The sequence below is a fragment of the Mycobacterium sp. 141 genome (assembly GCF_000382405.1).
Lineage (GTDB): Bacteria > Actinomycetota > Actinomycetes > Mycobacteriales > Mycobacteriaceae > Mycobacterium.
In genome coordinates, this window is the sequence record NZ_KB908268.1 from 1 (window position 1) to 57671 (window position 57671).

52 protein-coding genes and 4 pseudogenes (1 of these 56 running past the window's edge) are annotated in these 57671 nt (G+C 65.7%); 31 read left to right on the forward strand and 25 right to left on the reverse strand.

The genetic code is table 11. The annotated features are described in order from the left end of the window. The 3 genes from H276_RS0116795 to H276_RS23135 all read left to right on the forward strand — a co-directional run. A partial coding sequence (locus tag H276_RS0116795) for a VWA domain-containing protein (protein ID WP_019972465.1) occupies positions 1-687 on the forward strand: 687 nt, incomplete at its 5' end. A gap of 633 nt (positions 688-1320) precedes the next feature. Further along, on the forward strand, positions 1321-3498 hold the full coding sequence (locus H276_RS0116800) for a hypothetical protein (protein ID WP_036461250.1): 2178 nt from the start codon (positions 1321-1323) through the stop codon (positions 3496-3498). Then, on the forward strand, positions 3498-5054 hold the full coding sequence (locus tag H276_RS23135) for a hypothetical protein (RefSeq protein ID WP_019972466.1): 1557 nt from the start codon (positions 3498-3500) through the stop codon (positions 5052-5054). Before H276_RS0116800 ends, H276_RS23135 begins: the two co-directional genes overlap by 1 nt. A gap of 6 nt (positions 5055-5060) precedes the next feature. Here the strand turns inward: H276_RS23135 and H276_RS0116810 are convergent, their stop codons facing one another. After that, positions 5061-5744 carry a response regulator transcription factor gene (locus tag H276_RS0116810; protein ID WP_036461251.1) on the reverse strand — a complete coding sequence of 228 codons (684 nt, stop codon included), beginning with the start codon at positions 5742-5744 and terminating at the stop codon, positions 5061-5063. Between the two features lie 74 nt (positions 5745-5818). Between H276_RS0116810 and H276_RS0116815 the strand changes: the two genes are divergently transcribed. Continuing rightward, positions 5819-8065 (forward strand): sensor histidine kinase, encoded by a 2247-nt coding sequence (locus H276_RS0116815; protein ID WP_019972468.1) that lies wholly within the window; start codon positions 5819-5821, stop codon positions 8063-8065. Between the two features lie 10 nt (positions 8066-8075). Here the strand turns inward: H276_RS0116815 and H276_RS23140 are convergent, their stop codons facing one another. From H276_RS23140 to H276_RS0116830, 3 genes and pseudogenes are all read right to left on the reverse strand, one after another. Beyond that, positions 8076-8675 carry a hypothetical protein gene (locus H276_RS23140; protein ID WP_019972469.1) on the reverse strand — a complete coding sequence of 200 codons (600 nt, stop codon included), beginning with the start codon at positions 8673-8675 and terminating at the stop codon, positions 8076-8078. A gap of 15 nt (positions 8676-8690) precedes the next feature. Next, positions 8691-9380 (reverse strand): hypothetical protein, encoded by a 690-nt coding sequence (locus H276_RS23145; protein ID WP_019972470.1) that lies wholly within the window; start codon positions 9378-9380, stop codon positions 8691-8693. A 108-nt stretch (positions 9381-9488) separates the two neighbouring features. Then, positions 9489-9713, reverse strand: a pseudogene (locus H276_RS0116830) (LuxR C-terminal-related transcriptional regulator); the annotation flags it as partial. A gap of 191 nt (positions 9714-9904) precedes the next feature. Here H276_RS0116830 and H276_RS0116835 point away from each other — a divergent pair. After that, positions 9905-10648: a response regulator transcription factor gene (locus tag H276_RS0116835; protein ID WP_019972472.1), complete on the forward strand. Its 744-nt coding sequence runs from the start codon at positions 9905-9907 to the stop codon at positions 10646-10648. Positions 10649-10762: 114 nt separating this feature from the next. Here H276_RS0116835 and H276_RS0116840 read toward each other — a convergent pair whose 3' ends face one another. Further along, positions 10763-13138, reverse strand: a complete 2376-nt coding sequence (locus H276_RS0116840; RefSeq protein WP_019972473.1) for a lysylphosphatidylglycerol synthase transmembrane domain-containing protein — start codon at positions 13136-13138, stop codon at positions 10763-10765. A gap of 229 nt (positions 13139-13367) precedes the next feature. On the opposite strand from H276_RS0116840, the gene H276_RS0116845 reads away from it, so the two are divergent. Beyond that, positions 13368-15170 carry a bifunctional serine/threonine-protein kinase/transporter substrate-binding domain-containing protein gene (locus H276_RS0116845; protein ID WP_019972474.1) on the forward strand — a complete coding sequence of 601 codons (1803 nt, stop codon included), beginning with the start codon at positions 13368-13370 and terminating at the stop codon, positions 15168-15170. Positions 15171-15175: 5 nt separating this feature from the next. Here the strand turns inward: H276_RS0116845 and H276_RS23150 are convergent, their stop codons facing one another. From H276_RS23150 to H276_RS23160, 5 genes are all read right to left on the reverse strand, one after another. Next, positions 15176-15487, reverse strand: a complete 312-nt coding sequence (locus H276_RS23150; protein ID WP_196807941.1) for a sensor domain-containing protein — start codon at positions 15485-15487, stop codon at positions 15176-15178. A gap of 86 nt (positions 15488-15573) precedes the next feature. Then, positions 15574-16473, reverse strand: a complete 900-nt coding sequence (locus tag H276_RS0116855; RefSeq protein WP_019972476.1) for a hypothetical protein — start codon at positions 16471-16473, stop codon at positions 15574-15576. Positions 16474-16481: 8 nt separating this feature from the next. Further along, positions 16482-16817, reverse strand: a complete 336-nt coding sequence (locus tag H276_RS0116860) for a hypothetical protein (protein ID WP_019972477.1) — start codon at positions 16815-16817, stop codon at positions 16482-16484. Then, entirely contained in the window at positions 16810-17484 is a 675-nt protein-coding gene (locus tag H276_RS23155; protein ID WP_019972478.1) for a hypothetical protein, read from the reverse strand. The genes H276_RS0116860 and H276_RS23155 overlap by 8 nt, the downstream gene beginning before the upstream one ends. A 201-nt stretch (positions 17485-17685) precedes the next feature. Further along, positions 17686-17994, reverse strand: a complete 309-nt coding sequence (locus H276_RS23160; protein WP_019972479.1) for a hypothetical protein — start codon at positions 17992-17994, stop codon at positions 17686-17688. A gap of 203 nt (positions 17995-18197) precedes the next feature. Here H276_RS23160 and H276_RS0116875 point away from each other — a divergent pair, with 203 nt between their 5' ends. Together H276_RS0116875 and H276_RS0116880 are read left to right on the forward strand one after the other, a co-directional pair. Next, positions 18198-18407 (forward strand): hypothetical protein, encoded by a 210-nt coding sequence (locus H276_RS0116875; protein ID WP_019972480.1) that lies wholly within the window; start codon positions 18198-18200, stop codon positions 18405-18407. 111 nt (positions 18408-18518) lie between these two features. Then, the gene (locus tag H276_RS0116880; protein WP_019972481.1) at positions 18519-19553 is read left to right on the forward strand and encodes a patatin-like phospholipase family protein; all 1035 of its coding nucleotides are present in this window, start codon (positions 18519-18521) and stop codon (positions 19551-19553) included. Between the two features lie 3 nt (positions 19554-19556). On the opposite strand, the gene H276_RS0116885 is transcribed toward H276_RS0116880, so the two are convergent. After that, positions 19557-20390: an NYN domain-containing protein gene (locus H276_RS0116885; protein WP_019972482.1), complete on the reverse strand. Its 834-nt coding sequence runs from the start codon at positions 20388-20390 to the stop codon at positions 19557-19559. 110 nt (positions 20391-20500) lie between these two features. Between H276_RS0116885 and H276_RS25710 the strand changes: the two are divergent. Continuing rightward, positions 20501-20548: pseudogene (locus H276_RS25710) on the forward strand (hypothetical protein); the annotation flags it as partial. Between the two features lie 459 nt (positions 20549-21007). After that, entirely contained in the window at positions 21008-21217 is a 210-nt protein-coding gene (locus tag H276_RS0116890) for a hypothetical protein (protein ID WP_026357104.1), read from the forward strand. 81 nt (positions 21218-21298) lie between these two features. Here the strand turns inward: H276_RS0116890 and H276_RS0116895 are convergent, their stop codons facing one another. Further along, positions 21299-22486 (reverse strand): Fic family protein, encoded by a 1188-nt coding sequence (locus H276_RS0116895; RefSeq protein WP_019972484.1) that lies wholly within the window; start codon positions 22484-22486, stop codon positions 21299-21301. A gap of 69 nt (positions 22487-22555) precedes the next feature. Between H276_RS0116895 and H276_RS24790 the strand changes: the two genes are divergently transcribed. The 4 genes from H276_RS24790 to H276_RS0116910 all read left to right on the forward strand — a co-directional run bounded on the left by H276_RS24790 (position 22556) and on the right by H276_RS0116910 (position 24540). Beyond that, positions 22556-22774 carry an NAD(+)--rifampin ADP-ribosyltransferase gene (locus tag H276_RS24790; RefSeq protein WP_155943141.1) on the forward strand — a complete coding sequence of 73 codons (219 nt, stop codon included), beginning with the start codon at positions 22556-22558 and terminating at the stop codon, positions 22772-22774. A gap of 136 nt (positions 22775-22910) precedes the next feature. Next, complete coding sequence (locus H276_RS0116900; RefSeq protein WP_019972485.1) at positions 22911-23123, forward strand: hypothetical protein; 213 nt, start codon at positions 22911-22913, stop codon at positions 23121-23123. A 77-nt stretch (positions 23124-23200) separates the two neighbouring features. Continuing rightward, positions 23201-23866 carry a hypothetical protein gene (locus H276_RS0116905; protein ID WP_019972486.1) on the forward strand — a complete coding sequence of 222 codons (666 nt, stop codon included), beginning with the start codon at positions 23201-23203 and terminating at the stop codon, positions 23864-23866. Between the two features lie 461 nt (positions 23867-24327). Further along, complete coding sequence (locus H276_RS0116910; protein ID WP_019972487.1) at positions 24328-24540, forward strand: hypothetical protein; 213 nt, start codon at positions 24328-24330, stop codon at positions 24538-24540. A gap of 12 nt (positions 24541-24552) precedes the next feature. Here H276_RS0116910 and H276_RS23670 read toward each other — a convergent pair whose 3' ends face one another. Continuing rightward, entirely contained in the window at positions 24553-25092 is a 540-nt protein-coding gene (locus tag H276_RS23670) for a tyrosine-protein phosphatase (protein WP_231376701.1), read from the reverse strand. Positions 25093-25135: 43 nt separating this feature from the next. Here H276_RS23670 and H276_RS0116925 point away from each other — a divergent pair, with 43 nt between their 5' ends. Continuing rightward, positions 25136-25882: a Mut7-C RNAse domain-containing protein gene (locus H276_RS0116925; protein ID WP_026357105.1), complete on the forward strand. Its 747-nt coding sequence runs from the start codon at positions 25136-25138 to the stop codon at positions 25880-25882. A gap of 3 nt (positions 25883-25885) precedes the next feature. Here the strand turns inward: H276_RS0116925 and H276_RS24795 are convergent, their stop codons facing one another. Further along, the gene (locus H276_RS24795) at positions 25886-26038 is read right to left on the reverse strand and encodes a hypothetical protein (protein ID WP_019972490.1); all 153 of its coding nucleotides are present in this window, start codon (positions 26036-26038) and stop codon (positions 25886-25888) included. A gap of 100 nt (positions 26039-26138) precedes the next feature. Between H276_RS24795 and arr the strand changes: the two genes are divergently transcribed. From arr to H276_RS0116970, 8 genes and pseudogenes are all read left to right on the forward strand, one after another. Then, complete coding sequence (gene arr / locus H276_RS0116935; RefSeq protein ID WP_019972491.1) at positions 26139-26579, forward strand: NAD(+)--rifampin ADP-ribosyltransferase; 441 nt, start codon at positions 26139-26141, stop codon at positions 26577-26579. 165 nt (positions 26580-26744) lie between these two features. Further along, a complete protein-coding gene (locus H276_RS0116940; RefSeq protein WP_019972492.1) occupies positions 26745-26954 on the forward strand; it encodes a hypothetical protein in 210 nt (69 codons plus the stop codon). Positions 26955-27120: 166 nt separating this feature from the next. Then, positions 27121-27384 (forward strand): annotated as a pseudogene (locus tag H276_RS0116945) (Mut7-C RNAse domain-containing protein); the annotation flags it as partial. Positions 27385-27453: 69 nt separating this feature from the next. Further along, a complete protein-coding gene (locus H276_RS23170) occupies positions 27454-27744 on the forward strand; it encodes a hypothetical protein (RefSeq protein ID WP_231376705.1) in 291 nt (96 codons plus the stop codon). Positions 27745-28324: 580 nt separating this feature from the next. Beyond that, entirely contained in the window at positions 28325-29065 is a 741-nt protein-coding gene (locus tag H276_RS23675) for a hypothetical protein (protein ID WP_155943142.1), read from the forward strand. Beyond that, complete coding sequence (locus tag H276_RS0116960) at positions 29062-29592, forward strand: hypothetical protein (protein ID WP_019972496.1); 531 nt, start codon at positions 29062-29064, stop codon at positions 29590-29592. The genes H276_RS23675 and H276_RS0116960 overlap by 4 nt, the downstream gene beginning before the upstream one ends. 304 nt (positions 29593-29896) lie before the next feature. Then, positions 29897-30472, forward strand: a complete 576-nt coding sequence (locus H276_RS23180; RefSeq protein WP_019972497.1) for an Ltp family lipoprotein — start codon at positions 29897-29899, stop codon at positions 30470-30472. A gap of 50 nt (positions 30473-30522) precedes the next feature. After that, positions 30523-31416 (forward strand): hypothetical protein, encoded by an 894-nt coding sequence (locus H276_RS0116970; RefSeq protein WP_231376702.1) that lies wholly within the window; start codon positions 30523-30525, stop codon positions 31414-31416. Between the two features lie 46 nt (positions 31417-31462). Here the strand turns inward: H276_RS0116970 and H276_RS0116975 are convergent, their stop codons facing one another. From H276_RS0116975 to H276_RS25365, 4 genes are all read right to left on the reverse strand, one after another. Then, positions 31463-31807 (reverse strand): hypothetical protein, encoded by a 345-nt coding sequence (locus H276_RS0116975; RefSeq protein WP_019972499.1) that lies wholly within the window; start codon positions 31805-31807, stop codon positions 31463-31465. A 408-nt stretch (positions 31808-32215) separates the two neighbouring features. Further along, complete coding sequence (locus H276_RS23185) at positions 32216-32566, reverse strand: HigA family addiction module antitoxin (protein WP_081625495.1); 351 nt, start codon at positions 32564-32566, stop codon at positions 32216-32218. After that, positions 32563-32817 carry a hypothetical protein gene (locus H276_RS25360; protein ID WP_019972501.1) on the reverse strand — a complete coding sequence of 85 codons (255 nt, stop codon included), beginning with the start codon at positions 32815-32817 and terminating at the stop codon, positions 32563-32565. The genes H276_RS23185 and H276_RS25360 overlap by 4 nt, the downstream gene beginning before the upstream one ends. Positions 32818-32833: 16 nt before the next feature. Then, the gene (locus H276_RS25365) at positions 32834-33664 is read right to left on the reverse strand and encodes a hypothetical protein (protein WP_231376703.1); all 831 of its coding nucleotides are present in this window, start codon (positions 33662-33664) and stop codon (positions 32834-32836) included. Between H276_RS25365 and H276_RS0116995 the strand changes: the two genes are divergently transcribed. From H276_RS0116995 to H276_RS23195, 3 genes and pseudogenes are all read left to right on the forward strand, one after another. Next, entirely contained in the window at positions 33663-35447 is a 1785-nt protein-coding gene (locus H276_RS0116995) for a DUF6398 domain-containing protein (RefSeq protein ID WP_026357107.1), read from the forward strand. The two genes, H276_RS25365 and H276_RS0116995, sit on opposite strands and share 2 nt — an antisense overlap. Before the next feature lie 4 nt (positions 35448-35451). Next, a pseudogene (locus H276_RS23190) lies at positions 35452-35931 on the forward strand (hypothetical protein); the annotation flags it as partial. Between the two features lie 867 nt (positions 35932-36798). Beyond that, positions 36799-37692 (forward strand): hypothetical protein, encoded by an 894-nt coding sequence (locus tag H276_RS23195; protein ID WP_019972505.1) that lies wholly within the window; start codon positions 36799-36801, stop codon positions 37690-37692. Here H276_RS23195 and H276_RS0117010 read toward each other — a convergent pair. Further along, on the reverse strand, positions 37681-38451 hold the full coding sequence (locus H276_RS0117010) for a DUF1906 domain-containing protein (protein WP_019972506.1): 771 nt from the start codon (positions 38449-38451) through the stop codon (positions 37681-37683). The two genes, H276_RS23195 and H276_RS0117010, sit on opposite strands and share 12 nt — an antisense overlap. Positions 38452-38658: 207 nt before the next feature. Beyond that, positions 38659-40644 carry an OPT family oligopeptide transporter gene (locus H276_RS0117015; protein WP_026357108.1) on the reverse strand — a complete coding sequence of 662 codons (1986 nt, stop codon included), beginning with the start codon at positions 40642-40644 and terminating at the stop codon, positions 38659-38661. A gap of 789 nt (positions 40645-41433) precedes the next feature. Here H276_RS0117015 and H276_RS0117020 point away from each other — a divergent pair. Beyond that, a complete protein-coding gene (locus H276_RS0117020) occupies positions 41434-42384 on the forward strand; it encodes a mechanosensitive ion channel family protein (RefSeq protein ID WP_019972508.1) in 951 nt (316 codons plus the stop codon). Between the two features lie 390 nt (positions 42385-42774). Here H276_RS0117020 and H276_RS0117030 read toward each other — a convergent pair whose 3' ends face one another. Continuing rightward, positions 42775-44400 (reverse strand): peptide chain release factor 3, encoded by a 1626-nt coding sequence (locus H276_RS0117030; RefSeq protein WP_026357109.1) that lies wholly within the window; start codon positions 44398-44400, stop codon positions 42775-42777. 236 nt (positions 44401-44636) lie between these two features. Between H276_RS0117030 and H276_RS0117035 the strand changes: the two genes are divergently transcribed. Next, positions 44637-45896: an Ig-like domain-containing protein gene (locus H276_RS0117035; protein ID WP_019972511.1), complete on the forward strand. Its 1260-nt coding sequence runs from the start codon at positions 44637-44639 to the stop codon at positions 45894-45896. A 156-nt stretch (positions 45897-46052) separates the two neighbouring features. Next, positions 46053-47150: a hypothetical protein gene (locus tag H276_RS0117040; RefSeq protein ID WP_369758505.1), complete on the forward strand. Its 1098-nt coding sequence runs from the start codon at positions 46053-46055 to the stop codon at positions 47148-47150. A 37-nt stretch (positions 47151-47187) separates the two neighbouring features. Here H276_RS0117040 and zwf read toward each other — a convergent pair whose 3' ends face one another. Beyond that, positions 47188-48696 carry a glucose-6-phosphate dehydrogenase gene (gene zwf / locus H276_RS0117045; RefSeq protein ID WP_019972513.1) on the reverse strand — a complete coding sequence of 503 codons (1509 nt, stop codon included), beginning with the start codon at positions 48694-48696 and terminating at the stop codon, positions 47188-47190. A gap of 189 nt (positions 48697-48885) precedes the next feature. Between zwf and H276_RS24800 the strand changes: the two genes are divergently transcribed. Continuing rightward, positions 48886-49062, forward strand: coding sequence for a hypothetical protein (locus H276_RS24800; protein WP_196807943.1), 177 nt, complete (start codon positions 48886-48888; stop codon positions 49060-49062). Here the strand turns inward: H276_RS24800 and recD are convergent. Genes recD through recC form a run of 3 tightly spaced genes read right to left on the reverse strand, consistent with a single transcriptional unit; the run spans position 49059 to position 57218 of the window. After that, complete coding sequence (gene recD / locus H276_RS0117055) at positions 49059-50708, reverse strand: exodeoxyribonuclease V subunit alpha (RefSeq protein ID WP_019972515.1); 1650 nt, start codon at positions 50706-50708, stop codon at positions 49059-49061. The two genes, H276_RS24800 and recD, sit on opposite strands and share 4 nt — an antisense overlap. Next, positions 50701-53997 (reverse strand): exodeoxyribonuclease V subunit beta, encoded by a 3297-nt coding sequence (gene recB, locus H276_RS0117060; protein WP_026357110.1) that lies wholly within the window; start codon positions 53995-53997, stop codon positions 50701-50703. The genes recD and recB overlap by 8 nt, the downstream gene beginning before the upstream one ends. Beyond that, complete coding sequence (gene recC, locus H276_RS0117065) at positions 53994-57218, reverse strand: exodeoxyribonuclease V subunit gamma (RefSeq protein ID WP_019972517.1); 3225 nt, start codon at positions 57216-57218, stop codon at positions 53994-53996. The genes recB and recC overlap by 4 nt, the downstream gene beginning before the upstream one ends. A 129-nt stretch (positions 57219-57347) precedes the next feature. Between recC and H276_RS0117070 the strand changes: the two genes are divergently transcribed. Further along, positions 57348-57671, forward strand: partial view of a hypothetical protein gene (locus tag H276_RS0117070; protein WP_019972518.1) — the 5' end (the start) only. The gene runs 513 nt beyond the window's last position; 324 of the gene's 837 nt are visible here — the first part of the coding sequence; the start codon lies at positions 57348-57350; its stop codon lies beyond the right edge, outside the window.

The following is a 57671-nucleotide window of genomic DNA, read 5'->3' on the forward strand; positions in this document are numbered from 1 at the left end:
TGGGCGGTGGAGCTCAATGACGAGAACCCGGACCCGCGCGTCGCCTGCGTCGTGTTGGCGGATGTTTCCGGGTCGATGATGGGGCAACCGATCGCGGCGCTTGAGCGCGGGTACGCGGCGTTTACCCAGTACCTGAATACCGAGACGCTGGCGAGTAAGCGGGTGGAGGTGGCGGTGGTGACGTTCGGGTCGGTGGCGACGGTGTTGGTGCCTATGCAGGAGGCGCGCATGCTGCAGCCGGCCCGGTTCACCGCGTCCGGCCGGACGAACATGGCCGCGGGTATACATCTGGCCTTGGACATACTGGAAGACCGCAAGGATGCGTATAAGGCTGCGGGCCTGCAGTATTACCGGCCGTGGATACTGCTGCTGACTGACGGTGAACCGAACCAGGAGGGTTTTGGTGAGGCGGTCGCGCGGCTGAACGGTGTCGAAATGGCCCGTGGGGTGACGGTCTTCGCGGTCGGCGCCGGTCCGCAGGTGAATTATCAGATGCTGGCCCGTCTGTCCGTGCAGCGCAGCCCCGCTCCACTCGACGGTCTCAAGTACGAGGAGCTGTTCGAGTGGCTGTCGGCGTCGCTGAGCAACGTCTCGAATTCGACGGAGTTCGCGCGATCCGACGAGGGCCTCTCCGCGGTGGGAAGTCAGATCCAGTTGCCGCCGCTGAGCGGGTGGACCACCGTCTAAACACCGTCGAAGCGCGCGACGGTTACGCTGCGGCCGCGAGCGACCTCGCGTAGTTCACGGTCTGGTTGGACTTCAACCGGAGTGACGCTCCGCTTGACGGTGAGCCAGGTGCCGAACAAGATGGCCCCGATGCACGGGCGGCCCGTTCTGGCAACACCGACCGGTCTACCTTCCGGACGCCGGAGGTCTCGGGCAGGGTGATCGGTGGAGGAAACACTGGTGTCCGGTGCTCGGATCGGATAGCGAATAGTTGTCGCCCGATCGTATGAATGTCCAGCGGCCGAAGTCCGTGGATCGGGTCCGCAGCTGGCAAATTGCAATCCGGAACAGGTGCGAATGCGGATATCGGCCCGCTTTTCGGTGCGGCGTAGCCGAACTCAGTATTTCCTAATGCAATTATTTAATCTCTGTTGTTTGCCTTGGCGATACCCGCTGGGTTTACCCATCCCGGCGGTTGGGCGGGTTCGTCGTCCGAACGGGCGATATCCGGCAACCAGGTAGAGGTGTGAGGATCGCTGCGCAGTTATTTGTAGGTTGGTGATGCCGGTTTGTGACCCGACGTTTACAGTGAGGACTCGCGCCAGCAAAGGTGGTGCTGTGTGGGTTGGCAGCCTGATGAATGAGGTGGGCTAGGTGGATGTCATGCTCGGTGTGTCCGTTGTGGGCGCCGACGCGCGGATTGCGCTGCTCGACGCCGCGGCGCCGCACGACGTCATCGACCAATCGGCTGTCGATCTGAGCACCGAACCCGGCAGCGTGCTGGTCTCGACATTGGTGGCCACCGATCGCATGCTGGCCGAGTCCGGGCACCGCGTCGTGGCCACCCGCATCTGCGCCGCCGACGCCGAGCAGGCGAATACGCTGGTCAACGATCTCGTCGACGCCGATATGACGGATGTGACCGCGGTAGCCCGCCCCGATGTGCTGACCGCTGCCGTACGGTCGCTGGCAGCCGGCGAAACCGTCGCCTCACTGTCGTCGGAGGGCGATACGGCCGCGTTGTCCATCGTCGATTCCGATACCGACACCACCTCGCTCATCGCGGTCGAACCGATTCGGCAGGACGATCACGGCTCGGCCTACCGGGCCCTGCTCGAACGGTTCAGCGAGGAGCCGGGCGGCGCGACGAGCGTGATCGTGCTGGGGGCGCCGACCACTTCGCAGTGGGCCACCGAGATCGGCGGGGCGGTGGCGGTTCCCTTGCGATTTCCCGATAAGCCCGAGTTCGTTCTGGCGCGCGGGGCCGCGCTCGCCGCCCTGTCGAGGCCGTCGGCCGCTGCTGCTTTCCCCGACGTCGCGTTGGATGCGGCCGAGACGATGCACAGCCCGCAGGGGCAGCAGTTGGCCTATTCGGAGGTCGACGACACCGGCGGCCTCGACACTGAATTCGGCTACGCGGACAGCGATGTTCCGCTGCAGACCCCGATGCGGCCGCTGAGTGCGATCGACCCCGAGGAAGTGGAAGACGACGGCGTCACCACCGCGGTGCCGCGCCCCAAGATGCTGCTGCTGGGCAGCACGGTTGCCGCCGTCGTGGTGGTGGGTTTCGCGGCCTTGGCCGTCAGTGTCGCCATCAGCTTCCGGCCTACCGCGAGCCAGCAGGCGATCCGGATGCAGGACGAGACCGTGCCCGGCAAGTACTTCCCGGTGACGCCCGGCCAGGGCGTGACTCCCGATGGCCCGAACTGGACCGCCATCGAGAACACCCCTCCGCCCGGCGTGGACAACGGTGGCGTACGGACCTTCGAGACCAAAGCACTGAACTTCTCCGGGAACCGCGCTGACGCGGTGGTACCCAGGGTGATTCAGATCTACCGGGACGGGACCGTGGGCGTCCCCGACCCGCAGAGTCTGGTGCCGCCCAGCCCGCCGGATCCCCTCAACCCTGTTATCCCCCAGGCGGTCCCGGATTTCGTACCGCGCCTGATTCCTGATCTGTCCAAGGTCGACATGACCCAGGTGCTGTCGGTACTCGGCAACATGCAGGAAAACCGGGCGAGCACAGTCGCGGCCGCCCAGAACTTGGGGCGCGTCGTACCGCTGACCGACATGGTCAACCCCAACAACGGTCTCGGCCTCAAAGACCTGGGCCTGGTTGCCGCCGTACCGAGCAATCGCGGCGCGCTGTTCAGCACCGACCAGCCGAAGTCGGCGGTTTCCGCTGCCGGCTCGATTCCCGCCGAGATCTTCCAAACCGGCAAGACCGGAGTCGACGCAGCGCAGGTCCTGCCTCCCGACGCCAAGATGATCGAGGCCCTTCCGGCTCCCGTCACCAACGGAAAGCCCGGTAGTGCACCAATTTTCGGCAATGTCATACCCGATCTCGGTGCCGTCATGCCCGATCCCGCCGGTGTGGCGCCCGGAACGGTCCAACCGGTGCTCGGGACGACCCCTGATGTCGCCGGCGGGCTTCCGGACGTGTTGCCCAGGCCGGACGTGACCCCGCAACTGCCGAACGTGCTGCCGCCGACGGATCTGTTGCCGAATCCAGTCGTGAAAGCGCCCGTACCCGATGTGCCTGTGCCGCAGGTGAAGATTCCGGACGCGCCGGTCGAGGTCCCGCAGGTGAAGATTCCGGATGTGCTTGTGCCGCAGGTGAAGATTCCTGATCCGCCCGTATCGGTTCCGGAACCCCCGGTTTCGGTGCCGGAGCCGGTCTTCAAGCTGCCCATACCGGTGTTCAACGTCCCGGTACCGGCTGCCCCCTCGGTACCGGCCCCCGAGGCCCCGTCGGCGCCATCCGTGCCGCTGCTGCCGCAGCTTCCGCAGCTTCCGCTGCTGGGCGGGCTGTTCGGATCGGGATCGGGTTAGTGCCTGTGCCTGCACATCAGCAAACCGAAGCCGCGACAACGGTGTTCGCCACCAGCGACACCATGAATCGGCTGAACCTCATCCGGGACGCGCTCGCCGGGATCCTGGTGGTCGCAGGCCTGCTGCTGCCCTGGAGCATCTCCTGTGGGATAGGGATCGCGGCGACACCGGGCTGGGTTTTCGGCCTGCTGGCTGTGGTCACCGTGCTGTCGCTGGTCGCCGTGGTGTGCAGCCACGTCGGAACCATGGTTGCGCCGGATCGGCTGCGGTTACTGCTCAATGTGCCGTATCTGGTTGTGACAGTGGGGTTTGTGACGGTCACCGTGGTGCAGTCGGTCTCCTACGGCGGCACCGGCACGCTGCCACCGGGCATCGGACCGGGCGCGTGGCTGGGAACGGCGGGTGCACTGCTGGCCGCCCAGCCGACCATCACCGGAACCGAGGACGAGTGGTCCGGCGCCAGGACGTCGCGGATCATCGGCATCGTGTCGCTCGTACTGGCGATCGGAGCGGTGGCGTTCAACCTCTATTGGCGGGCCCGATTCGTGGTTCCGCAGATCGGCAACGCCGACACGGGCATGCAGAACCTCGTCGTGGCCATTGCCGCGCTCCTGTACGGCCTGGTTGCGCTGGCGCCCATCGTGATTGCCGCCCGCTGGCTCATGTCGGGCGCCGCGGCAGCGCGAATGGCCACGGTGCTGCTCGGGTCGTCGGTCCTGGTGGGCGGAGCGCTGGTGTGGATCCTGCCGGTGGGCCGCGATCTGGACGCCTTCCACGGCATCGCCCAGAACACCTCTACCGCGGGTGTCGGGTTCGAGGGGTATCTGGCGTGGGCGGCCGCGGCGGCGATCGTCGGCACGACCACCGTGCTGGGCGCGTCCGGTTCGGGGGGCCAGTGGCGCGGCGCGGCACGAAAGTGCCTGCTGCTCATCGCTGTCTGGTGTGGCGGCTCGGCGGTGCTGCGGATCGTCGACCTGATGTCGACGTCAGTGCTGGATCTGCCGACGCCGCCGTACAACAGCACCGCGCTGATGGTTTTCGATCTGGTGGTCGCGGTGCTGGCGATGTGGTTGTTCACCAATCACAACTCCGGAAGTGCGGCACCACGATTGGTGATGCCGCTGCTCTTCGGCATCCTGTTCGCGCTTACGGTGTCGCGGGTGGTCGTCGGGGTGGCGCTTGTGCCTCGGGTTCAGCCGCTCAACGCATCCGATATCAACAGCGTGCACGGCAACACGCTGTCCCAGCAGATCACCAGCACCTTCGATGTGGCCTTGTGTGTGCTGGCGCTGGCCCTTCTGGCGGTGCCACTCGTGGCCAGCGCCAGGAGTGGGCGCGTCCGCACGCTTCGGCAGGAACCGGTCGCGTCCACCGAACAACTGGCTCCTGTGGTCGTCGAATCCGCGACCATCCGGATCGCCCGACTGGAGACCGTCTCGAAGGCAACGGATTCGGCACCTGATCGGGTGACCCGGGCGGCGGCCGAGTCGGCCCAAACATTCGCTGCAGGCAAAACCTACGATGGGGCGCAACACGTGGACCGCGACGGCGATTAGGACCGACTAGGACAGGTCGTTCAGGCTGAGGATCCCGTCTTCGATGGCGCGCGCCAGCAGCGCTGACTTGGTCGGTGCGGGGCGCCCGACGCTGGCGTACTTCGCCCGCGCCCGCTGCAGATGGGTGCGCACAGTGGTCGGTGATATGTAGAGCCGCTTGCCGACGAGTTCCTTGCTCTCGGTTTGGAACCAGGCGATCAAGACTTCTTTTTCCCGCTCGGAAAGGCTGATCCGGCCGAGCCGAGTGTCGTTGAGGAGGGCTTTGGCCATGCGGGGGGCGACATAGGGCGTGCTGGACTGCGCGGCGTGGATGGCGTCGATGAGATGACGCTTGCCCTCGGTCTTGGTCAGATAACTGACGGCGCCGAGGTCCAGTGAGGTCAGGATGACTTCGTCGGCCGTCAGATGCGAATACACCACCACCTGTTGACCGGCTTCGGACAATGTGCGCAGCGTGTCGAATTCTGGTTTGCCCCCGTCGATCTGGAGATCGAGAAGCAGGACGTCGACGGTGTCGGGGGACTCGGCGGCCTGCGCGAAGTACTCGGCCGGGCTGCTGAAGCAGCCGGTCAGCTCGATCGGCGGAACCGCGTCCACACACCATGCTTCGATGCCGGCGCGCACTACATCGTGGTCGTCGATCACCGCGACCGTCACGGGTCGTGGGCTTGTGGGTTGTGGCGTCGTCATCGCTGTGTCGTGCACCGAAATCTCTATGTGGGTGGGGGATTTGCACGTCAGTCTAATCGATCTATGTTCTTCTCATGGCGGCATCGGATGGAGCGGCGACAGAGCTGCAGACCGATGCTCCGCGACGCCACTTGATGCGCCGCGCAGCCACCGTCGGCCTGCTGATGCGCAATTGCGTGGGTCTGGCGGTGGCGCTGGTGACCCTCGCTGATCCGGCGTCGATACGGTTGCCTGCAGGTACCTGGTTGATGGTGATCCTGGCGGTGTGGTCGGCATACCGGATCGCCACCCGTTCGCACGGCCGTGCCGTCCTCGCCGTCGATTTCCTGTTGGTCCTCGGGGTCTGCACAGCGATCCCGGTACTGACGCCCGATCCGCACTTCTACCTGACCAACAGTGCGCCGCAGGCGATTGCGGGTACCGCGGTGATCAGCTTCGCGGTTTCGGTGCCGGCCCGGCTCAGCTTCCCCATCACGGTCGCCGTGGCCACCGGCTATGCGTGGGGGAGTGCCCAGGTCGTGGGTTGGGGCAACGTCACCGCGGTCGCTGCGTTGTACTACTTCGCGCTGCAATGGTCGACGTCTGTCCTGATCCGCCTGATGGTGCTGCGGGTCGCCGTCGCGGTGGGTCAGGCCCGCGCCGGGCGCCGGGCGGCCGAACTGGTGCAACAGGTCAATGACGCGGTCTGGGAGTTCGATCGTGAGCAACTGGCGTTGCTGCACGATACCGCGGCCTCGACGTTGTTGATGGTCGGTCAGGGCGCCGTCGCGTCTCCGGAGCGGCTGTCCGCTCAGGCTCGGCGCGATCTTCAACTCCTGCAACACGGGCCGTGGATCGCCCCACCGGAACGCCTCGAACTGGTCGGCGCACTGCGCGACGCGGCCACCCATCTGGTGACGCCGGTCGAGTTCGGCGGGCTCGGTGAACTCTGGCTGACCGGCGAGACAGGCCGGCTCGTGCTCGCGGCAGGCCGCGAGGTGATGACCAACGTGGATCGGCACGCGCAGGCACGACTACTGAGAATCACCGTGTCTTCCGACGCCGTCCTGTTGGTGGACAACGGTGTCGGGTTCGATCCCGACGCTCCCCGCAGCGGCCACGGCGTGACGGATTCGATCGTCGACCGGATGGCCCGCGCCGGCGGGCGGGCGCAGATCACGTCGTCACCGGGGTCGGGCACGTCGATCGAATTGTCGTGGCCACAGGCCTCTGAAGTGGTCGACGAGCAGCCGGCCGTGTCCGATCCGGATCGGCTGATCGACCGCGTTCGGATCAGATACGGGCTGGCCCTCACGGGATATGCGTTGGCGAATCTCGCTTTCGCGGTGCCACAGGCCGAGCTGGCCAGCGGCGGGCGGGCGGTCGACGTCGTTTTGGGTGTGGTCGCCGCAGGTGCGGTGCTGACCGCGGTACCCGGGATCTTGCGCGCCCGTTGGCGGTTCGCGCGGCCGGCGGTCGTCGCTCTGATGCTCGTGACGGTCCTGCAGCCGCTGCTGCTGCCCCCGGAACTGGTTGGCGGATACGCACATTGGGCGCAGAACGCCGTCGGGTGGTGTGCGTTGCCACTGCTGCTGGGCGTGTCGACCAGCCGCGGTGCGGCTGTGCTGGTCGGCTTCTGGACGCTCGGAGCGGTCGCCGAGCTGATCTGCCGACCGGACTCAGCGTTGTTGGTCAACGTTGGCCTCGGGACGGCCAGCATTCTCGCTGTCCAGTTGTTCGCATTGCTGTTCAACGGACTGGTACGGGGTGCTGCCGCCGAGGCACATGCCGAGACCGATGCTCATCACCGGCTCGTTGCCGAGGACAGGGTGAGCCGGGCACTGCGTGACGAGTATCAGCGGCGCTACGCCAGATTGGTCGACAATGTGTTGCCGCTGCTGAGGGAGCTGGGCGGGACCGGTAGCGCCGGCGATGATCTGCAGCGTGCGGCACGTGCCGAATCTCGCCGGCTGCGGGCGCTGTTCGATCAGGAGGCGACCTTCGATCACCCGCTCATGCGACAGGTCCGTCGGCTGGTCGATACCGCGGAGTCGTCCGACATCGATGTGGCGATCGACCTGGCCGGCACTCTACCGGCGTTCGATGCCGATGAAATCGGCTCGCTGGTAGCGCCTTTGGACAGGATCGTGAGCGCGGCACCCGCGTCGATACGTCTCGTGGTCAACGGCGCGGATTCGGAGGTCAGCGTCAGTATCGTCTGCGACGGCATGGCCGACGATCCGCACCTGGCCCATGACCTGGAGTCTGCAGGCTGCGCCGAGGTGGTGACCTCAGGTCCCCTGGTGTGGGTGCTGGTCCGCCATGCTCTCGTGACGGTATGACGGGCAATCGTCAGGGAGTCACGAAGATGCTGCGAATCGCGGCGGGATCCCACTGGCCGGTCGGCTTCCCGTCGACCGTACCGCTGACCGATCCGTGGCCGACCGCGATGAGATCGGCCCCGTACCGGACGACGCAGACCCAGGCTGCGCGCTCGTCGTCATCGGTGAAAGCCGTTCCGGCATAGGTTTGTTGAGCGAGTCCGAGGACAGCCGCCGCAGCGTCCTGGGCGGATGCCGGGCGTAGGGCGTGGACACCGGCTGCCGTCGTGGTGTCCACCACCCAGCCGTCGGGTGTCTGTGCCGCGGTCACCGATGCGCCGCCCAGAACGGAATGATCCGACACAGGTGCGATATACGCGCCGACGCGGTGCGTCGAATCTAGGAATGCCGCGACATCGTCGGCGATCATCTCGTGTGGACGCATGCCGGGGCGGTCCGCGTCGGCCCGAGCCAGCCTGCGCACCATGAGGGAACGCATGCCCCGCATACCGGCCCGCGTGAGCTCCCCGGGCGTCGCGGCCACGGTGCTCAGGCCGATGGGCCACGGCCGTCCGGCGGCGGCGCAGAGCGCGACGATCTCGTCGTCGGTCAGCAGTGCGGTGTCGTCCACGAGGGATCGGCCTCTCTACCAGGGAACCAGATTCGAGAACAGTTTCGGCACGTAGCCGACCACGGCGTCCTTGGCGGCATCGAACGCGCCACCGGGATCGGAGGCGATGTAGGCGGTGACGGTTTTGACGCCGCCGGCGCTGAAGTCAGCCTGCGCCGCCTGCTCGGCGACGTCACGCCATTGCGACACTGCCACACCGGAGAGATAGCCGACCGGGGCGTCGGTGCCCTTGATCAGTCCGCTGGCGAGGTCGACCATCGAATCGCCTGCCTCGCCGATCTTCTGCTCCGGCGTGAGCCGGTTGTCGCTGGCAAGTCCGAGTGCATCCACCAGCGGGATCGCGCCGACGTCGTCGTATCGGCCGAGCAGAGTTCCCCACGTAATGGGCCACACCGCATTCGAATTGAGGAAATCCCGGATACCCATCAGCGGATTGAGCGGCTGCTGGTCGAGTCCGTTGGGTAGGACCTGCAGCATCGATTTGGCGGTCGTCGATCCTGTTGCGTCACTGGCGTGTTCCTGTTGACCGGCATTGCGTTCGACGTGCCACTGGGACCGGTAGCGCTCCGCGTCGGGGCCACGCCAGGGCACCGACGGCAGTGAACCGGTTACCGCGGCCGAGGCCGCCTCCAGTCGATCGGCTGCTTGGTGGAGCGTCCGTGCCAGAGCCCGCATCTGGTCGCTATCGGCGCCGACCACTCCCATGTGGACCTCCTCGGGCAGGCTGCGTGTGGCATGGACGAGGCCCCAATCACACCACCTGGCGGCACGATTGACTGTCAGTCCAACGGATGAAAACGGCGAGCCGAAGGCTCACAGATCATCGATGTGGATCAGGCCGTCCTGAATGGCACGGGCGACCAGGGCGGCTTTGGTCTTCGCGGGCCGTCCGACCGCGGCGTATTTTGCTCGCACCCGCTGAAGATGGGTGCGGACCGTGGTCGGCGCGATGTGCAGCTGGCGGGCGACCTCATCCTTGCTTTCGGTGTGGAACCAGGCGACGAGCACCTCTACTTCACGGGGAGCAAGCTCTGGTTGGATGGCAGGTATCAGTTCGGGAATAGACAAATCCGGGACACCTCTCAACCTCCTGAAGCTTGGTTCTATCGTCCGTTCGGACGACAGGAAAAGCAGGTGGTTCTCACACCTATTTGCCAGACTGGGAGTTCGGCAAACGGCAATTACGGAGAACTTCGGGCAAGATCTTGCCTGGCATAGGAAAATTGACTATGGACCACAGTCCTCGAATCCTGGTGGCATCGCCGCTGGCTCGCATCATCACGCCGGCGCTGGCCAACGCGTTCCCCAACAGCGTGGTCGAAGAGGCGTTGGACCGTGACAGTGTGCGTCGTCAGGTTGCCGGCCGGGTTCGCTTCGACGTGGTGATCGCCGACCTGGTGTGGAACCACCCCGACCTGGAGTACAGCTTTGACGGCCTCGATGTGCTTGACATCCTGCGCGCTGCAGACCGTCCGTCGCCGGTGATTCTGGCGACCCAGGGGCAGACGATCGAACTCGATCTGCTCGACGAGGCCAGGCTGCGTCCCGAGATCGCGGCGGTGTTTCCCAAGTCTGTTGGTACCGCCGAGCTTTCTACGCTCGTCCGCGACGCCGCGGTGGGCAGACGACACATCGCGGCTGTGCCGGCATCTCGGAAACCTCCGCTATACGAGTCGTTTCACGGCCGCAAAGGGGAGACGGCGGGACGCTTGGCCGGCGCGATCGCTGCGGGGCGGGCCACCGACGGCGTCACACTGGCCGCCGCCGCGGGCGTCGCGGTCAACACCGCGAACAAGGTCACCGCCCACTACCTCGGGCCGATCATCGTCCAGCGTGGTGAGCACGACCATGACCTGCCATTGACGCTGGCCGCCGTCTACCGGTGGTGCGGCTTGCACGCCCGCTACATCGTGAGTTGGTGCAGGCGCAACGGTCACGCCGATGTGCTGAGAGCCGCGAATACCGATTCTTAGCAGGCAAATCACGCCGAGTGTCACGCTGGAGTGGCGGTCGGCGCCGAGTGCCACTCCAGCGTGACGAAGCGGCCCGGCGACCGTTGATCGTCACAATTCACGGTCGTGTCGCGGTCAGATCATGTCGTTATGCGTGAGCCAGCGCATCACCGGCCAACCTACGAAGACCGGCAGCCAGCACGTCAGCACCCGGTAGAGCAGGACCGCGGGAACGGCGATGGCGGGCGGCAGCCCGAAACCGGCCAGACCGCCGATCAGGGCGGCCTCGACCGCGCCGACACCTCCGGGGGTCGGAGCCGCCGAGGCCAGTGTTCCGCCGATCATCGTGACGACCGTGACGGTGACGAACGAGGTGGTGCCGCCGAACGCCTCGACACTGGCCCACAGCGCCAGGGCGGCCCCGAGAGTCGTTCCCGCCGCGCCCAACACGATCAGGCCGAGCCGCTTGGGCTCCTTGGCCAGGTCGACGAGATCGTCGGTCACCTCCTTGAGCCGCGGCCGTACGGCCGTCGCCAGCCAGTGCCGCAGCTTCGGAACCGCCAGGAACCCACCGATCAAACCGAACGCCAGCCCCGCGATCAGATAGAGCACGGTCGCCGACGGGACGAAATGCGACAGATCCGCCCGTGCGCCGGCCGCGGTGGTGAACAAGATGAGCAGCGCCACGTGCACGATCACCTGGACGGTCTGCTGCAGCGTCACCGCCGCGGTCGCGCGCAGCGTGCTCAGCCCGCCCTTCTGCAGAAACCGTGTGCTCAGCGCAAGGCCGCCCACACCGGCCGGGGTGGTTGTCGCGGCGAAAGTGTTCGCCACCTGCATGATCGCCAGGTGCCGGAAGCTGACCAGTCCGTCGGCGCAGGCCCACAGCGCGGCCGCGGCCCCGACGTAGGTCAGCGCCGAGACCGTCAGTCCGAGCAGCGCCCACCACCAGTTCGCGGTGCCCAGCTCGGAGAAGAACGTCGGCACGGTGCTGATGAACGGGTAGGCCACATAGACCAGCGCCACCAGCAGCACCAGCTGGATCACCTGGTTGCGCGTGAAGCGCGTGATGGTCTCGGCCTGGATCTGATCGGCGCCGGTCTCGTGCTTCACTTCGTCGCGGGCCCGGGTCATCACGGTCTTGGCGTCGGGCACGGAGTAGCGAACCCGGCCCGGCACCGCGGTCTTGGTCAGCCTGCCGGAGGCGGTCAGTACGGTTTCGCGGTCGAACGCCTCGATCGCCGCGCGCACCGCCGACGGTGCGTCGTACAGCGCGGTGGTGGTCACCAGCAGCTGCGCGATGTCGGATTGCAGCTGGGTGTCGGTCGCGCCGTACTCGGCGCTGCCGAATCCACCGAACAGCACCGCGCCGTCCTCGACGGTGATCTCCCGGCTGCGCAGATCCCCGTGGGAGATCTGGTGGTCGTGCAGGGTGCGCAAGGCGTTCCACACCTTCTGCACACTGGCCCCGTCGGTGCACTGATCCAACGGCAGGCCGCGCTTCCGATTGTGGGCGTACAACGTCCAGCCGCGGTCCAGCGCGGCGACCGACATTGTCGATGTGCTGGCCAGCCCGAGGTCGCCGATGGCAATGGCCATCAGAGCGCGGTGCTCGACGGCGCGGCGCATCGAGGTCTGCAGTGGAGCGGTTTCGTTGGCGCGCAATCGCAGCTTGCTCCAGACCTGCCGGACGGCGCCGCCGCTGCGCTGGTTGGGTCCGTACAGCTCGACGACCGCGGTGGCGTCGGGATCAGGTGAGTACGCGTCGAGCAGCAGCGGTCCGGCACCGGCCGGCCGCACCACTTTGAACGAGGACACCGTGAAGCCGCGGTGGCCGAGTGCGCGTACAGCGCCGTCGAGCGGCACCTCCAGTGCCGGGGTACCGACGACGAGGACCACCAGGGCGCCGACGAACCAGCCGACCGCCAAACCGAGCAGTGAGCGGGCCGGCACCACGGCGCTGACCACCAGATGGATCGGTACGAATGCCAGCAGCAGGGTCCACCACCAGCGGCGCAGCCGGCGCGGCAGCCAGGGACCAGACACTGTCAACACCGCGGCCAGCATGGCGATCCAGCGCGGGTCGTCGAGGAACTGAGCCAGCTGGGTGTCGAGCCGGTCGGTGAGGTCGAAATGCCACTTCGGAGCGGCGATGCCGTTGCCGGTGATCGACAGCGACAGGATCGCGATGAGACCGGCCGCCGCGTAGGCGCCGAGCAGTTTCCACTGCCGCGACAGGATCAGGCTGACGAGGATCACGAACGGCAGGGCCAGGATGGCGATGCCGTAGGCCAGGTACACCAGGTTGGACTGGGTCGGCGTCAGAACGCCCACGATCTTGGAGATCGACCGTTCGAGCGCCACCCATTCGTAACGGGTGATCAGGGAGCTTGTAACAACCGCGACCAGGAACAATGCGGCCAGGGCGAGACGCAGGATGTCGTTGGTGCGTCGGGTCAGTGGTTGCAGCAGGCTGCCGGTGACGGTGATGTCCCGTCCGTCAACGCGCATGTTCCCCCTTTCGCGGCCCGCGACAAAGGTAACCGGGTGACGCGTCAATACCGGGTATTGGTCGTGATCCTCTGATGTTGTCCGGTTCGGATGGCGGCCCTGGGCTCCAAGAGGGCAGAGGCCCGCGGCAATCGCCACCTGCGTACGCTTCCCCTGAGATATCGGCGCCCTCGGTGAGGTAGCTTCGATCGACACATCGGAGCAGGGGCCTGCGCCGAGAGGGAAAACGGTGGACGAGACACCCTTTGGCCACTATCAGCTGCAGAAGCTGATCGGCCGCGGCGGTATGGGCGAGGTTTATCAGGCCTACGACACCAACACCGATCGCGTCGTCGCGCTCAAAGTTCTGCCCCCGCACCTGGCCCAGGACGCTTCGTTTCAGGATCGCTTCCGCAAAGAATCGCACGCGGCGGCCGGGGTCAACGATCCGCACGTGGTGCCGATCCACGGCTTCGGTGAGATCGACGGCCGGCTGTATCTGGATATGCGGCTCATCGAGGGCCGCAACCTCGGGGCCGTGCTGGCCAAGGCCCAGCGACCGCTGGAACCGGCATTCGCGGTCAGCCTGGTCGAGCAGGTCGCCTGTGCGCTCGACGCCGCCCACGCGGCCGGGCTGATCCACCGCGACGTCAAGCCGTCGAACATCTTGATCACCGATCACGACTTCGTGTATCTCATCGACTTCGGTCTGGCGCGCATGGCCGGCGAGGCCGGTATGACCACGGCAGGCAACACCCTGGGCACGCTGGCCTACATGGCGCCCGAGCGGTTCGACGCCGGAAAGACCGATCCACGCTCGGACGTCTACGCGCTGGCCTGTGTTCTCTACGAATGCCTGACGGGCGTGCGGCCCTATCCGGTTGACAGTCTCGAGCAGCAGATCGCCGGACACATGGTGCAGCCGCCGCCGCGACCGTCGGCCACCGATCCCAGGCTCGCGGCGTTCGACGAGGTGATCGCCAAGGGCATGGCGAAGAAGTCGGCCAAGCGCTATCAGACCGCCGGCGAGTTGGCGTCAGCCGCGCGCACCGCGCTCAGTGTCCCGGTCCGCACCACGGTCCGCTCCGGTCGCCATTCGGCCCAGCGGGTGAAGACCAAGCCGAGGATCGGGTTGCCGCGCAAAGCTCTTGTGATCACCGCGGCCACGCTTCTGGTGGCCACGGTAGGTGCGGTCGGGGTCTGGAAGTTGCGTGGCGGAGACCGCGGGCCCGGGCTGGCCGACACGGCGTCGGCCTCCGGCCGGGTGCAGGCGCCGTCGGGTGCGGTCCCGGCGATCGCGGCGACGGTGCCCGCCCAGATCCGGGAGACCGGGCGGCTCGTGATCGGCGTCAACGTGCCCTATGCACCTATCGAGTTCAAGAACTCCGGCGGAGAGCTGGTCGGCTTCGATGTCGACCTCATGAAAGCGGTGACCCGCGTCCTCGGGCTGGTTCCCGACTTCCGGGAGACGGGTTTCGACGGCATCCTGCCTTCGGTGCGCGACGGCAGTTTCAACGTCGGGATGACGGCGATGACCGACACCGTCGAACGAGAACGGCTGGCGGACTTCGTCACCTATTTGAACGCCGGCACGCTGTGGGCGCAGCGCACCGGGTCGAACGTGGATCCGACGGCGGCGTGCGGTCTGCGCGTTGCGGTGAAATACGGCACGATTCAGGACACCAAGGAGATCCCGGCCAAGAGCGACACCTGTGTGGCGGCGGGCCTCTCACCGATCGAGAAGGTGCAGCGCACCCGTCAGGACGAGGTCACCGCCGCGTTGGTCGCCGGGGACGCCGACGCGATGACCGCGGATTCGCCGGTGACCGGGTTTGCCGTCAAGCTCAGCGGTGGAGCTTTGGAGCCGGCCGGCGAGGTGTTCGACTCGGCGCCCTACGGCTGGCCGGTGGCCAAGGGCTCGCCGCTCGCAGAATCGCTGCGGCAGGCTTTGGAACAGCTGATGGAGACCGGTGAGTACCGGACCATCGCGACCATGTGGGGTGTGGACAAGGGCATGATCGACCAGCCGGCGATCAACGGCGCGCGACACTGACCGCCTCAGAGCGAGTTTCGCCCGCCGATGGTCTTTGTGTAGCCGGTGCCCCGGTACACCGAATCCATGGCGTTGCCGATGACGGGCACGCATTCCGGGCGCGACGCGCGCTCGTCGGCATCGAGCTTGGCGGGTGTGCGCAGCGCGGTCTTCGGGCGCAGCCCAGTGGTGCCCAGGATGGTGTTGAGCTCGGATTCGCTGGCCAGCGTGCTGCCCAGGACGTCGACCTGCGGGGTCGCCGTGTCGTGGACGGTTCGAGTGCATCCGGTCACCGCCACCAGCCCGGCCAGAAGCGCCGTGGCGGATCGCAAACACATGCCCATACCCCTCTCGATCGCTTGGTCGATCCTAAGTCGCCCGAGCGGGGCATCATGGCGGCAATCTCGCCCGCAGTGCGGGACTCCTAGACGGCCATACGTGCTGGGGTGGCGCTGGCGAGCTGGGTCAGGTGCTCGATGGCCACCATCACCGAACTACTTCGGGGCAGGGCGTCCACACTCTGGTAGGAGTTGTGCGCCAGTGCCGGCGGATTGGTGGCGTAGAACGCGATCGCCAGGTCGATCGCCTCGACGAGCGCCGGGCCGCCGACGATTGGATCGGTCACCAGCCGGAGCACCTGTTGGGCGAGGCCACCTTGGCCGGTCAGCGCGGCGATCACCGCGGCGATGGCGTTGATGTTGATCGACAGTTGGACGGCCGCCTTGTACACCGCGGTGATGTCGGCGCCCGCGGTGTCGTTCGGCGTGGTGGTGTAGAGGTCGCCGGGGTTGGCGAAATCCCACCAGGTGTCAACGCCGTTGGCGTCCTTGGGGATCTGCGCCGCGGTCAGGTTGGTGTCGGCGATGCCGCGCCCACCCGGATCGGTCCCGCCGGGAAACGTGTGACCCGTAAGCCGCCACGGGTTGCCGAACGTGTAACCGCCGATCAGGTTGGACCGGACCCATTGCAGTGACCCGGTCATGATCTCGGCCAGCACCCTCGATGCGGCCTCGGCGCCCTCGCTGTAGGCGCCCAGCACGAAGGTTTGTAGCGGGTTGGCGTTGATCCATGCCGTCGCGTTGGTCACCGCGATCTGGACCGATTCGGTGTAGCTGGGCGACAGGGGTGCTCCTGGCGGGACCGGTCCGAACGTCCAGGGAGACTGGATCGGAACTTCGAATACCAGGTCGGGATCGACGGCCGCAACGACGTCGGACGGGTAGCCGGTACCCGGGGCGGCGAACGCGCCGGCGAAGGTCAACACTGCGTGCCGGACGATCCGCACACCGGCGATGTTGGCGGCGATATCTCCGAAAGTTGCCATGGCACTGGCTACTTAGCTGACGTCGGTAGCTTGTTGGCGGTGCGCCACTGGATCGCGAACTCCATCAACTCGATGAGCACGTCGCCGGCATCGCGCGTGATGCCGTCACTGAAGGTGTGTACCCAGGCGATCTGCTCGGCGGTGGTCACCTGCTGCTCGAACGCGTCGTAAGTGCCCTGATACACCTGGCCGTTGTGGGTGGAGTTCCACGGGCCCCGGTTCGGGTCGTCAACGATGTCACCGATATTGCGTGGGTGCCGGGCGAAGACCACCCGCCAGGGCTCGGGCGCGCCGTTGACTGCGACGCCGGAGATGTCGGCTTGCAGGGATGTTGCGTCAGACACGGTCGGTACCTCCTGCTGGTTGGGTGACGACGCCGCAGGCTGCGGCGAACTGGACCGGGTTGAGCCCGTCGGCGGAATTCATGTCGCAGTTGCCGAATGGCGGTGCGCCCTCGGGTAACCCGCCGCCGTAGCCGCTGCCGTCGGTGTACTGGTGAGCGACCTTGCCGGGGTAAGGGGGATTACTGCCGTAGCCGGCGATGATGAGGCGTAGACCGGTTGGCTTCGTACGCCACATGGCCGTGAGGTCATAGACGTTGCCGTATCCGATGATCCGTGCCGGGTTCCCGGTGTAGTCCGCCAGATTCCAGTACAGCTGATTGATCCAGGAGGAGCCGTCGCCGGTCGGGTTGCCGCCCTGCTCGATGTCGAGCATGAGCGTGATGCGAGGATGCAGCCCGCCGTTGGCGTCGATCATGGACCGCACGGTGTTGGCATTTGCTTGCCAGTTGGGCCGGCAATAGGTGTAGACGATCCCGAATACCAATTTGCCGTCATCGAGCGCAGTGCGCATCCAGGTGTAGTTGGCGGCGAAATTGTGGTCCTGGTAAGTGCCGTCGCTGACCCGGATCGACAGCACCTCATACGGATAGCTGTCGTTCACCACCGGTTGAAACTCCGAGACGTCGGCGAACAGGGTGTCGGTGACCGGCACGACGGCGGCGGTCAATTCTTCCCGCGTGGATCGGCGACGGCGCGGGCGAGTCGAGCGCGACCGTCGATCATCGGGCGAACGGCCCGGGACCATGTGCTTCGCAACTCCGCTTTTCATGTGTCACCACTTCGCACCTGGCTCAAACCGGGCCAGTACCACCAGCGTAGGTGGAAATTTCTGGTGGCGCCCATAGGCCCGTGCCCTTCTCAGGGGCAATCACCGCGCCGCCAGCGCCCGCCTCGCCTGCAAGGCCACGCCGGGAACGGTATTCGCCAGGTCGGGCCGACTCCTGGCGTAGCCACGGATGGTGCGATAGAACGACCACACCTGCCCGGGTGTGGGTACGCGCGGTATCCAGGCCAGCTCCCAGTGAATGCCGTTGATCGGGTCGTCGAAGAATACGGCGTAGTAACCGGGCCAGTACTGGGGGTACTCCTTGGGTTCGTCGGTGATCACGATGTCCCGTGCGCTCAGGAACTCGTGACGGAAGCGGTCGATCTCTTTGCGGCCTCTCCTCCGAGTCATCTCGGATTCAGGGTGTGCTTCTCTGCCGCTGCTGCGCGGCGTCAATTTTTTTGACGCTTCCCCCGATCGGGGGACAAGAGGTTGGTCCGGTCGATGGGCCGGTCGGTCGATATCGGTCCGGGCTGCGGCGGGGCATTCTTATATCAACACCGGATCAACCGGGACAGAAACTTCAAAAGCCCACTGAGACAAAGGATTCAATCATGATGATCACCCGCCGCATCGCCGCCGGTTTCGCTCTCGCCGCTGCTCCCGCCATCATCGCCCTGGGTGCCGCGACCGCCAGCCAGGCCCAGACCTCCGTTACGAACACCGGCCCCGCTGCCAGCCACCACGAGGTCTTCCCGGGGCAGCACAACTTCCCGCAGCCGGGTACCGCGGTGCATCATCACCATCAGAACAACCGCGCCTGACAAGGCGCTGCCCGAGGAGCCCGGACAACCGTCCGGGCTCTTCTCGTTGCTCCCCATTGCTGGGGCCTCGAATTCGAGGAGATCCTCAGCATCGCGTGCGAGGCTGGGGCCATGGCTGCCAACCACACCACGCGTCGTGAACCGCTCCGCGCGGACCTCGTCCTGTCCGGTGGCGGGGTCAAGGGCATCGGTCTGGTGGGTGCCGCCGTCGCGCTGAAGGACGCGGGGTACGCGATCCAGCGGGTGTCGGGTACCTCGGCCGGGTCGCTGGTCGGAGCGGTGGTCGCCGCGGCGGCGCAAGGCGATCAGCTGAGCGGCGAGCAACTGCGGGAACTGGCGTTGAACGTGCCGTACCGGAAATTCCGGGACAGTGGGCCGATCGAACGTATCCCCCTGCTGGGGCCCGCGTGGGGGCTGTTGCGCGAGACCGGCATCTACCGCGGAGATTACGCCCACGCCTGGATGCGCAGTGAGCTGAAGAACCTGGGCGTCAGCACCTTCGGCGATCTGGCCATCGACGACGACCAACTCCTGCCGGAGCGACGCTACCGCCTTGTTGTCACCGTCACCGACCTGACGTCGGGCCAGTTGGTGCGGTTGCCGTGGGATTACCGTCGACTCTACGGGCTGGATCCCGATGAACAGCTTGTCGCCGACGCGGTCCGCGCCTCGATGGCGATCCCGTTCTTGTTCCAACCGGTCACGCTCGACGACGCCGCCGGTGACCCGTACACGCTCGTCGACGGAGGAGTGCTGTCCAACTTCCCGATCGACTCCTTCGACCGTCCCGACGGAAGAATGCCGCGGTGGCCCACCTTCGGCGCGACGGTGATTCCCTACCTGCCGGCTCCGACATTCGAGCAGCTGATTCCCGGGCTCGGCCCGCTGCATGGGCCGCCACTGCTGCAGAGCCTGATCACCACCATGCTCGTCGGCCACGACCAGACCTATCTCAATCAACCGTGGGTGAAAGTGCGGGCGATCGAGGTGGACTCGACCGATATCGGGGTGCTCGACTTCAGTATCACCCGCGGCGCGGCCGAGGCCCTCTACGACAAGGGATACCAGGCGACCACCGACTTCCTGTCGACGTGGGATTGGCCCGCCTACGTTGAGCGCTTCCGTGCGGATCATCGGGTGTGCTGACTGCTACCGCAGCTTGACCATCCGTGTCGTCGAGCTCTCGTCCAATTCGACGACATCGGAGCGCGCCCGTAGAAAATCACTGAAAGACCGGAAACCCAAAGACTTCTCGCTGAACGACGGATCCATCCGTTTCATCTGCGCCTTGACCGCCGAATTGTGCAGCCACTCGACGTCGTCCTTCTCCAGGCCGATCTGCAGCGCCCGGGTGAGCAGTGCGGTGGCCTCGGCTTGCGGGTCCGGTCCGGTCTTCTTGCGGGTGCGTTTCTGCTGATTGGGTTCTGGGTTGGGTTCGGTGGCCGGTACGCCGGGAAGAGCGTCGTAGATGACGAATTCGTCGCAGGCGGCCGCGAGCGCCCGGCTCGACGAGCCTGCCACCCCGATGCCGACGACGTAGCGGCCCAGCCGTTTGCACCGCTGGGCCAGCGGGATGTAGTCGGAGTCACCGGCCACGATCACCACATGCGTCAGGTCGGGCAGCCGGAACATGTCCTCGACGGCGTCGACCGCGAGCCGGATGTCGGCGCCGTTCTTGCCGTACGCGGCGGCCGGGAACAACTGCACCAGGTCGACGGCGCGGCCCACGAGCTGCTGACGGTAGCCGGCGTTGACGTCGGCTGACCAGTCCGCGTACGCGCGGGTCAGCACCAGCGTGCCGAACGACGACGCGAAGTCGAGGATCGCGGCGACGTCCACGGTGGCCTTGGTGAGCTTGTCCGCGTCCAGTCCTTTGGCCTTGTCCCGCTGAAACGAGTTGCGGCCGTTGACCTGGTCGTAGCGCGATATGACAATGTTGTCGAAGTCCAGGTAGACCGCGACGCGGGTGGCGGGTTCGGTCATCGTTTCAGTCTGGCGTATGAACACCCGGCTGTGATGATTTGGGCCTACTCCGGTGTGGGTAGGCCGATGCATCAGGAGCGGCGTCCGCCGCAGCGTTCCGCCAATTGGGCATGCTGTCGACCTACAACGAGGATCCGCCTGTCGCCTGCCATCCGTTCGGTACAGACCGGGACGGCATGGTGTTCGGTGAAGGCGGTGTGCTGCTGCTCATCGAAACGGTGGAGCACGTCAAGGCGCGCGATGCTCGAATCCTGGCTCGTCTCATGGGGGTGGGCATCACAGCAGACTGCTACGACGCCATCGATCCTGAACCTGAAAAGCTGCGATCCGGAGATCGATTTGGACGTCGTGGCCGACCAGCCACGCCCCGGTCATTATTGCAGGACCGGCTTGCCAAGCGCCAGATCGGCGTTCGTCATCTGGGCCTGCTCCACCGTCATGTCGCAGCGTCCGAAGTAGGCGCAGTGCGCGGTTCCTCCGATCGGGGGACAGGGGTTTCGGCCGGTGCATGGGCCGGTTGGTCGATATTGCCGCGCGTCGGGGAAGCGCATTCTTATTTCAACGCCGGAACACACCGGATGACATTCCGAAAAGCCTTATCTGACAAAGGAGTCGACATGACCATCACCCGCCGCATCACCGCCGGTTTCGCCCTCGCCGCCGCCCCGGCCGTCATCTTTCTCGGTGCTGCCTCGGCGCATGCGGATGCGTCGGTGGCCAACCATGGCCCGTCGGTGAGCCACCACGAGGCCTTCCCGCACCAGCACAACATGCCCCAGCCGGGCACCTCGGTGCATCACCACCACCAGCGCAACCACGCCAAGTAGCCCCCTCTGGCCGGAGCCCGGACGCCATCGAGCGTCCGGGCTCACTTGTGGGTGGGCGGTGCCGACGCGTCCTGACACGACTCAGGCGTTGGGCCTGGTGCGCCTGCCGATAGTGTCGCCGAGGAGATCGAGTTCGGCCAGCACGTCACTGGCCGCCCAGATTCGGTTACGAGTACCGGATGAGAGGACCTCCAGAATGCCCGCATCGGTCAGGCGGCCGAGTGCTTTGTAGGTACTGGCATCGGTCGTGCCTGTGAGTGATCGGGCGGTATCGGCGTTGAATATCGGGACCTCCAGCAGGTTGTCGAGAAGCGTTTCGTCGGCGGAGTTGGCGCGTGGGCGGGCAATTGATCGCCACTGTGCTGGCAACTCGGAGAGACGGGCGGCCGATTCCTCCGCGGCGATGCTTGCCTGTATGGCGGCGTCCGCGAGATAGCCGACGAACTGATCGGCGTCTCCAGCCCGGTAGGCAGTGAGCCGTCCGAAGTAGAAATCGGTGTCGCCGAGCATGGCCGAAGCCACTGGAACGGTTACGCGTCGGGTCAGCCCGCGGCGTCTCAGGATGGTACTGATCATCGCGCGCCCGATCCGGCCGTTGCCGTCGACGAATGGGTGGATGGATTCGAACTGGGCATGTGCGATCGCGGCCTGGGCCACGATCGGCAGGTCGGTGCGGTTGGCGAACACCAGTAGGTCGTCCATGAGTGCCGGCACGAGATCCGGTGGGGGAGGCACGTACTGAGCACCGACAGGTGAGTGGTCGCTGCCACCGATCCAATTCTGGACAGTGCGCAACGCGCCTGGGCTGTCGGTATAGGGGTCTGGCGCCATCAACAGCTGATGTGCGTCGAGGACGGTCTGTAGCGTGATGGGGCCCGAATTGGCAGACTCGACGAGTTCAATCAGGGCACCGACCGCTGCCAGCTGAGATCGGGCTTCGTCGTTGGCCTTTGCCCCGGCAAATGCTTTGCCGAACGCGCGCCAGCCGGCGTCGATGTGCTCGATTTTGGACGATGCGACCGACTCACTGCGCAGCAGGAAATCTGCCAATGGGGCGAGGTGCTGACCGTATCCGGCTTCGAGACGAGCGATGGCGATGAGCGCATTGTCGTGGGCGCGGCCGACTTCGCCGACCGGGTCGTAAGTGCGATCACTAATGGCCGGCGGCACGGACGCGATGACATGCTTGAGAGTACGGTCTTCGCGGTTACCCTGACGGCCGCGAGGCGTCCACGCCCGTCGCACCGACTGATGCGTCGGCCAGTTCATGTCAAACCTTCTCTGTGGAAGATGCACTAATCGGATCCTTATTATAGATTAAATACCACAAAGTTAGTTATGAGCTGTCCAGTGGCATGCCGGCAAGCCGGGCGTTGCAGCCTGTCGGGGAATCCGCTGGTGCCCGGATGCGAGTCGAATTACGGAGCCGGGCGGATCATGAACCACGTCCACGTCACCCGAACATTGGATGCCGCCGTGCGGGGTACCGAGCTTGCGGCCGGAAAGGGCCCGGGCCGTCATTTACGACTAGATCCGGGGCTCGCGCGGTTCCTCTGATCGGGGGACAGGGGTTTCGTCTGGTGAGTGGTCCGGTTGGTCGATGGTTGGCGACGGCTGTTGGCGGCATTCTTATTTCAACGCCGGAACACACCGGATGACATTCCGAAAAGCCTTATCTGACAAAGGAGTCGACATGACCATCACCCGCCGCATCGCCGCCGGTTTCGCCCTCGCCGCCGCCCCCGCGGTCATTTTCCTCGGAGCCGCCTCGGCCCACGCCGACGCCGCAACGGCCAATCATGGCCCGTCGGTCAGCCACCACGAGGCCTTCCCGCACCAGCACAACATGCCCAAGCCGGGCACCTCGGTGCATCACCACCACCAGCACAACCACCACGCCAAGTAGGACGAACGACTTGAGCCACTTGTCGGTGGGTGCTGAGACGATGCCCGGTTCACATCAGTTCGATGGATAGAGGTTCGGTGATCAGTGTGGGAGCTCGGCAGGATGCATTGGAGCAGATGTTGGCCGAGGCGGGCTATCGACGCGCTTCGACGAAAACGATGCGCCCACACCTGCAGGCTTTGCGGCCGCAGGATCAGAAAGAGATCCTGCGGGTGTATCACCTGCTCGGCGGAGCCCTCGAAGCGCCGCGGCTGCGGCCAGGCCCGTGGGACTGTGTGCTCGAAGGTGGACTGATCGTCGAACTGGACGAGGGGCAGCATTTCAACAGGTACCGTCGGAAGACCCTGGAACCAGCATGGACACAGCAGCTTCCGTGGCGCGAGACCTACATGCGTTATTGCACGCAGTTCGAAAGTGTCTGCACCTTGGAGCGGGGATGGGGCAGCTACTGGACGACTGTGTCCGCCAAGCAACTCTTTGGACCCGCCGGCCCGGCCAGGCTGCTCGACGGCGCGGGCTCACCGCGCTGGAAGCAGCGCGCGCTATACGACGCCATGCGGGACATCGCTGCGGTCGGTTTGGGAGTCCGTTTGGCGCGGCTGGCTGTCTATGACGTTGTGGGCGGCGTGCCGCTGGCCGACGTGTTGGACGGCAAGCGGCCGGTAGACCGAAACGCGTTACGGGCGTTTGTCGATAGGCGGACGACGCCCATGCACGTTCAGCGGGGTACGGCGCGGGCCTGAACTCGGCGAGTCATGACCCCGTCCGGAAGGGGAAGCGTCATCAGCGGCGTCACATGTCACCGATTCCCTCACCAAGGGTGCCCAGGCGGCACCAGCCGGACACTGCGGGAGGCCGGTCCGCAGACCGGGCCGAGCCGACGAGCCCACAGCTTTCCGACTGTCTTGACTCTTTTTTCAGTTTGCAGGGCGAAGTGCCTGCCTCAAGCCGCCGGTGACATCGGCGGCGGCGGGCTGGATCAGTTTCCCCAGTTCCGGTAGCCGTTCGCGGGCACGGACTGGTGCAGACTCTGCGGCTTGCGTATGCCGGGTTTGACAGTTCCCCCGATCGGGGGACAGGGGTTTCGTCTGGTGAGTGGTCCGGTTGGTCGATGGTTGGCGACGGCTGTTGGCGGCATTCTTATTTCAACGCCGGAACACACCGGATGACATACCGAAAAGCCTTATCTGACAAAGGAGTCGACATGACCATCACCCGCCGCATCGCCGCCGGTTTCGCCCTCGCCGCCGCCCCCGCGGTCATTTTCCTCGGAGCCGCCTCGGCCCACGCCGACGCCGCAACGGCCAATCATGGCCCGTCGGTCAGCCACCACGAGGCCTTCCCGCACCAGCACAACTTGCCCAAGCCCGGAACCTCGGTGCATCACCACCACCAGCACAACCACCACGCCAAGTGACTCGAGGCCAGATCATCGGCAGCAACGCGCTCGCAGCATGTCGTGTTGCGCCGTGTTCTCGGGGCACGGATCGCTGGCTTTCCTTGTGCCCGAGCGTAATTCCGCGATACGTGCGATGACGTCGTCGTAGCTCAACCCGGACTCCGCAAGCAGACACCCGATCACCGTGCCGGTGCGGCCCTTCCCGCCCCAGCAGTGCACGTACACGGTCCGGCCCGCGTCCAATTCAGAGTGGATGCGGGCCAGGATCGCGTCGTAGCCCGCATGGTCGAGGACCCCGAAGTCGGGGATCGGGTGTGCGAAGTACCGCACCGTACGTCCACCCGCCTCGGCCGCCGCATCGAGGCGCTCGCGGTACGGCGTCAGGTGGTCGTGGTCCGTGGTGAGGTCGATGATGGTGTCGACGCCGGCGTCAACGAGGACGCGCACCTTGGCCTCGGCTCTCTCTGGTGTGGTGGCGCCCGGGTATTCGCCGGCCAGTAGCCGGTGCGGCTGCACCCACCAGGCGTGCAGGACGTCGTCGTGCGGCCACTGCCCCATGGGCGCAGACACTAGCGACACCGAGCCGTCGGCGCCGCAGTGGGACCGTGGCGGTATGGCCGGTTTCGTGACGGTCCGGGCTTATGCCGAGCTGAACGACTTCGTCGGCTCCGCGTCGCGGGGCCTGACTGTGCGCCGCCCGTTTCGGAGCCATCAGACCGTCAAGGATGTGCTGGAGGCGATGGGCATCCCGCACACCGAGGTCGACCTCATCCTGGTGAACGGGAACCCGGCGGGCTTCGAGCACCGCCCGACTGCCGGCGACCGCATCGCGGTGTACCCGATGTTCGAGGCGCTCGACATCGGCGCGACGGCCCGGCTGCGGCCGGTGCCGCTGCGAGAACCGCGGTTCGTGATCGACGTCAACCTCGGCCGGCTGGCGCGGCTGCTTCGGCTGCTCGGCTTCGACGTGTGGTGGTCGAATGACGCCGACGATGCCGTGCTGGCCGATATCAGCCTGCAACAGCACCGCATCCTGCTGACCCGCGACCGTGGCCTGTTGAAGCGTCGCGCAATCACGCACGGCTTGTTCGTCCACTCCCAGCACGCGGAGGAGCAGACCCTCGCGGTGATCCGTCGTCTGAATCTGCATCAGCGTCTGGCGCCGTTTACCCGGTGCGTGCGGTGTAACGGCACACTGGCCGCCGTGCCGAAGGAAGACGTGCTGGATCGCCTCGAGCCGTTGACCCGTCGCTATTACGACGAATTCAGTCGCTGTACCGACTGCGGGAGGATCTACTGGCGCGGTTCACATTTCGCGCGGTTGAGCGGTATCGTTGACCAACTGCGGGAGCAGCTGTGACGTTCAGCCCAACGGCGGCAGCGGGTAGATGATCGGCGCCTGCGCGGACTCCGGCGGTGCGATCGCCTTGACCTGGCCGCCCTGGATCTGGACCAGTATCGGGTTGCCACCGATGAGGATTCCGCCGACAAGCGCTTTGGCTGGGCGCCAGGACATCTGAAAACGTTGCTCCCACTCTCACTATAAGGGCGGGGGTGGGGCTTGCGGCAAGGCCCCTGGCGTGCTGCACAATCGTCCGGCTGCGAAGTAACCGCTGATGGGGGATGTTGTGACGAGCACGCCGAAGCCTTTTGAAGTACATCCGTCAGGTGCCTACCTGCACGGCACCAAAGCCGATCTTGCGGTGGGGGATCGGCTGGTGCCCGGCCGCGAATCAAATTACGAAGTCGGCCGGATCATGAATCACGTCTATGTCACTCAAACTTTGGATGCCGCGGTGTGGGGCGCCGAGCTTGCTGTCGGCAAGGGCCGGGGCCGCATTTATATCGTGGAACCCGAAGGCCCGCTCGAGGACGATCCGAACGTGACAGACAAGAAGCTTTCCGGCAATCCGACCCGCTCCTACCGGACCCCTGAGCCGGCGAGGATCGTCGGGGAGATCACCGATTGGGTGGGGCATTCACCCGAACAGCTGCAAGCCATGCAGGACGGGTTGGCCGATCTTCGGCGGCGGGGGCTCGATGTCATTTACGACTAGATCCGGGGGCCCGCCCCGGGTTCCCCCGATCGGGGGACAAGTAGTTCGTCTGGTGGATGGTCCGGTTGGTCGATGGTTGGCGATGGCTGTGTGCGGCATTCTTATTTCAACGCCGGAACACACCGGATGACATACCGAAAAGCCTTATCTGACAAAGGAGTCGACATGACCATCACCCGCCGTATCGCCGCCGGTTTCGTCCTCGCTGCTGCCCCGGCCGTCATTTTCCTCGGAGCCGCGTCGGCCCACGCCGACGCCGCAACGGCCACCCATGGCCCGTCGGTGAGCCACCACGAGGCCTTCCCGCACCAGCACAACATGCCCCAGCCCGGAACCTCGGTGCATCACCACCACCAGCGCAACCACGCCAAGTAGCCCCCTCTGGTCGGAGCCCGGACGCCATGGGTGTCCGGGCTCTCGCCGGTTGCTGAAGTCACATGCACCCCAGGAGTCCCGGCGTGGATGTGGGTGTCGTGGTGCCCGGCTATCAACGATAATTCAGCGACAATCACCACACCGATAACACTGAATCTCGCCAGACCGCTTGGCTCCGCTCACCCGATGCCGGCGGTGTAACGGCACGCTGACGGCGGTCACCAAGGACGAAGTGATCGAGCAGCTGGAGCCGTTGACACGCCGGTACTACGACGACTTCAGTCGGTGCACGGCATGCGGACAGATCTACTGGCCCGGGTCACACCGCGCAGATCTGGCGGCGCAAGTCGATTGCGTGACCGACTTTGATCTGACGCGGGACCAGCGTTGGAAGCTCTTCGTCGCCAAGACTTGTCGGTGGCTTTTGTAACGGTGCGCCGTCCACTTCAAACCAAGAGGTTGTGATGAAAAGTGTGTTGGTGGAGCGGTTGTGGTGGGCATGGCCGTCGCGTTGAGCCCGGTGGCGTCGGCCGAATCGTCGTCGACGATGCCGAATCTGATCGGCAAGGACCTGCAGGGCGCGCAGGATGCGATTCAGTCGTTGACTGGCGGGGTGGTGTGGGTTTCGGAAGAGTGCGCCCCTGACAGTGCTTCGGCCGGCCCGCCTGCGTGGCGGCCCACCTTGGCCCTTCGAGTTTGGGCGGAAATACGCGGGTCGTTAGAGGACATACATATGCTCACGCCGTGGACACTGGGCGATCGGTTGACTCGTTACTCGGAACGTTATTGAAGGCAAGGATTCCCGTGGAAAACGACGAGTTCATCCGGCACTTCACTCCGTCCTCGGCGTCGCAGGGGACCGCGAAATCGCCGGTGGCTCCATAAACTCCGAACTTGCTGAGTAGTCGCTGTGCATCGTGTGATTCGGCAAACTATGCCGAGATTAGAGGCATCGAATGGGATATGCCACCTGTGTCGGGTGTGTCGGAGCGCTCGCGGTCGCCTTGAGAATCGGGTCGGCGGTCACCGTCGGCATTTAGGCATGCCCGCCAACCGGTTCTCACGGGTCCTTCAACTGACTCTGGATGGCGAACGCGGCTACTACAACCATCTACGTGCCGACTGGCACTCTGACCGAGTATGTGCGCGTCGCGGTGGTCGACATTATGACCAGAGTGCAGCGCGGATCAACCGATCGGTCTGTGTCGGCCATTCGGTCGACAGCTATCGTTGCCCCGGGTGGATAAGGTGACGACGACTGATGAGGAGGTGGCCTCTTGGCGATGGTGGGTGCCGACGTGGGTCAGCTTCTTTACCTGGCGAAGCTTTTGATGCAGTGCGCGGATCGTCTTGACACGGTGGCGCGAGCCGTGAGTAGCCAATTATCGTCCACGCGTTGGGTCGGTGAGGACGCTGACCGCCACCGGTCCCAGTGGCAGGGTGAAGCTGCTCCGAGTATCCGTGCTGCGGTCGGTGCACTGCGGGGTGCCTCGGAGAGGTTGCAGCGCAACGCCAATGAACAGGAGCAGGCCAGCTCCGCTGATACGGGCATCACCGCCGGTGGCTTGGGCGGCGGTCAGGATGCCAAGCCATCGGGGAACACTGTGACCGACACCTTGGGCACACTGTTGTCTCTTGGCGGCATCGTCAACGATATCGCCAATGCCGGCGAGGGCATCCCTAACATCGGTCCGAAGGGGCTTACCGGAGTGACCGGCAGCGTCCTCGCTGGGGCTGGTGTGGTGACGTCGCTGACCACCATGGTCGAGGGCATCACCAGCGGTGACGATGTGGAGACGGGGAACGGCGTCATCGGATTGGTGGGTTCCGCGCTCGGTGCCGCCAATCCCGCGGCCGGGTTGGCCGCTGGGGCGGCGCAACTCTATGGCGACATGACACTACCGACCAGCGAGGAAGATATCGACGGTGTCTTCGACATGGGCGCCAAGCACATGTTCGGCAAGGCTGCCAGCGACCTGACCCCGGAGCAGACTTCGGCGCTCAGCGACCGCTACGACGGGCCCGGGGGCGTGGCAAACATGATCTCCGACAGTATGGACTACAAAGCCGCGGAGGCCGTGAAGTTCGTCAAGGGGCTATTCGGCGGATGACCACTATCGATTACACCGAAACGTTCCTGCCTGAATTGGGTTACCTGGTTGCCGAGCGGGGCAGCGTGGAACTGCTCAACCACGCGGCCGGTCTCTTCTCCTACTTCGAGCGTCACGATGTTTTGCGCTGTGGACGCGAAGTGTATGGTACCCGCGGAGATGATCGCACGTTGGCGACGGTGTGCGATGTGATCGCCTCCAGCACAGTAGCTTTCACAGTGAAATCCACGGTACTGCCGGAGCTCACGACGATGTACTTCCCAGCCGATATCGGTGTCGCTGAGGTCAGTCTGGTGGCCGACCAGACCTTTGTCACGCTGTACCCGCCGGACTGGCCCGTCGCCACGTTGCTGCAACGGCACTTGCAGAGCGAATCCGCGCTCATCGTCCGCCGGGGAGTTGACGGCAGCCACAGTGAAATCGCGGTCAGCGGTTCCCGGCATGCTATTCGTGACTCCGATAATCCTTGGCGCGCAGGCAAAGAAACCGATTCACTGGATCTTGTGGTGCGGCGATTCACCGAATAGGCGTTAGGTTGGGGGCACGACATCGGCGGCCGACCTGCTCACCGTGCTGACCTAAGACGCCTTATAACTGGCGTAATGATCAGACGGTGCCGACACCAACGGTGATGTGCCACTGCCCGAAAGTGATCTGGTCTTGCCCGGGCGAAGACCACGCCCGTTATGTACGAGAGCTCGCAAGTCCGGTGCAGCATGGTCATCCCAACTGCACTCCTGCGTTGCGGATTCTCCAGCTTGTCGGTGGGTTCTGTCATTCTGTTGGGCTCGCATGTGCGAGCGACCATGGACAACAGATGGAGCACATACGATGAATAGCGTCTCGGCAAAGCCGGCCTCGACTGCGCACCACGACGCGCTCCGCCACGCGGCCGCCACTTCTGCGACCTCGACAAAGAGCCGGCTCGAGGACGCCCTCGCCGCAGGCCTGCTGTTGGCGATCAGTGGCACCGCCCTGTGGTTCGCCATGGCGACGGCAGTATTCGACGGGGCAGGCCCCTCGGTGCAGTTGGCCGGCGTAGTCACCAGAATGGAAGGGCACGGCGAGTCGCACGTCCGAGCTCTCTCCGGACCCATGGTCCCTCTGGAACCCGCCTCGACGGTAAGCCAGCGCAATGCGGTGCGTACCGCCAAGGACTACCTCGACTACACGGCCTTTTCCCGCGAGGGGCTCATCAAGCAATTGGAATTCGACGACTTCTCAACCGCAGACGCGACTTTCGCCGTCGACCACATCGCCGTGGACTGGAATGAGCAAGCCGCGAAAGCTGCCAAGGATTACCTGGACTACTCCGGATTCTCCCGCGGCGGACTCATCGACCAACTCGAATTCGACGGGTTCACTTCATCGCAGGCGGCCTACGGAGCCACCGCAGCAGGGCTGTAGGACTTCTCCTCACCGGTTGTCGGTGGCCAGTGTGATGCTGAGCGGTTCCCGTGAGCACCGGTCTTGCCGGCCACGGGAGTCGTTCTGACCCAGCTAAATCAACGGAAGTCGGCGTCGCATGGACGCGTAACTGGAGGTGTCAAGTGAGCAGCAATAAGAGTTCCTCGGGCGCGGGCGGACTGATCTTCGTCGTCTTCGTGCTCATCACGCTGGTTCCGAAGCCGGTCTGGATCGCGCTCGGCGTCGTAACCGCGATGGTTGTTGTGGGCTGGGTTGGCTACAAGATCGTCGTTGCCCTGAAGCAACGCAGTTATGAGGCCCAGGAACGGGCTGGTACCGAGAAATCGAAGCAGGCTGCAGACGCGAAACACCAACGCGAAGAACGAGTCCGCAAGGAAAGGCAGCGGCGCATCGACACGCTCGGCAAGCAGTACGCCGCGCTTGTGGAGTCCGCGCTGAGCGCGGTGAAGCAGGTGACCGCGTCGGAGGCCGCCAGCGCAGGATGGCTGGGCGACGTCGACTTCAGTGCCGACATCAAAGGGATTACCGACAACTTCGAGAAGGCGCACGCGCTGCGCGGCGTGATCGGAAAGTTGTCGGCCTTGGACAAACCCAGCGCCGAGGACCGCAAGATCGTGGCGGAGGCGAAGACCACCACGGCCGACCTGGAACGCGCTGCGACCCAACGGGTAGAGCTGATCGGCAAATGTGCCAAGGAAGCGCAGCTGATCGACAAGTCACTACGCACCGAACGCGAGGACGCCCGGGTCGCCGAGCAGCGTGCCGAACTGCACGCGAAGCTCAGCGCCATGATCTACGGCATCGAAGCCACCCCGGAAACTACACAGCAGGATTCGGCGGTCGATGCGGTCATGGCACGCGTGCAGGCCTATCGGGAGATCAAGAACCAGATTCAACATGCCCGTGACGACGGTGTGGTGTAGCTGCGTCGACCGCTACCGACAGTCCGCCAATGGTTCCCGTCGTGCCTTATGCGGCCCGTGCCCGGTATGCGGGCAGAACGACAACAGACCCGTCGGTCTCCCGCAGGATCTCGATGGCCACATCGGAAGCCTTGCCGTCGGTGTCGACACCGTCGCCCAACTCACGAAGCTTGTGGGAGGTACGCAACAACTTGTCTACTTCCGCTGCGGAGAAGACGAAGTCCCGCACACCGTGTGAGCGATCCAGCTGCAGCGTGGACAGGCGGCGCAGAACTGTGGCGATCCCCGCTTCCAATTCGGTGACACGCTGTTGGTCTGCCTTGAGCGTGCGGACGAAGTTCTCGAAGGGATTGGTCGGGTCGAGCTGGGCATGTTCGACAGCCTGGACCAAACGGGCACTACCGTCTTGTCGTCGTCACTCACAGCTGTACCTTTCGCCGACCTCGGCATACCTTAGCCTCAACGACCGACTGCCGAGGCCCCTCCGCCAGGAGTCCGTTCAAGGTATGACCAGATACGGCGGCTCTGCCTGCCGAGTACGCCCGCATACGCCGATTGAGGTACACCGGCCCAGCGACTCCCCACCTCACTCCTGGGGGTCTTTTCCATGGAGTCGGCGACCGCCGGTTGCTGTGCTGTCCAGTCGGATTCACTTGCCGGGACGGTGATGATGCTGCCCGACCTGACCGAGCCCGCGCTCGCCGCAGTCTGTCGGAGGGTGCTGGTAGACCGGTGGGCCAGATCAGAATGGGAGGTGCGTTCATGGTGAGCGAGCCGGCGGTCCGGGTGCGACTGGGAGTTACGCTTGACCGGCGCGGCCTGTGCCATCGCAGGGGTACCCATGGGGCGCAGCAACATTCGGCCCGGACGGTAGCGTTGGAATTTGTTCGAGACGGTGATGTAGGCGGCGCTTGGCATTCGCGAGGTCATAGCGTCCCTGCATGTCGATCCACATCTCCGCGGTGGTGCTGAAGTACCTGGACAGCATGAGCGCGGTTTCGACAGTCACCGACCGCTGACCGTGGACCAGCAGATTGATTCGCCGAGGCGATACGCCGAGAGCGCGCGCCAACTGGTTCTGGCTCACGCCACGAGGCGCCATGTAGTGCGATGCCAGCACAACACCGGGGTGTGGTGTTTCTACAGTCATTGCGGTCCTTTCGAGACCCGGTCGAGAAGCCTGCGCATGAGGGCTGCCACTCCAACATCTCCGGCCAACTCGACAGCCTGAGTCAGATCCTTGGCCACTTCTCCGTGAGGGTCGGCAGTCACGGCAGCGACGATGCGTTTCCAGTGCATGAGTGATCCGCGGTCGATCGCGGTAAGAATCCCTTCGACGCCCCACTGCTCAACGGGATCATCGGGAGTGACGTTCAGGTTGCGGAACTTGAGTTCAGGCATATTCACTTTCCCTCTCTCACATCGCATCTGCGATTGCGCGGCACTGCTGTACGACGCGATCCCAGTCCGTCCATGGCGCACGAAGTCCCTTGTAACCCGGCAGCTGCATCGTCACACGAGAATCTTTCGGGCGCGGTTCGCTGAGTTGTCGGAGAACCTGTGAAGCCACACTGTCCGGTCCTGTGTTCACATCTGCATAGAAGGCATCGATGTTGCGCAATATAGTTGCAGCCCAATCAATTCCGAACTCCCCGGACAGTGCCGCCACGTCAAGGTAATCACGCACCTGATTGCGCCGAATGATAAGCCAGGCCTTGATACGTAATGCCTCTTCTGCCGTGGGCACACGGATCACCTGGCCTGACGGCAACGAGACGTCTTCCACTTCAAGGGGAACCGTGCGGATCATCTGCCGGACACCGGCCTCTATTCCGCCGAGTTCACCGAGGATGACTTTCCCGGGTGTCGAGCGGTTGAACACCCATTCGGGGTCGGATTCGAGCGCGTCCAATACTGCGCCGAATCGCTGTTCCAGATCACGCACAACGTGATCGTGGTCGTAGGAGTCGCGGTGCCGCGCGTGGTAAGCCGCCGCCGATCCGCCAACGAGTACGGCGTCGGGAACCAACCGCTGCAGTCGTGCGGCTGATTGCAGCACGGCGTCGAGCTCGGACATGAAAGAACTGTAGCGCGAGGCGCTATAGTTACTGGCGGACGCTGCAGCCCTCGGGGATCGCGGCGCTACCGCAACAGCATTCCGCAGGCTGTGTGGACTCGGCGGCCTCGCCCGTGCCGAGCGGGTGGCCATCACCGCAATCGGCGTACCGCGACGTACGGTGGTGGCCATGTCGAAATCGAACCGACAACGCCGGGCAGCGAAACACCGCCAGCACCGTCGAGGGCCCGATACGACACACCACGAGTCCGCCGAGCCGGACCTGCTCGACGACGTAAGGGCGGCGCTTGCCGATCCAGATCCGCTGCATCTGCTCAGCTTCGTCAGTTCGTTGCTGACCGCTATCGATCCTCGTAGCAACCGTGCACCGTTCGCCCGACCGGATGAGGCCACCGATCTACCGACCCGTGAAGAACTCGCCGCGATGTTCATCGACGTCGACACACCGGAGACCACCGCCCTGCTTGCCGCAATCGGCGCGCTGTCCGGCGACGACGTCCTGCGCGCCCGTATCCGGCGTGTACTGGCTACCCGGCCGGATACCGGACCGGACTGGCTTATCCGGTTAGCGGACACGTCGGCCTACCGGGCGGTGCGGATGGGCCATGTCCTCGGCGACGGGGACAACATCATGCTCGGGGTACGACTGGCCGGCACCTACGAGCTGACATTCATCGTCTACGTCGACCACAACCTCGGAAGACTGGTCAAGGACGCCTACGTGGTGCCCGAATCCATCGCCGACATGATCGCCGAATATCGGAGCATCGCGGACGAACCGGAGATGGTCTGGGAGGAACTCAGTCTGGCCGACGCACGCGCGTGGCTCGACGACGCGATCGAAACCGCCGCGATCACCGTCCCGCCGATGGAGACGGAATCGTGGCCCGCCTGCCGCCCGCTGATCGAATGGATCACTCGGGGTCTGGCCGAAGGGGGGTCCGGTTACCAACGGCCGCAATGGGATTCCGGAGAACTCAGCACGCTGACGTCCCGCTTCTTCGCGTCACGGTGGGGCTGTGAGCTCGATGACGCCGATCATCGTGACTTGCTCGAATCTCTTCTGTGGTACGGCACCGACTATGGGCCGGGGGATCCGCTGCGCTGGAGCGCGGTGCAGGTCGAGATCCTGCTCGTGGACTGGTTACCTCGCAAGGTTGTCGCACCCGCCACATACTTGGCGAAGGCACCGGAGCTGCTTCGGGCGTTCGTGCGTTTCGCGCACGCCGAAGTCGGGTTGCGCACGGAACTGACAGACGAGACGTTGGCGGCGATCGATGCTTGTGCCCCGCACTATCAGACGGTGATCCGCTCACCCAGGCCGCAGGGGCCGGAGGCGTTGCTCGATGCGCTCGGCGTCGGCGCGGACGGGTTTGCCCTGTCGGGGTTCGATGAGCCGTATAGCTTTGAGGAGTCGATGCTGGATTACCTGGCGCACGACGTTGGTGGCCACGAACAACTGGACCACCTTGATGCCGCGCCGCTGGCCGACGAACCGTTTCAGTGGTCGGGTATCGCCGACGACGTGACCGCCCGGGTAGCCGAGGTTCTCGCGCTGACCGACGGGTGCTGTGATGAGCTGCTTGACGTCGAGTATCGCACCGTGTCCCGACGGTTGCTTGCCCGCGTCGCGTCCGGGGATCCCGCGGTGTTCAGGCGTAAGGCGCGCGTGGAAACGGCGGCCGCGGCCGTGGTGTGGATTGCGGGCAAGGCGAACGGTCTGTTCGAGTCACTGCCCGGTCGTCGTCTCCAGGTCAGCGACCTCACAGCCTATTTCGGCATCGGGCAGAGCAGCGTCTCCGGGCGCGCGGCCACCATGTTGCGAGCCGGTGGCTTTCGCGACGACACCTACGCCGTGCGACTCGGCTCGCCCGACTACCTGATCGCGGACCGGCGGCAGTGGCTCATCGGACAGCGCGACCGCTTCCAGCAGCTGACGGATTCGGGCGACTGACGTAATGACCGCCAAGCGTATGAATCGCGAACAGTTCTTCGGTGTGGTGGGCGGACTCGATGAGGACCGGTTGCGGAAAGCGTTGTGGAATCTCTACTGGCGGGGTACGGCGAACATGCGTGAACGTATCGAGGCCGAGCTCGCGGGCGACGGTGGCGCCCGCTCGGCCTGTCCCAAGACGGAGCTGCCCGACCCGGTGACGGTGCGGGACGAGGTCGCCGACTTCGTGGCGTTGGCGCGATCGGGTGCGTATCTGGCGGGGGACCGAAGCGTGACGCCGCGTGAGCGGACACGCTGGCGATTCACCTTCAAGCGGTTGGCCGCCGAGGCTCAAGACGCGCTGCGAGCTGACGATGGCCGGTCGGCGGCGACCGCGCTGGAGCAACTGATCGACCTCGCGTGCGAAGCCCGTGACACCTACTACTTCCGGTCCGAGGATCCGGTGGCCGCGGCAGGTTTCGTCGTATCCGATGCAGTGGCGGCGTTGTGGGCCGCGACGTGGGAACGGCACGGGTTCCAGACATTTGCCGAAATGGCGGCGCCACAGCTGATTCGATGGGAATCCCGGCATGGTTGGACCCGGTATGGCGATGGCACGGTGAGCACGAAAGAGACCACACTCGCCGTCGTGCTCGCTCGTGGAAAACTTGGCCGACGACGACCCACTACTCGACAACATCGTGGGCCACGCCTCCTTGGCGGGTGCGGAGCAAGTGTTTTTGTCTGCCCGACTCGCGCATCGACGCGGCAACCTCAATATCGCGCGTGACCTCGTGAAGCGGTGTTTGCAAAAGTCGCCTGGTCATCCGGGCTTCCGAGAATTCGCAGCCGAGATCGGCGCAACGACTCAGTCCTGACGCGTGACCAAACAGCTCACTGATTTACCGACGCACGCCCCGAAATCTTCTGTGTCCGTTTGTACATCCACAGGACGACGACCACGAACGCGATAATCCCGATGGTCTCGGCGAGGTTGCCGGTGCTGCCGGAGAAAATCGAGAACGGGTCGTCGCTGCGCGTAGGACTTGGCTCACGCGGAACAACTGGCTACCGGCAGGTTCACTGCCAGCGTGCTCCTGGTCCAGCTGCTGATGAGCGATGGCGATATGGAGGCCGCGTGGCAGGCTGCTGACCGTTACGGTCCGGGCTGGGCCTGGAAGGAATTGGCCGTCCGAGGCGTCGACGCTCCACCTGTCAAGCTGTGGACCTGTACAGACCCAGCTGGAGAAGGATCTGCGATACCCCGACTCGGCGATCTATCCGGACGTCGCCGAGCGGCTGGCGAATGTGGCGAAACCTGACCCGCTCGGCAACGAGACGTATCGGGACAGCGTTTTGGGCGCCCTGATCGATGTGCCGAATCGCCGAACTTCTCGACGATGATCCGGCGGCACAACTGCGATGTCGTGAAGAGCTGGCCGGACGCGACGAACACCTGCCGCGGTGGATCGCCGCCCTACCGCAGGTCGACGTGGACCGGGCGGTGCGCAGAAGCGACGTGCTCGGCGATGCCGACGAAATCGTGCTCGGTATGCGCATCGATGGTCAGCATGAGCTGACGATCGCGGTCTGGATTGACCACACCATGCTGTCGGGCATCGCCGACGCAGGCGTTATGCCGAATCCGATCGACAAGGCCATTGTCCGCGTGGCCGAACTGAGCACCGATGCCGATGTCGTCGAAATGAGCCTCGCCGATGCCCGCGCGTGGCTCGAAGATGCGCTCACCAAGCCAACATTCGCACAAGAGACGGCGGGCTGGCCGCTGTACCGGGCACTGGTCGGGTGGTTGGCCCGTCGGCTTCCTGAAGGCGGTGAGCACCGCTGGCAGGCCATGGACTGGCCCGAGATCGAGGAGCTGTGCGACAGGTTCTTCGCCACGGATTCCGCCACGCCGTTCACCGACTCGGGCCATCGGGAGCTGCTGCTGGAGCTCCTCGACGACGAGCGGGATCCGTTGCGGTGGAGCGCGACGCGGGTCGAACAGGCTGTCGGTACCGTGCATCACTACTACAGCATTCCCTTGGAGGTTGCGCTGGACGCACCGGACCTGCTGCGTGCGTTCATCCCATTCGCTCACGCGCAGAGCGGAATTCGCGATGAGCTGACGTCGCGAGCGCTCGCGGTGATCGACACACTGAGATCGAGTTACAAGCGCGAGGTCCTGAAGGAGGCGGAGTACTGGGTTACCTCGATGCCGGCTAGTGACGATACGAGGCGAACACGTGCAATCTCACGGATGTAGGTTCCACTGCCCACAATCCTGGGCCAGGACATCGTTGACGTCGACTGAGAGTCCGCCGACCGCCGGGCCTGGATTCGATGCGGTGCTCACCACACGCTGGTAGAGAACTGCGGCAGGGTATATCTGCCCGCCGGACCAGGAGCGCGTCTGCCACGCCCACACGTGGCCGGGCGTGCTCGACCTCCCGATGACACCGTCGGCTGCGGCCCATTGGCACGGGTTGACCCCGGCATAGATGCCGGTGCGTTGCGGTCCGAGCACCGAGTTGATTCCACGAAACCACGGCAGTGCGACGGTGTTCCAGGTGTTGCGGTCGATGTCCTCGTCGACGCTGAAGAAGATCGGCGCACTCCGGCCGCCACCTGCGGCGGTATGCAGCTGCCAGGCGGTGCGGGCGTCGGCGACGCCACCGGCATACCCGCGCCTGAAGTCCGACGGTGCCGTGCCGCCCGGCTTGCCGTATTGGTAGTTGCTGACGATCACCAGCCCGGCGGCGGTCAGCGACTGGGCGTACGGAAGGGTGATCGGCTTGGCGCCGAAGGATGACCCAGGACGCGATGTCGAGACGTAGTTGATCACTCCGGAGTGGCCGGCGGCCCGGATATCCCGGGCCGGAATCTGGCGCGCGGCGAAGTCGATCAGCGTGGGCGCAGCGGCGGACGCTGTGGGTGTGCCGGCACATGCTGATGCTCCACTCAGGCCGACCAACGCCGAGGCCGCGGTGGCATAGCGCAGCACGTCACGCCGGGAAACCTGCACCGTTCAACGGTAACAAAGTGACTGTTGAGACTGTTGCAGCCTCGCGAGTCGACTTCGATTCAATATCAGACCGTTATGCCACCGGTGTCCGTCCCGACCCCGTCACCGCAGACTTTTCGCTTCTCCGCGACGCCGTGACACGGCTGGTCCGCGCGCCAAAGCTCCAGGTCAGCGACGTGGCACCGGCAGTGTGGTGTGGCGGACGCGTCAGCTGTCGACCTTCACATCACGCCCCGAAATCTTCTGTGTCCGTTTGTACATCCACAGGACGACGACCACGAACGCGATAATCCCGATGGTCTCGGCGAGGTTGCCGGTGTTGCCGGAGAAGATCGAGAAGGGGTCTTCGCTGCCGGTGCCGGCGACGAACCCGGCGAAGACGACGCCGTAAAGGCTTTCGCCGACAATCATGCCGGTGGCCAGCAGTACCCCGAGGCGCTTCTTGCGTTCGATATTTCCGCCGGTGCGGTCGGCCCAGCGGTTGTAGAACAACCCCAGTACGGCACCCAACGGGATGATCAGCGTCAGGCTCATCGGCAGGTACATGCCCATCCCGACAGCGAGCGGAGGCAGGGCGAATCGTGATGTGCGGTTGAGGATCTCGTCGATGACGATCACCGCGACGCCGATCGCGGCGCCGAGTCCGACCAACGACCAGTTCAGGTTCCCGCCGAACACCCCTTTGGTGAGCGATGAGATCAGCGCTGCTTGTGGCGCGGCCAGGGCGTTGTCGCCGGCTCCGGGCGCACCGAGAAAGCCGAACGCGCGCTGCATCAGGTCGAGCACCGGCGGAATGATCGCTGAGCCGAACAGCACGCCAATCACCAACGCCACCTGCTGTTTCCACGGGGTGGCCCCGACCAGCTGGCCGGTCTTGAGGTCTTGCAGGTTGTCGTTGGAGATGGTGGCCACACCGAACGTGACGGCCGTGACGAACAGCGTGAAGGCGACCAGCGCGGTGGACTGGCTGTCGCTGGTGTGGCCGAACACCAGCTTGATCACCAGTGCGGCGATGAGCACGGTGAGGATGCCGACACCGGAGATCGGGCTGTTCGACGAGCCGATCAGGCCGGCCATGTACCCGCACACCGCGGCGATCACCAGGCCGATGAGGAAGACGAACACCACGCTCGCCACGATGATCCCAGCCGCACTGCCTTGCAACGCGGTGCCGCGGGTGAATTCCCACAGCAGCAGGGCGATCGGCAGCAGCATCACGATGACGGTGCCGATCACGATGGGGAAGGGGATGTCGCGTTCGGTGATGTCGACGAGCTGGCCCTGACGCCGGTTGCGTGAGGAGGCCAGCGCGTCGGTGATGCCTTTGATGATGGGGCGCAGGATCTTCAGCAGCGTCCATACCGCGGCCACCGCGATCGCTCCAGCCCCGATGAATCGCACGTCGTGCACGAACGCTCCATCGATGACGTCGGCCAGCGGTTCACCTGTCCCGAACCCTCCGCTGGTGCGGATCGGCAGCATGATTCCGAATGAGATAACCAGCCCGACGAGCATCGCCACCCCGACGGTCATCCCGACCAGATGTCCCACACCGATCAACGCCAGCGACAGACTGGCGCCGAACATCGAGCCGCCGGAGCCGACGCGGAAGTAGGCGGCCACCGAATTGGACAGCACCTTGAGGTTGGCCAGCAGCCCGAACGCGGCCGAGACCACCGAGCCGAACGTGATGACCCGCATACCCATACGGTTGTCTTCGGCGCCGCCGCTGCTGTCACCGACCTTGAGCACTTCGGCGGCGGCGAGCCCCTCGGGATAGGGCAGATCCGAGCCGGTGACCAGGGCGCGACGCAGTGGAATGGAGTACATCACGCCGAGGATGCCGCCGACCGCGCACACGGCCGCGGTGATCCAGTAGGGGAATCCGGTCCACCAGCCGATCATGATGAGCCCGGGCAGCACGAAGATGATCGCCGAGAGCGTGCCCGCCGCCGACGCGACGGTCTGCACGATGTTGTTCTCCACGATGGAGTGATTGGCGAAATTACGCAGGATTGCCATCGAGATCACCGCGGCCGGGATGGCGGTGGCGAACGTCAGGCCAACCTTGAGGCCGAGGTAGACATTGGCGGCGGTGAATACCAGGGTGATCGCTCCGCCGAGCAGAATCCCGCGGACAGTCAGTTCACGCAATGTCGGTGTGGTGGGGGTGACCGGGCTTGCGGTGGACAACTCGGCATCCTTTCGGTTGCAGCGCACAGGACGACGCGGCTCGCACGGCGACCCGCTGATCCACGTTAGGCGCTATATAGCGGTATCGCGGCGGGATCGGGACACGGGCATGACACGATCAGGCATCGCCCGTCCTCGGCCGCTCACCGTGAGAAGTGAGGGTGCAGTCTGCCAGGTTACGAATGTCTGGATCGCGGAGAGGGCCCAGGCGTCTGCACCCAGAGCGGTTCATCGCTCTCCTTGCCCGAGAGGGTGTTTCGATAGTCGACGTTCTTCGATGCCCGTGCAGGGGATTGCCGGCGCGGGTTTATGAATCGCCCCGCCCGGTTACCCCGGTATCTCGGTCGTGTTCAAGACGCGGACGAGATCGGCAGCTCTGCTGACCGCACGAATCTGTCCATACCCCAATGAAAGTGAGCGAGTCAACGATGACTTTCGATTCTGCACACGTCACACTCCTGCTCGCCGGTACTGCGACTGCGGTAGCAGTTGCCCTGGCACCAGGCGCGGCCGCCGACGAGCCCAACCAGTGTCAGAGCGGCGGGACTCCCGGAGACGCAGCCGGCCCATCGACCTGTGAGGTGACGCCGCCAGCCGTTACCAGTACCCCGGAATCCGTGCCCGCGCCAGGCGCCCAGAACGGGCCCTACGGGCCGGCGGGAGGCCAACCGCCCGTCGGGGGACACTAGTAATCGGCTTTCGCCGCCTTCGGTTTGCCGCGGGTGCGTTCCCGGACGCTATGACGTCCGGGTTCGACGCGCGCGAACGGCCTTCCGTACGGTCGGAACCATGAGTGTGTACAACATGGCTTTCGAATGGACGGAGACCAATCGGCATTGGCTCATCGAGGTGCCCATCCGGATAGTGGCGTACACCGTGGTCGCGTTGATCGCGCGATTTGTGCTGCACCGGATGATCGATCGGGCTACCACCGGCAGGTCGGGCGCTCTCCGTCGCGGGGACATGCAGGTGGAAACCAAGAAGCCGTTGATTCTGCGGTACTTGCGCGATCGTGCGTCGGCGTCAGCCAAAGCGGCGGAACGTCGCCAGCAACGCGCACAGACCATCGGCTCGGTGCTGAAGTCAACGGCGTCGATCCTGCTGCTCATCTGGGTGGTGCTGGCGGTGCTCAGTGTGCTGGGCGTGAACATCGCGCCGTTCATCGCCTCTGCCGGCGTCGTCGGACTCGCCATCGGGTTCGGTGCGCAGAACTTGGTCAAGGACTTCGTCACTGGCGTGTTCATGCTGCTGGAGGATCAGTACGGTGTCGGCGATACTGTCGATCTCGGCGACGCGACCGGGGAGGTGCAGAGCGTCGGACTCCGGATCACCACTGTGCGCGATATTGACGGCACCCTCTGGTACGTCCGCAACGGCGGAATCTCGCGGGTGGGAAACATGAGTCAGGATTTTGCCGTCGCGCGGGTCGAGGTGCCGGTGGCGTTGACCGCTGATGTGGATCGCGCCGAGCAGGTGGCGCTCGATGCCGCACATGAAGTGATCGCCGATCCGACGATCGGCCACAAGGTGGTCGGTGAACCGGAAATGCTTGGCGTGCAGGAGTTGTCGCCAGATCTACTCAAGCTGAGGATGACGGTCAAGACGAAGCCGAACGCGCAATGGTCGGTGCAACGCAGGCTGCGGCGGGCGGTTCTGCGCGCTTACGACGAACACGGGATTGACCTGCCGTACCCGCAGGGACGCATCCACGCCGTGATCGGTGGGAAAGAAGCCGAGTAACGCCGGTTGTCGGAGGTGCCTTGATGGTATCCGGGTGCGCTGACAGGTGAGAGTGCAGCGTCTTGGGCAATGTGTGGTGAGAAGCAACGTCCAAACTTTTGACGGCTTCAAGGCGGTTGTGTGGCAGGTGGGAGAATCCCACGTGATGCACGTTCAGATTCTGCGAGCCGACGACTGGCCGCTCTGGCGTCACCTCCGCCTGCAGGCGCTGGCGGAGTCACCCGATATGTACGTCGCGACGTGGTGCTCTCGGTCAAGGCACACAATCGGCCCGCCTTCGCGCTCTATGAATGCAACGGATTCGTCGATGCCGGGCCGTCGCCCGATGATGCCGATGAGCGGTTGATGCGTTGCGAAGGTACGGCGTTGGTGTGAGGTCTTGGCGGCTTGCTACCCCTCAGCCGCCACCAACGACCCGAGCTTGATGTTGGGATTGTCGCGCTGGAAGCCCTCAAGCCGCCACGGTGTCGAGAAGAGCACGAGCATCACTCCGTCGGAGCGGGTCAGAACCTCTGCTGACACTTGGCGATTCACGAATTCGGCATCTTCGGGCGACACGATGCGGGCCACTTGATAGGGCAGGGACTCCAGGGAGATCGGTGCGCTGAGTTCGGTGGCCATCCGATGCGCGGCCACCTCGAACTGCATGGGACCGACCGCGGCGAACACCGGCGCCTGCTCGCCGCGCTTGTCGGAGCGCAGCACCTGCACCACGCCTTCTTGCTCCAATTGCTCGATGCCCTTGCGGAATTGCTTGTGCTTGCTGGGGTCGGTGCCGCGGGCCACCGCGAAGTGCTCGGGGGAGAAGCTCGGGATCGGTGGATATTGCACGGGCACATCGCGATACAGCGTGTCACCCGGACGCAACGCCGCGGCGTTGGCGAGCCCGATGACGTCACCGGGCCAGGCGTCGTCGAGCGTCGAGCGCTGCTGGCCGAACACCGACTGCGCGTACTTGGTGACGAACGGCTTGCCGGTCGCGGCGTGGGTCAGCACGTCGCCGCGTTCGAACGTGCCCGAGACCACCCGCGCGTAGGCGATGCGGTCGCGGTGCGCGGAGTCCATACCGGCCTGCACCTTGAACACGAAGGCACTGAACGGACTGTTCGGAACTCGCCGCACGCCGTCGACGTCGATGGCGCCGGAGGGTGCTGGTGCGAGTTCGACGAGAACATCGAGCAACTGGTTCACGCCGAAGTTCAGCGCAGCCGAGGTGAACAGGACCGGGGAGGCCTCGCCGCTGAGGAACGCCTCGCGGTCGTAGTCGGACCCGTCGGCTGAGAGCAGCTCGGACTCTTCGGCCGCGGTGTCCCAGTCGACGCCTGCAGCATCGTGGGCCGCGTCGACGGGGATGTGCTCCTCGGGCGCGATGGTGGCCCCGCCCGCAGTGCGGGTGAAGCGGATGAAGTGGCCCTTGCGGCGGTCCATCACGCCCTGGAAATCCCCGGCGATGCCGACCGGCCACGTCAGGGGAGTGGTGCGCAGGCCGATCCGTTCGTGGATCTCGTCCATCAGTTCCAGGGCGTGCCGGCCCGGCCGGTCCCACTTGTTGACCACGGTGATGATCGGAATGCCCCGGTGCTTACACACCTGGAAGAGTTTGAGGGTCTGCGGTTCGAGGCCCTTCGCGGCGTCGATGAGCATCACCGCGCAGTCCACGGCCGTCAGCACCCGGTAGGTGTCCTCGGAGAAGTCGGCGTGGCCGGGGGTGTCCAAGAGGTTGATGACGCAGTCGCGGTAGGGGAACTGCAGCGCGGTCGACGTGATCGAGATGCCGCGCGCTTTCTCCATCTCCATCCAGTCCGACACCGTGGAGCGTCGGCCCGCCTTGCCGTGGATCGCGCCGGCCTCGGTGATGGCCCGGGCGTGCAGCGCCAGCGCCTCGGTCAGCGTGGACTTGCCGGCGTCAGGGTGGCTGATGACGGCGAAGGTTCGGCGGCGGGCCGCTTCCGCGGAGACACGGTCGCCTTTCGGCGTTTCGGTGGCGGTCGGGGTGTCGAGGGCGTTGTCGGTCATCTCGCCAGCGATGGTATGGCCGACCTGCGGTAAATCAGTAATCGAGTCGGGCCGGTCACTGAGCTCACCACTTCCGGAGACCGCCGTCACAGCGCACCGAAGCTCGGCCACACAACGACGGTGTCACGACTCGCCTACAGGCCGTGCCTGTCGCGCCACACAGGACTCTCCCCGGTTAGGATTAGCGCACCCGATCGGTGCTCGATCGATACGGCTCTCGCCGGAAACACATTGGAGTGACGTTGACGTCTGTTCGCCGTGCCAGCCTCGCGGTCATGTTTGCCGTGCTCGCCGTGCTCGGCGGCGTGGTCGTCACCGCACTGCCGGACTGCGGTGAGAACTGCCAGACGCTGGCCGCCGCGCCCCCTGGCGTCCCGCAGGCGTCGCCGACCGAGCCGGCCAAGCTCACGATCACCCCGAAGCCCAAAGCCGAGGACGTCGACCCGCTGGCGCGCGTTCTGGTGACCGCCGAGACCGGCACGCTGGACACCGTCACGATGGTCAACGACGGCGGCAAGCAGATCCCGGGCATCCTCACCCCCGATGCCAAGACCTGGAAGCCGACGACGACGCTCGGGTTCGGCCGCACCTACACCATGACGATCGCGGCCAAGGGTCCCGGCGGCATGCCGACCCGACAGGTCACCACCTTCAGCACGCTGACCCCGAGCAACCAGTCGCAGGTGTATCTCGACGGCACGTCGGGCGCGATGTTGCAAGACGGCGCGAAGTACGGCGTCGGCATGGTGATCGTCGCGCGCTTCGACGAACCCATCACCGACAAGGCCAACGCCGAACGTCGTCTCAAGGTGACCACCAACCCGCCGGTCTTCGGCGCCTGGAACTGGATCGACGACCAGACCGCGCATTGGCGGCCGGAAAAGTACTACGCGCCGGGCACGCAGGTGACCGTCGACGCCGACATCTACGGCGCCAAACTCGGCGACGGCCTCTACGGCGCCGAAGACGAGAAGGTGTCCTTCACCATCGGTGACTCGCACGTCTCGATCGCCGATGACAAGACCAAACAGGTCAGTGTCTTCGAGAACGGCAAGCTGGTCCGCACCATGCCCACCTCCATGGGCATGGGGGGCACCGAGACCATCGGCGGCACCACACTCAGCTTCTGGACTCCGCCCGGCGTCTACACCGTGATGGACAAGGCCAACCCGGTGATCATGGACTCCTCGACGTTCGGCCTGCCCGTCAACAGCCGCCTGGGCTACAAGGAAACCATCCCGTACGCCACCCGGATCAGCACCGACGGCATCTACCTCCACCAGCTCAACGCGACGGTCTGGGCCCAGGGCAACACCAACACCAGCCACGGCTGCCTGAACCTCAACAGCGACAACGCCAAGTGGTTCTTCGACTTCTCCGTGCCCGGCGACATCGTCGAGGTGCGCAACACCGGCGGCGAACCGCTGACCCTGCAACACAACGGTGACTGGAGCGTGCCGTGGGGCCAGTGGATCCAGGGCAGCGCGCTGCGCTGAACTCACTTGGCCGGCGGTCAAGCACCCGAGTTCGCCCGAACGGGCGCCGGGCTATCCGCGGCGGGCGAGGCGGCAGGCAGCCCGTCGTACCGGTAGCCTCAGGTGCGATTGACGAACGATCGGAGGTCATCAATGGGCCTCGTACTGGGTTTCTCGATGACATCGAGCGTCGTCCGGTGGGTGCTGGTCGACGGGATCACGGGCGAGGGTGCACCTGTCGACCGCGGGGCACTGGGCATATCCGACGTCGGGACGTTCGACGCCGAGGCGCTCTTGGAGAACGTACTCGTCGGCGATGAACTGCACGCTGCTGGCCTGACCTGGTCGCCTGGCGCCGACGCGGTGGCCGCCAAGGTCCGCGCGGCTCTCGACGCGCTGGGCGGCGGGGCCCGCGTGGTCGACGTTTCTGACGTCGAGGCCGCCGAGGTACTGGCCGGCGGCATCGCCGAGATCTCCGGCTACGACTTCCTCGTCATCTGCATTGTCGAACCCGGGGCCGCACTTGTCGCGACGGTCAACGACCAGCGGGTGCACGTCGAACGGATCGACCGCAGCGACTCCGGGCTGCTGGAGCGTGCCAGCGCTGCGGTTCGTGGCGCGCGCCCGAGCCCCGACGCGGTCTTCGTCCTCGGATCCGACGTCGAGGCCGCCGACACTCTCGTGGCCGTGCTGCGCGAAGAGACGGCGCGTCCCGTCTTCACCGCCGACGAGGCCGACCTCGCCCTTACCCGGGGTGCCGCACTGGCCGCCGCCCGCGGCGCGAACGCCGCACCGGCGACCGTGGCGAAACCGCTACTCTCCCGTGTCGCCGTGTTGTCTTCGGTGCTGGCCGCCGCAGTCGTGGTGTTCGTTGTCTCGTTGTCATTCGCGCTCGGCCTGCGGCTGACCCCGGAGTCGACGGAGATGCACAACACCAGTGCCGTCGAGCCCTCCGTGCGGCCGGCCGCCCCACCGTCGATCGCGAAAGCCACCGCTGTGCCTGCGCCTCACCCAGCTGCCCCGCCGCCGGTCCCTGAGACGGTCGGAGCGCACGCACCGGCGGCCTCAGCTCCCGAAGCGGCTCCCGTCGAACCAGCCGCGGCGCCCGAGCCGGCGTACGTCCCACCGGCGCCGGAACCGGAACCTGCGTACGTGCCGCCGGCCCCACCGGTCTACGCACCGTCGCCCGTCCCGGCGTATGTGCCGCCGGTGGCGCCGCCGCGGCTGCGCGACCGGATCATCGAAAAGATCCCACTACTCAATCGCTTTCACTGACGTCATCGAGACTGAAGTGGCGGGTGTGACGTGCGAGCTACTCCTTCCGCTCCCGCCACGCCCGTTCAAATGGCAGCCGCCAGGCGTTCGGCGCGATGAGCTGATGGATCGCGTTGGGCCCCCACGTGCCCTGCGGGTACATCTTCACCACCGGTGGGTCCAGTAGCAGTGTTTCGGAACGTTCCCACAGCGACTCGATGCCTTCGGCGGTGGTGAACAAGGTGTGATCGCCCCGCATGGCATCGAGGATCAGCCGCTCGTAGGCCTCCAGAACGTCGCTGATCTCCGCGGTCTCCTGCGTGGAGAACTGCATCGAGAGCTTCTCCAGCCGCATGCCCGGCCCGGGGCGCTTGCCGTAGAAGGACAATGACACCTTCGACGCGTCGGCCAGATCGAACGTGAGATGGTCCGGTCCTTGCGCGCCCACCCCGGAGCCTGTCGGAAACATGGTGCGCGGTGCCTCTCTGAACGCGATCGAGATGATCCGCTGACCCTCGGCCATCCGCTTGCCGGTGCGCAGGTAGATCGGCACCCCGGCCCAGCGCCAGTTGTCGATCCCGACCTTGAGTGCGATGAACGTCTCTGTCTCCGAGTCCGGCGCCACGCCTTTCTCTTCGCGGTAGCCCTGGTACTGCCCGCGTACCACGTCGGCGGTATCGATTGGCAGCATCGACCGGAACACCTTGTTCTTCTCTTCGCTGATGGCGCGAGGTTCCAGCGCGGTCGGTGGCTCCATCACCACGAATGCCATCACCTGGAGCAGGTGGGTGACCACCATGTCCTTGAAGGCGCCGGTGCTCTCGTAGAAGTTGGCCCGTTGATCCAGGCCGAGCGTCTCGGGGATGTCGATCTGGATGTGGTCGATGAAGTTGCGGTTCCAGATCGGCTCGAAAAGGCCGTTGGCGAACCGGAACGCCAGGATGTTCTGCGCGGCCTCTTTGCCCAGAAAGTGGTCGATGCGGAAGATCTGGGATTCCTTGAATGTCCTGTGCACGAACGCATTCAGCGCAACCGCGCTCGCCAGGTCGGTGCCGAACGGCTTTTCCATGACTACCTTGGACCGCCTCACCAGGTCGGCGTCCTTGAGCATCGTGATGACGGACTCGGCGGCTTTGGGCGGCACCGACAGATAGTGCAGCCGACGGGCCTCGGGGCCCAGGTCGGACTCGGCGGCGTTGACGGCGGCGGCCAGTGCTTCAGGGCCGGCGCTCTGCGGCACGTAATGCACCTTGCTCGCGAAGTTCTTCCACTGCTCGTCGGTGGGGTGCCGGTTGCCGAACTCATCGATGGCCTGTTTGGCGTGGTCGAGGAATTCTTCGTCGGTGTAGTCCTCCAAAGAGGTCGCGACGACCCGGATATCGGGGCTGAACGATGACTCTTCCAGATAGGCCAGGCCCGGAAGCAGCTTCCGTTTCGCCAGATCGCCGGTCGCGCCGAACAGCACGATCACGTGCGGCGGCAACACCTCGCTGTTGGGACGCGTCGGGTGGGAACCTATTCCGGGGTAGGCGACAGTCTGCGCATTTTCAGGAGCCACGTTCTGCATACTGACAGGTCGGCGTGCACTGATGGCGTCGGTTGGATGAACTCGTGTGTGTCCGGTTCGATCCAGACGCCGTGGACCGCTGTCGATTCTGAATGGATTTACCGAGCCCAGCTATACAAATTCCCGCAAAACTGTTAACCAAATTGACGCGCCATCGCGATGTGATCCATCTCACTGCAGAGATACAGTATGACTATAACCACAGAAAGGGCGGTCATGGTCGGAGCATTCATTGGCGGTCTGCTGCTGGTGCTGGGCCTCGTCGCAATCGCAGCCGTTGTCGTAGCGGTCGCGATGGGTTTGCCCACATTGGCCATCACCATCGGTCTCATCTCCGGTGCGTTTTTCGCCGGGCGGGCCGTTTAGGCTCTGAGCCGCTTCCGCAGCCCCGTCGCGCGCACCGCCTGCCGGGTGATGGCTGCGCGCACTTCCGCTTCGGAGCCGACGACGCGGACACGCGTCTTGGCTCGGGTGACCGCGGTGTAGAAGAGTTCCCGCGTCAGCAGCCGTGAATCGATGTCCGGCAGCAGGACGGTCACCTCGTCGGCCTGACTGCCTTGGGCTTTGTGGATCGTCATGGCGTGCATGGTTTCCACTTCGGTGAGCCGACCGGTCGCGAACGATCCGTTGCCATCCACCGCGACCCGTAAGCCGTCGGGCGTCGCGACGGTGACGCCGGTATCCCCGTTGTACAGCTTGAGGCCATAATCATTCGCCGTCACCAGGATTGGCCGCCCCACGTACCACGCGGTCCACAATGGCTCGCCGGTCGCATCGGTGAGCCACCGCTGCACCTGGCGGTTCCAATGCATGACGCCGGCCGGCCCGCGCCGATGCGCGCACAGCAGTCGATGCTCGTCGAGAGTTTTCAGCGCCGCCTTGGCATCACCCAGGATCGCGGCTTGCCGCAGCTGAAGTGCATGCGGCACAACCACATCCCGTAGCCGCTCGGTGATGTCGGTCGTGACCCACTCGATGTTGTCGCCTCCGGCGGCCAGCACCTGCAGCGCGGCATCGGCGTCACCGATCCGGATTGCCGTGGCCAATGCCCCGATCGACTTGCCGAACCGGTGCGAGGTCCGCAATGCCGCCACTCCGCGTGACCCCAACCCGTCGACCAGATCGGCGAGCACTGCACCGGCTTCGACCGAGGCCAACTGATCGGGATCGCCGACCAACAGCAGCCGGGTCTGCGGCCGCACCGCCTCCAGCAGCCGGGCCATCATGGTCAGCGACACCATCGACGTCTCGTCGACCACGATCACGTCGTGCGGCAACCGGTTGCCACGATGGTGGCGGAATCGCGACGAGGTGTCCGGCCGCGCGCCGAGCAGCCGGTGCAGCGTGGTGGCCTGCAGCCCGGCCAGTCGCCTCTGGTCGACCAGGGCGAGCTCATTGACCTCCAACTGCACTGCTTCCTGCAGCCGGGCTGCAGCCTTGCCCGTCGGCGCGGCCAGCGCGATCCGCAACGACCGAGCACCCGTCAACGCCGCCTGTTCGGCCAACAGAGCCAGCAGCCGTGCCACCGTGGTGGTCTTGCCGGTGCCCGGGCCGCCGGTCAGCACTGTCAGTCCGTGCGACAGCGCGACCTCCGCCGCGGCCTGCTGCTCGTCGAACCCGGTGGGGAACAACCGCGATAGGTCAGGGGCTGCCCCCGAGGGCCGGGTGCCGACGAGAGTCAGCACGTCGTCGCGCACCTGCTGCTCTTCGCGCCAATACCTGTCGAGATACAGCTGGTCGTCGAAGAGCCGCAGCACCGGCCCGGCGGTGAGCAGGGGACTGGCGGCTACCGCGGCCAGCCAGGCGTCCGGTTCCGGCCACGGCAGATCCGGCAGATCGACCTGAGCGGCGACCGACCGCAGATCCACGCACACCGACCCGGCGCGCAGCGCCCGCACCGCCAGTGCCACGGCAAGCGTCACCGATCCGTCGGTTTCACCGCCCAGCGCGGTGAGTCGTCGAGCCACCTGGACATCCGCAGGTTCGAGAATCTCGGCGAAATGATCAAGCATCGAGCAGCTCCGACACAGCGACCACCAGCTCGGCGGGCGGCGCCCAACTGAACACACCGGCGGGATGACCGTCGACGACGGGCGTAGCCGCCCCGCACATGCCGCGGACGAACAGGTACATCACGCCGCCGAGGTGTGTTGCCGGGTCATAGCCGGGTAGTCGCCAGCTCAGGAACCTGTGCAGCACAACGCTGTACAGCAGGGCCTGCAGTGGATAGTCGGAATGCAGCATGGCCTCGGCCATCCGGTCGCGGGTGTAGTCGGCGGCGGTCAGCTCGGCATCGCCCGTGCCCAGCCAGTTGGTCTTGTAATCGACTACCACGAACCGGGATCCGATGCGCAGCACCGCATCGACCGAGCCGGAAAGGTATCCGCGCAGCGGCTGATCACCGAGTGCTCCGCTCGACAACCGCTCGGAGTAGGACGCCATCGGATCGTCGACCGGCAGATGCGTGCTCAGCAGCGCGCCGACGTCGGCGAGCCGGGCGAACTCGCCGGACCGCAGATCGCCACCGGCCATCGGAAATTCGAAGTCCAACTCCCGCAACCGGTCTCGCAGTCCGATCTGGCGTAGCGTCACGCCGGGGGCCAGCGGGCCAAGGGGAGTGTCGTGCAGGGGTACCAGTGCGGCTGCCAAGTCGTCGGCCGTGACCTCGACGGGCCAGCGCGCCGCATGTGCGCGGATGTGGGCGGCCAATTCGGCACCGAGATCGGCGGCGAATGGATCGGCGGTCTCCAGCACTGCGTGCACCAGCGATCCGAACGCGGCGCCGGTGGGTAACTGAGCCATCGGCGATGGGACGTCGCTGCCCGCGGCCGCCGGGGCCGCGGGGACCTCGTCGACGACATCGACCTCGTCATCGAGTTCGGTGACCTCAGGCTCGCTCGTGACGCCCGAATCATCGGCTGCGCGAAGCAGACCCGAGTACGACGTGCGCCGCCACGAGGTGTCGATGGCCCGGTGGAAGTGCCGGGTGGCCAGGTGTTCGGGCGGCGCAGACGCCGGAACGGGTGTGAACCCCTCGATGGCGGACTCCTCGATCACCGGGCCGCCCGCGGCCTCCCAGGCCCGCAGCCGGTCTATCGCCTCGGCGTCGCTGACTCTGGCCGGCGCGCACTTGTCCGGAACCGCGGACTCACCCGGCCTGCGGCCCCGCAGCAGTCGCGACAAGCCGCCGTTGGGTTCGTCGCGCGAGGGCGCCCACCACGCCACCACCTGGGACTGGGCCCGCGTCATCGCCACATAGGTCAGCCGGCTGTCGTCGGCGGCGGCCTCGGCGCGGCCCGCGCGCGCCACCGCAGGGTCGCCCGCACGCGAGGAGGACAAGTCACCCCCGCCGATGTGTAAGCACCGCACGCCGTCGTCGTGAAAAAGGATCAGATCCGGTTCGGGCACATAGCGATTGAACGTGAACGGCAGGTACACGATCGGATACTGCAGGCCCTTGCTGACCCACACCGTCATGATCTGCACGGCCGCGGCGTCGCTGTCCAAGCGGCGGTTGCGTTCGGTCTCCCCGCCGCCCTCCGAGCGTTGGGTGCGCAACCAGTCCCGCAGCGCGGGCAGCCCGAACCCTTCCCGGTGGGCGGTGTCGCCCAGCAGCTGGGTCATGTGGGCCAGATCGGTCATCAACCGCTCACCGCCTTCCCAGGACAGCACGCGCCGACCCATCCCAGCGAGCTGGGCGGCCTCGAAGATCGCCGCCACGCCGCGCTCACGTGCGTGCCCGGCCCAGGTGCGCAGGGTGTCGGCGATTCGATCGGTCAGCGCATCACCGCCCACGGCAAGGGACTCCGCCGTCTCACCGAAGAACATGGTGGCCGCCGCAGCACGCACCAAGCCGGTGCGGTGCGGCTGGTCGAATGCCTCCAGCAGGTACAGCCAGTCCTCGGCGGCCTCCGAGCTGAATACGTCGGAATCCCCGGTGTAGACCGCGGGGATGCCTGCCGCAAGCAGCGCGCTGTGGCAGGCCCTGGCATCCTTGTGGGTCTCGGTGATCACTGCGATGTCGCGGGCCTGGACCGGCCGGTCATCGAAGCTCGCGCCGCTGGCTAGCAGGGCCCCGATGTCAGCGGCCAGATCCCGGCCGATGTGGGTGCGCAGCCGGTCGATCGGAATAGTCTTGGAGTCGTTTCCTTTTCGGCTCACCACCCGCAGCCGGAATGGGTCGTTGTGCGGCGCGCCGGCCAGCCGGTGGCCTTGATGGTGGGCCTGCACATCGTGGACCACGATGTCGGACCCGCCGAGCTGAGCGCCGCGCAGCACCACCTGCAGCCGATCCACCAGGGCACTGTCGCTGCGCCAGTTGGTGCCCAGCGTCTGCTTGTCCCCGGCGGTCGCGGCTGCCCGCAGATAGGTGTCGATGTCCCCGCCGCGGAACGCGTAGATGGCCTGCTTCGGGTCGCCGATCAGGATCAACGTGGAGTGCCCGGAGAAGGCCCGCTCGATCACCTGCCACTGCACCGGGTCGGTGTCCTGGAATTCGTCGACCATGACGATCGGCCAGCGCTGGTGCATGCGCACGCGGGCCGCCGAATCCGGCGGTTCGCCCCGCACGTGAGGAAGACAGGGGGTCAATGCGGTGGCCAGCCGGGTCAGCAGGTCGTCGTAGCCCAGCACGCCACGGCGCCGCTTGCGGATCTCCAACTCGGCCAGCACATCCCGGGCGAAACTCAGCCGAACCGCGGCGGGTGAATCGGGATCGGGATCGGTAGGCCGCAGTTCGGTGGCGGGGTTCTGCACGACGGTGCGGGCCAGCCGCAGCGCGGCGGCGTAGTCGAGCACCGGATGGTCGCGTTGCGTGCCGAACCGGGACAGGTACAAGTCGTCGACGATCTCGGTCACCAGGTTGTCAAGACTCTCCACCAGAGTGACTCCGGAATCGCTGTCTCCCGCCACACCAAGGGATTTCAACACGATTTGGCAGAACTGGTGAGTGGTGGCGATGGTCGCGCCGTCGAATCCGGCCAGGGCATCACGCAGCCGCTGCCTGCGGGCCTGCTGATCCGCGCCGACCAGGTAGATCTCCAGATCGTTGCGGGCCAGGGCCGGGTCGTCGAATGCGGCCAGGGCGCACACCATCTGATCGCGGACCCGCTCCCGCAGCTCTTGGCTGGCGGCCCGGCCGAACGTGATGAGCAGCATCTGGTCCAGCGTCGCGGCGCCCTCGGCGACGAACCGCGTGACCAGACCGGCCAGCGCGAACGTCTTGCCGGTCCCGGCGCTGGCCTCCAGCACCGTGGTGGTGTTGCGGCTCGGCAGTGGCCCGAGCAGATCGAAAACCTTCACCGTGTCGACCTTTCGGCCCGCAGCATGGGCAACCACAGCCGAGTGGCGTATGCGCCGAGCCGATGGCTCTCGCCCGCGACTTCCTCACCGGGACGCAGCGGCTGCATCAGATCCCGCAGCCAGGCACCGCGGCCCCAGGCCCGCACGTGCGCAGGCTGCTGGTCCTCGCCGGGGTAATTGCCGCTGCGCCAACGGTATCCGGCAGCCTGCTCGGGATCGTCGCCGGTGTGCCGGGCCACGGCCCAGGCGTACGACGTCTTCACGGGCAGCGGCAGCGGCTCGCGCCGACCGGCGTCGTAGATCCGTACCAGGTCGACCAGCAGCCCGACCGGGTCGACGGGAGCGCCGAGCCCCTCCGCGCGGGGGGTGGTGCCCCGTTTCGGACGGCCTATGCACACCGCCGAGAAATCCCGGTCAGGGTACTGAGCGGCCAATGCCAGCAACGGAATCCATGACTGCAGCAGGTGCTTGCCGTCGAGCTTGGAGTAGGTCACCGAGACCAAACGGTCACCGAACACCGGAGACACGGTGCCGGTGAGCCGCCGCCCGCCGCCCAGATCGATATCCACGTCGTAGGCCTGGGATTCCGCGCCGCGGTGATGCTGCGCTTCGGCGGCCAGCGCGGTGCACTGCTCGCGGATGGCACCGGCCGTGCGCCAGCCGAGTTGCCCTGGCGGTAAGGTGCCCCGCCGCCACTCGGCTTGCTGGGCGTCAGCCGGCGCCATGCCACGCAACATGTCGTGCAGCATGCGGTCGCCGACGGTCCACTCCTCCAACGCATCGATATCGACGGGCATGACGTCCGAGACACCCTCCACCTCCCACGGCAGGGTGTAGTCCAGTGCCCGGAAGAACCCTTTCACCGGATCGTTGAAGAAGCCGACCAGATCGGCCAGCACCACATCGTCGGGCGGTGGTGGCGGCAACGGATCGGCGAAGAACGGCGGACGCTCGGCATGCTGGCCGGTGTTGGCCTGTGCGGCCGTCAATGCGGTCGGGTCGAACGTGAACGGTTCACCGGGCACCATCGCGCCCGGGATGACATTGCGAATGTCGAACGGCTGCAACGGATGATGGGTGACCACCTGCACCGGCTTCTCGGTGGTGATGGCGAGGGTGTCGAGCAACTCGGCCAGCGGCACGGCCGGCGGGCGGGACTGGCCGGAGTACTCGTTGGCGCCGGTGTAGGTGACGACGAGCGTCTCGGTGGCCGCGCCGATCGCGTCGAGCAGCAACTGCCGGTCCTCCGAACGGATGTCGCGCTCGCCGGTCACCGGGTCGCGGGCCAGCGCGTCGTCGCCGTCGACCGAGCCCAGCCGCGGGAAGACCCCGTCGTCAAGACCGACCAGGCACACCACCCGGTGCGGCACGGAACGCATCGGCACCATGGTGCACACCGTCAGCGTGCCGGTACGGAAGTTGGCTCGGGTGGGCCGCCCGGCCAGATGCCGTTGCAGCAGCGTGCGAATATCCGTCAGGCGCAACATCGTTGCGGTCTCGGCGGTCGCGAGGATGTCGTCGAACTCGCGCTGCACCTGCGCGCGGGGCCAGTCCTCGTCGTCCAATGCGAGCGCGTCGATGTCGGCGCTCAGTTCGGCCAGCCACTCTGCCAGCGTCTTGGTGCCGCTGAGCCCGCGCACCCCATTGTGCAGCTTCTCGATGAAGTCGGCGAAGCGGCCCGCCAGCTCCACCCGGTTGCTGCTGACGTCGTCGAGCGGCAGCGTGGTGCCCAGCCAGGCGTGGGAATCGTCGGACATCGCCACGCCGGCCAACACGCGGTCGATACCGAACCGCCAGGTGTTGTGCAGGAAGTCGACGCCATAGGGCCGACGGTGCTCCTGATCGAAGCCCCAGCGGATGTTGGCTTCGCGCACCCACGCCGTGATCGCGTCCAGATCGTCGTCGGTGAACCCGAACCGCGCCCGCACCGGAGCCGACTCGGCCAGGTTGAGCACCTCGCTGGCGCCGGCCCGGCCACCGGCCAGCGTCAGCAGTCGCGCCGCCACCGATAACAGCGGATTCGTCTGCACCAGGGCACGATCGGCGAGTCGGACCCGGAGCCGGTGCGCGGGATGGGCGCCGTGCACCACGTCGCCGAGCCCGAACCCGGCGGTGATCAGCGGCGCGTAGGTCTCGATGTCGGGGCACATCACGAGGATGTCGCGCGGCTCGAGCGTCGGATCGTCGGCCAGCAGACCCAGTAGCACCTCACGCAGCACGTCGATCTGCCGAGCTGGGCCGTGGCAGCTGTGCACCTGCACCGACCGATCGGCAACGCGGTGCACCCGGCCCTGCGGACGCACCTCGTCGGCGGCGATATCGGACTGAAGCCAGCCCAGCAGAGTGTCGGGATGGCTTGGTGCACCGAGGTATTCATCGGTCGCGGGCACGGGCAGCAGGCGTTGCAGCTCACGCAGATCGCGGCCCAGCGTAGCCGACAACGGGTGCCTGACCGCGCGGTGGCTGGTGTCCGTGCGCCGCGGCACCGCGCCTTTATCGGCGGCCAGTGCCTGCCACAGCTGGTCACTGGGATGCGGCAGCCACAGGTGCAGATCGTGGTGGACGGACAACGCGGCGAGCAACTCGATCTCGGTCACCGGCAGCCGCGTGTGCCCGAACAGCGACAGCCGTCCGGGCAGATCGCTCGGGGATTCCCGAAGCCGGGCAACGGTTTTCGCATGCCGAACATGGGGCAGGTCGGCATCGATGCGGTTGGTGAGTGCCTCCCACAGCGGCCGTTGCCAGGCCAGGTCATCCGGCATGCCCGCCCAGCCGATCAGCAACTGCGGGCGTTGCCGAGCGTACGACGCGAAGATCCCGGCGAGCCGTCGGGCCACCGCATAGCGGCGGCCCTGCCGCAGCTCGCGTTCCTCGCCGTCCTCGAACCGGCCCAGGTGAGTGGCCAGCGTCGTGCACCACGGAGCTTCCAGGTTGTCATCGATGACGGCCAGCAGTGGCCACACCATCGCCTCAGGCGACCACGGATCGTCATCCTGTGTCCCGGTGACCTCGGCGATCAGCGACCGTGGATTACGGAACTGTACGGCTGCGCAGACACCGAGCCGGTTGGACAACCGCTGGCTGAGCCACCGCTCCACGCCCTTGGCCGGGACCAACACCAGTTCCTCGGCGAACGGATCGGGCAGAGGATCGGCCAGCAGGGCGCCCAGCCCGTCGGCGAGCAGATCCGTGCGCTCGGCCCGGTGCAGGTGCAGTGCCATCGCCCCATACCTTATGGCAGTACGACGTCCTTACGGTCGCGTGCGTAACGCCACGGCGGGGAATCAGGCGAATCTCCGCCCCTGCGTTACGAGCACGGAGCTGTCGGTCTCCGCGGGCACACTCCGATCATGGGAGAACCGTTCATCGGCAGTGAAGCGCTCACGGCGGGCCGCCTCACTCGCCACCATCTGCGGACGCGGTTTGTGGCCGTGCATCAGGACGTCTATGTCGCCAGAGATGTCCGGCCCAATGCGGTGCTCCGCGCCAAGGCCTGTTGGCTGCGCTCACGACGGCATGGAGTGCTGGCGGGCTTCTCGGCATCAGCCGTGCACGGTGCCCGATGGGTAAGTGCTGAGCTCCCGGCCTACATCATCGACAACAATCGGCGGCCGGCCCGCGGCATCGTCGTGTGGAGCGATGCGATCGATGAGGACGAAGTCTGTCTGATCGCC

Coding starts and splice junctions, on each gene's coding strand:
- H276_RS0116810 (WP_036461251.1), bottom strand. CDS start 5,744: ATGACGACGCCACAACCCACAAGCCCACGACCCGTGACGGTCGCGGTG.
- H276_RS0116815 (WP_019972468.1), top strand. CDS start 5,819: ATGGCGGCATCGGATGGAGCGGCGACAGAGCTGCAGACCGATGCTCCG.
- H276_RS23145 (WP_019972470.1), bottom strand. CDS start 9,380: ATGGGAGTGGTCGGCGCCGATAGCGACCAGATGCGGGCTCTGGCACGG.
- H276_RS0116835 (WP_019972472.1), top strand. CDS start 9,905: ATGGACCACAGTCCTCGAATCCTGGTGGCATCGCCGCTGGCTCGCATC.
- H276_RS0116840 (WP_019972473.1), bottom strand. CDS start 13,138: ATGCGCGTTGACGGACGGGACATCACCGTCACCGGCAGCCTGCTGCAA.
- H276_RS23150 (WP_196807941.1), bottom strand. CDS start 15,487: ATGTGTTTGCGATCCGCCACGGCGCTTCTGGCCGGGCTGGTGGCGGTG.
- H276_RS0116855 (WP_019972476.1), bottom strand. CDS start 16,473: ATGGCAACTTTCGGAGATATCGCCGCCAACATCGCCGGTGTGCGGATC.
- H276_RS23160 (WP_019972479.1), bottom strand. CDS start 17,994: ATGACTCGGAGGAGAGGCCGCAAAGAGATCGACCGCTTCCGTCACGAG.
- H276_RS0116875 (WP_019972480.1), top strand. CDS start 18,198: ATGATGATCACCCGCCGCATCGCCGCCGGTTTCGCTCTCGCCGCTGCT.
- H276_RS0116880 (WP_019972481.1), top strand. CDS start 18,519: ATGGCTGCCAACCACACCACGCGTCGTGAACCGCTCCGCGCGGACCTC.
- H276_RS0116885 (WP_019972482.1), bottom strand. CDS start 20,390: ATGACCGAACCCGCCACCCGCGTCGCGGTCTACCTGGACTTCGACAAC.
- H276_RS0116890 (WP_026357104.1), top strand. CDS start 21,008: ATGACCATCACCCGCCGCATCACCGCCGGTTTCGCCCTCGCCGCCGCC.
- H276_RS0116895 (WP_019972484.1), bottom strand. CDS start 22,486: ATGAACTGGCCGACGCATCAGTCGGTGCGACGGGCGTGGACGCCTCGC.
- H276_RS24790 (WP_155943141.1), top strand. CDS start 22,556: ATGAGCTGTCCAGTGGCATGCCGGCAAGCCGGGCGTTGCAGCCTGTCG.
- H276_RS0116900 (WP_019972485.1), top strand. CDS start 22,911: ATGACCATCACCCGCCGCATCGCCGCCGGTTTCGCCCTCGCCGCCGCC.
- H276_RS0116910 (WP_019972487.1), top strand. CDS start 24,328: ATGACCATCACCCGCCGCATCGCCGCCGGTTTCGCCCTCGCCGCCGCC.
- H276_RS0116925 (WP_026357105.1), top strand. CDS start 25,136: ATGGCCGGTTTCGTGACGGTCCGGGCTTATGCCGAGCTGAACGACTTC.
- H276_RS24795 (WP_019972490.1), bottom strand. CDS start 26,038: ATGTCCTGGCGCCCAGCCAAAGCGCTTGTCGGCGGAATCCTCATCGGT.
- arr (WP_019972491.1), top strand. CDS start 26,139: ATGGGGGATGTTGTGACGAGCACGCCGAAGCCTTTTGAAGTACATCCG.
- H276_RS0116940 (WP_019972492.1), top strand. CDS start 26,745: ATGACCATCACCCGCCGTATCGCCGCCGGTTTCGTCCTCGCTGCTGCC.
- H276_RS23170 (WP_231376705.1), top strand. CDS start 27,454: ATGGCCGTCGCGTTGAGCCCGGTGGCGTCGGCCGAATCGTCGTCGACG.
- H276_RS0116960 (WP_019972496.1), top strand. CDS start 29,062: ATGACCACTATCGATTACACCGAAACGTTCCTGCCTGAATTGGGTTAC.
- H276_RS23180 (WP_019972497.1), top strand. CDS start 29,897: ATGAATAGCGTCTCGGCAAAGCCGGCCTCGACTGCGCACCACGACGCG.
- H276_RS23185 (WP_081625495.1), bottom strand. CDS start 32,566: ATGACTGTAGAAACACCACACCCCGGTGTTGTGCTGGCATCGCACTAC.
- H276_RS25360 (WP_019972501.1), bottom strand. CDS start 32,817: ATGCCTGAACTCAAGTTCCGCAACCTGAACGTCACTCCCGATGATCCC.
- H276_RS0116995 (WP_026357107.1), top strand. CDS start 33,663: ATGTCGAAATCGAACCGACAACGCCGGGCAGCGAAACACCGCCAGCAC.
- H276_RS25365 (WP_231376703.1), bottom strand. CDS start 33,664: ATGGCCACCACCGTACGTCGCGGTACGCCGATTGCGGTGATGGCCACC.
- H276_RS23195 (WP_019972505.1), top strand. CDS start 36,799: ATGTGCCGAATCGCCGAACTTCTCGACGATGATCCGGCGGCACAACTG.
- H276_RS0117020 (WP_019972508.1), top strand. CDS start 41,434: ATGAGTGTGTACAACATGGCTTTCGAATGGACGGAGACCAATCGGCAT.
- H276_RS0117030 (WP_026357109.1), bottom strand. CDS start 44,400: ATGACCGACAACGCCCTCGACACCCCGACCGCCACCGAAACGCCGAAA.
- H276_RS0117040 (WP_369758505.1), top strand. CDS start 46,053: ATGACATCGAGCGTCGTCCGGTGGGTGCTGGTCGACGGGATCACGGGC.
- zwf (WP_019972513.1), bottom strand. CDS start 48,696: ATGCAGAACGTGGCTCCTGAAAATGCGCAGACTGTCGCCTACCCCGGA.
- H276_RS24800 (WP_196807943.1), top strand. CDS start 48,886: ATGACTATAACCACAGAAAGGGCGGTCATGGTCGGAGCATTCATTGGC.
- recD (WP_019972515.1), bottom strand. CDS start 50,708: ATGCTTGATCATTTCGCCGAGATTCTCGAACCTGCGGATGTCCAGGTG.
- recC (WP_019972517.1), bottom strand. CDS start 57,218: ATGGCACTGCACCTGCACCGGGCCGAGCGCACGGATCTGCTCGCCGAC.